Origin of the sequence: Nitrosomonas oligotropha, assembly GCF_009833085.1 — a bacterium.
Taxonomy (GTDB): domain Bacteria; phylum Pseudomonadota; class Gammaproteobacteria; order Burkholderiales; family Nitrosomonadaceae; genus Nitrosomonas; species Nitrosomonas oligotropha.
Window position 1 is genome coordinate 1 of record NZ_QRBZ01000010.1, and the last position, 56461, is coordinate 56461.

64 protein-coding genes (1 of these 64 cut by a window edge) are annotated in these 56461 nt (G+C 50.1%); 52 read left to right on the top strand and 12 right to left on the bottom strand.

All coding sequences use genetic code 11. The annotated features are described in order from the left end of the window. Window positions 1-149: 149 nt before the first annotated feature. Entirely contained in the window at window positions 150-542 is a 393-nt protein-coding gene (locus ABD07_RS03675; protein ID WP_108699242.1) for a hypothetical protein, read from the bottom strand. A gap of 419 nt (window positions 543-961) precedes the next feature. Between ABD07_RS03675 and iscR the strand changes: the two genes are divergently transcribed. From iscR to ABD07_RS03715, 8 genes are all read left to right on the top strand, one after another. After that, window positions 962-1423: a Fe-S cluster assembly transcriptional regulator IscR gene (iscR, locus tag ABD07_RS03680; RefSeq protein ID WP_108699241.1), complete on the top strand. Its 462-nt coding sequence runs from the start codon at window positions 962-964 to the stop codon at window positions 1421-1423. A 184-nt stretch (window positions 1424-1607) separates the two neighbouring features. Next, the gene (locus ABD07_RS03685) at window positions 1608-1949 is read left to right on the top strand and encodes a HesB/IscA family protein (protein ID WP_160817169.1); all 342 of its coding nucleotides are present in this window, start codon (window positions 1608-1610) and stop codon (window positions 1947-1949) included. Between the two features lie 120 nt (window positions 1950-2069). Next, window positions 2070-3506 carry a Fe-S cluster assembly protein SufB gene (gene sufB, locus ABD07_RS03690; RefSeq protein ID WP_160817170.1) on the top strand — a complete coding sequence of 479 codons (1437 nt, stop codon included), beginning with the start codon at window positions 2070-2072 and terminating at the stop codon, window positions 3504-3506. Then, window positions 3503-4297 (top strand): Fe-S cluster assembly ATPase SufC, encoded by a 795-nt coding sequence (gene sufC, locus ABD07_RS03695; protein WP_160817171.1) that lies wholly within the window; start codon window positions 3503-3505, stop codon window positions 4295-4297. The genes sufB and sufC overlap by 4 nt, the downstream gene beginning before the upstream one ends. Then, on the top strand, window positions 4294-5601 hold the full coding sequence (gene sufD, locus ABD07_RS03700; protein WP_160817172.1) for a Fe-S cluster assembly protein SufD: 1308 nt from the start codon (window positions 4294-4296) through the stop codon (window positions 5599-5601). The genes sufC and sufD overlap by 4 nt, the downstream gene beginning before the upstream one ends. Beyond that, entirely contained in the window at window positions 5598-6857 is a 1260-nt protein-coding gene (locus tag ABD07_RS03705; RefSeq protein ID WP_160817173.1) for a cysteine desulfurase, read from the top strand. Before sufD ends, ABD07_RS03705 begins: the two co-directional genes overlap by 4 nt. After that, a complete protein-coding gene (gene sufU / locus ABD07_RS03710) occupies window positions 6857-7336 on the top strand; it encodes a Fe-S cluster assembly sulfur transfer protein SufU (protein WP_160817174.1) in 480 nt (159 codons plus the stop codon). The genes ABD07_RS03705 and sufU overlap by 1 nt, the downstream gene beginning before the upstream one ends. Before the next feature lie 113 nt (window positions 7337-7449). Further along, window positions 7450-8010, top strand: coding sequence for a NifU family protein (locus tag ABD07_RS03715; RefSeq protein WP_108699234.1), 561 nt, complete (start codon window positions 7450-7452; stop codon window positions 8008-8010). Window positions 8011-8070: 60 nt separating this feature from the next. Here the strand turns inward: ABD07_RS03715 and ABD07_RS03720 are convergent, their stop codons facing one another. The 4 genes from ABD07_RS03720 to ABD07_RS03735 all read right to left on the bottom strand — a co-directional run bounded on the left by ABD07_RS03720 (window position 8071) and on the right by ABD07_RS03735 (window position 11203). After that, complete coding sequence (locus ABD07_RS03720) at window positions 8071-8634, bottom strand: elongation factor P (RefSeq protein WP_108699233.1); 564 nt, start codon at window positions 8632-8634, stop codon at window positions 8071-8073. 81 nt (window positions 8635-8715) lie between these two features. Further along, window positions 8716-9852 (bottom strand): elongation factor P maturation arginine rhamnosyltransferase EarP, encoded by a 1137-nt coding sequence (earP, locus tag ABD07_RS03725; protein WP_160817175.1) that lies wholly within the window; start codon window positions 9850-9852, stop codon window positions 8716-8718. An 88-nt stretch (window positions 9853-9940) separates the two neighbouring features. Continuing rightward, the gene (locus ABD07_RS03730) at window positions 9941-10714 is read right to left on the bottom strand and encodes a DUF4126 family protein (protein WP_160817176.1); all 774 of its coding nucleotides are present in this window, start codon (window positions 10712-10714) and stop codon (window positions 9941-9943) included. Between the two features lie 48 nt (window positions 10715-10762). Beyond that, on the bottom strand, window positions 10763-11203 hold the full coding sequence (locus ABD07_RS03735) for a universal stress protein (protein ID WP_160817177.1): 441 nt from the start codon (window positions 11201-11203) through the stop codon (window positions 10763-10765). A 342-nt stretch (window positions 11204-11545) separates the two neighbouring features. On the opposite strand from ABD07_RS03735, the gene ABD07_RS03740 reads away from it, so the two are divergent. Then, window positions 11546-12376, top strand: a complete 831-nt coding sequence (locus ABD07_RS03740) for an SH3 domain-containing protein (RefSeq protein WP_160817178.1) — start codon at window positions 11546-11548, stop codon at window positions 12374-12376. Window positions 12377-12495: 119 nt separating this feature from the next. Here the strand turns inward: ABD07_RS03740 and ABD07_RS03745 are convergent, their stop codons facing one another. Together ABD07_RS03745 and ABD07_RS03750 are read right to left on the bottom strand one after the other, a co-directional pair. Next, window positions 12496-14160 (bottom strand): sensor domain-containing diguanylate cyclase, encoded by a 1665-nt coding sequence (locus tag ABD07_RS03745; protein ID WP_240142400.1) that lies wholly within the window; start codon window positions 14158-14160, stop codon window positions 12496-12498. Between the two features lie 26 nt (window positions 14161-14186). Further along, complete coding sequence (locus ABD07_RS03750) at window positions 14187-14612, bottom strand: group III truncated hemoglobin (protein WP_108699228.1); 426 nt, start codon at window positions 14610-14612, stop codon at window positions 14187-14189. A gap of 219 nt (window positions 14613-14831) precedes the next feature. Here ABD07_RS03750 and ABD07_RS03755 point away from each other — a divergent pair, with 219 nt between their 5' ends. Then, window positions 14832-16442: an NAD-dependent malic enzyme gene (locus tag ABD07_RS03755; protein WP_160817179.1), complete on the top strand. Its 1611-nt coding sequence runs from the start codon at window positions 14832-14834 to the stop codon at window positions 16440-16442. A gap of 31 nt (window positions 16443-16473) precedes the next feature. On the opposite strand, the gene serB is transcribed toward ABD07_RS03755, so the two are convergent. Further along, window positions 16474-17304 (bottom strand): phosphoserine phosphatase SerB, encoded by an 831-nt coding sequence (gene serB / locus ABD07_RS03760; RefSeq protein WP_160817180.1) that lies wholly within the window; start codon window positions 17302-17304, stop codon window positions 16474-16476. A 47-nt stretch (window positions 17305-17351) separates the two neighbouring features. Continuing rightward, on the bottom strand, window positions 17352-18818 hold the full coding sequence (locus ABD07_RS03765; RefSeq protein ID WP_160817181.1) for a diguanylate cyclase: 1467 nt from the start codon (window positions 18816-18818) through the stop codon (window positions 17352-17354). 320 nt (window positions 18819-19138) lie between these two features. Between ABD07_RS03765 and ABD07_RS03770 the strand changes: the two genes are divergently transcribed. From ABD07_RS03770 to ABD07_RS03800, 7 genes are all read left to right on the top strand, one after another. Further along, window positions 19139-20635, top strand: a complete 1497-nt coding sequence (locus ABD07_RS03770) for a leucyl aminopeptidase (protein WP_160817182.1) — start codon at window positions 19139-19141, stop codon at window positions 20633-20635. A 140-nt stretch (window positions 20636-20775) separates the two neighbouring features. Next, window positions 20776-21201: a DNA polymerase III subunit chi gene (locus ABD07_RS03775; RefSeq protein WP_160817183.1), complete on the top strand. Its 426-nt coding sequence runs from the start codon at window positions 20776-20778 to the stop codon at window positions 21199-21201. A 23-nt stretch (window positions 21202-21224) separates the two neighbouring features. Continuing rightward, window positions 21225-21575, top strand: coding sequence for a hypothetical protein (locus ABD07_RS03780; RefSeq protein ID WP_160817184.1), 351 nt, complete (start codon window positions 21225-21227; stop codon window positions 21573-21575). A gap of 139 nt (window positions 21576-21714) precedes the next feature. Continuing rightward, on the top strand, window positions 21715-24477 hold the full coding sequence (locus ABD07_RS03785; RefSeq protein ID WP_160817185.1) for a valine--tRNA ligase: 2763 nt from the start codon (window positions 21715-21717) through the stop codon (window positions 24475-24477). Between the two features lie 223 nt (window positions 24478-24700). Next, the gene (locus ABD07_RS03790; RefSeq protein WP_160817186.1) at window positions 24701-25216 is read left to right on the top strand and encodes a hypothetical protein; all 516 of its coding nucleotides are present in this window, start codon (window positions 24701-24703) and stop codon (window positions 25214-25216) included. Window positions 25217-25400: 184 nt separating this feature from the next. Beyond that, window positions 25401-28484, top strand: a complete 3084-nt coding sequence (locus tag ABD07_RS03795; protein ID WP_160817187.1) for a site-specific DNA-methyltransferase — start codon at window positions 25401-25403, stop codon at window positions 28482-28484. After that, window positions 28484-31336, top strand: coding sequence for a BPTD_3080 family restriction endonuclease (locus ABD07_RS03800; protein WP_160817188.1), 2853 nt, complete (start codon window positions 28484-28486; stop codon window positions 31334-31336). The genes ABD07_RS03795 and ABD07_RS03800 overlap by 1 nt, the downstream gene beginning before the upstream one ends. Before the next feature lie 37 nt (window positions 31337-31373). Here ABD07_RS03800 and ABD07_RS14680 read toward each other — a convergent pair whose 3' ends face one another. Next, entirely contained in the window at window positions 31374-31541 is a 168-nt protein-coding gene (locus ABD07_RS14680) for a hypothetical protein (protein ID WP_164502748.1), read from the bottom strand. A 234-nt stretch (window positions 31542-31775) separates the two neighbouring features. Here ABD07_RS14680 and ABD07_RS03805 point away from each other — a divergent pair, with 234 nt between their 5' ends. Together ABD07_RS03805 and ABD07_RS03810 are read left to right on the top strand one after the other, a co-directional pair. Further along, complete coding sequence (locus tag ABD07_RS03805; RefSeq protein ID WP_160817245.1) at window positions 31776-32429, top strand: Lcl domain-containing protein; 654 nt, start codon at window positions 31776-31778, stop codon at window positions 32427-32429. A 306-nt stretch (window positions 32430-32735) separates the two neighbouring features. Then, complete coding sequence (locus ABD07_RS03810) at window positions 32736-33026, top strand: hypothetical protein (protein WP_160817189.1); 291 nt, start codon at window positions 32736-32738, stop codon at window positions 33024-33026. Between the two features lie 754 nt (window positions 33027-33780). On the opposite strand, the gene ABD07_RS03815 is transcribed toward ABD07_RS03810, so the two are convergent. Continuing rightward, complete coding sequence (locus tag ABD07_RS03815; protein WP_160817190.1) at window positions 33781-34311, bottom strand: hypothetical protein; 531 nt, start codon at window positions 34309-34311, stop codon at window positions 33781-33783. Between the two features lie 185 nt (window positions 34312-34496). Here ABD07_RS03815 and ABD07_RS03820 point away from each other — a divergent pair, with 185 nt between their 5' ends. Then, the gene (locus tag ABD07_RS03820; RefSeq protein ID WP_160817191.1) at window positions 34497-34832 is read left to right on the top strand and encodes a helix-turn-helix domain-containing protein; all 336 of its coding nucleotides are present in this window, start codon (window positions 34497-34499) and stop codon (window positions 34830-34832) included. A gap of 45 nt (window positions 34833-34877) precedes the next feature. On the opposite strand, the gene ABD07_RS03825 is transcribed toward ABD07_RS03820, so the two are convergent. Continuing rightward, complete coding sequence (locus ABD07_RS03825) at window positions 34878-35240, bottom strand: hypothetical protein (protein ID WP_160817192.1); 363 nt, start codon at window positions 35238-35240, stop codon at window positions 34878-34880. A gap of 82 nt (window positions 35241-35322) precedes the next feature. On the opposite strand from ABD07_RS03825, the gene ABD07_RS03830 reads away from it, so the two are divergent. The 32 genes from ABD07_RS03830 to ABD07_RS03985 all read left to right on the top strand — a co-directional run. Beyond that, window positions 35323-35757, top strand: coding sequence for a hypothetical protein (locus tag ABD07_RS03830; protein WP_160817193.1), 435 nt, complete (start codon window positions 35323-35325; stop codon window positions 35755-35757). Beyond that, complete coding sequence (locus tag ABD07_RS03835; RefSeq protein WP_160817194.1) at window positions 35754-38006, top strand: DDE-type integrase/transposase/recombinase; 2253 nt, start codon at window positions 35754-35756, stop codon at window positions 38004-38006. Before ABD07_RS03830 ends, ABD07_RS03835 begins: the two co-directional genes overlap by 4 nt. 37 nt (window positions 38007-38043) lie before the next feature. Next, window positions 38044-38805 (top strand): AAA family ATPase, encoded by a 762-nt coding sequence (locus tag ABD07_RS03840; RefSeq protein ID WP_160817195.1) that lies wholly within the window; start codon window positions 38044-38046, stop codon window positions 38803-38805. Further along, window positions 38805-39416 carry a hypothetical protein gene (locus ABD07_RS03845; RefSeq protein ID WP_160817196.1) on the top strand — a complete coding sequence of 204 codons (612 nt, stop codon included), beginning with the start codon at window positions 38805-38807 and terminating at the stop codon, window positions 39414-39416. The genes ABD07_RS03840 and ABD07_RS03845 overlap by 1 nt, the downstream gene beginning before the upstream one ends. Next, the gene (locus ABD07_RS03850) at window positions 39413-39802 is read left to right on the top strand and encodes a helix-turn-helix domain-containing protein (protein ID WP_160817197.1); all 390 of its coding nucleotides are present in this window, start codon (window positions 39413-39415) and stop codon (window positions 39800-39802) included. Before ABD07_RS03845 ends, ABD07_RS03850 begins: the two co-directional genes overlap by 4 nt. Window positions 39803-39826: 24 nt before the next feature. Beyond that, window positions 39827-40117: a hypothetical protein gene (locus ABD07_RS03855; RefSeq protein ID WP_160817198.1), complete on the top strand. Its 291-nt coding sequence runs from the start codon at window positions 39827-39829 to the stop codon at window positions 40115-40117. Between the two features lie 141 nt (window positions 40118-40258). Next, window positions 40259-40789 (top strand): hypothetical protein, encoded by a 531-nt coding sequence (locus ABD07_RS03860; protein ID WP_160817199.1) that lies wholly within the window; start codon window positions 40259-40261, stop codon window positions 40787-40789. Window position 40790: 1 nt separating this feature from the next. After that, a complete protein-coding gene (locus ABD07_RS03865) occupies window positions 40791-41294 on the top strand; it encodes a hypothetical protein (protein WP_160817200.1) in 504 nt (167 codons plus the stop codon). A gap of 11 nt (window positions 41295-41305) precedes the next feature. Further along, entirely contained in the window at window positions 41306-41539 is a 234-nt protein-coding gene (locus ABD07_RS03870) for a hypothetical protein (protein WP_160817201.1), read from the top strand. A gap of 14 nt (window positions 41540-41553) precedes the next feature. Further along, a complete protein-coding gene (locus ABD07_RS03875) occupies window positions 41554-42198 on the top strand; it encodes a DUF3164 family protein (RefSeq protein ID WP_160817202.1) in 645 nt (214 codons plus the stop codon). 60 nt (window positions 42199-42258) lie between these two features. Beyond that, complete coding sequence (locus ABD07_RS03880) at window positions 42259-42633, top strand: hypothetical protein (RefSeq protein ID WP_160817203.1); 375 nt, start codon at window positions 42259-42261, stop codon at window positions 42631-42633. A gap of 2 nt (window positions 42634-42635) precedes the next feature. After that, the gene (locus tag ABD07_RS03885; protein ID WP_160817204.1) at window positions 42636-43115 is read left to right on the top strand and encodes a gp16 family protein; all 480 of its coding nucleotides are present in this window, start codon (window positions 42636-42638) and stop codon (window positions 43113-43115) included. Window positions 43116-43125: 10 nt separating this feature from the next. Beyond that, window positions 43126-43512 carry a Mor transcription activator family protein gene (locus tag ABD07_RS03890; protein ID WP_160817205.1) on the top strand — a complete coding sequence of 129 codons (387 nt, stop codon included), beginning with the start codon at window positions 43126-43128 and terminating at the stop codon, window positions 43510-43512. Further along, on the top strand, window positions 43512-43928 hold the full coding sequence (locus tag ABD07_RS03895; protein WP_160817206.1) for a hypothetical protein: 417 nt from the start codon (window positions 43512-43514) through the stop codon (window positions 43926-43928). The genes ABD07_RS03890 and ABD07_RS03895 overlap by 1 nt, the downstream gene beginning before the upstream one ends. Window positions 43929-43931: 3 nt before the next feature. Continuing rightward, window positions 43932-44168, top strand: a complete 237-nt coding sequence (locus ABD07_RS03900) for a hypothetical protein (RefSeq protein WP_160817207.1) — start codon at window positions 43932-43934, stop codon at window positions 44166-44168. A 144-nt stretch (window positions 44169-44312) separates the two neighbouring features. Next, complete coding sequence (locus ABD07_RS03905; RefSeq protein ID WP_160817208.1) at window positions 44313-45515, top strand: HAF repeat-containing PEP-CTERM protein; 1203 nt, start codon at window positions 44313-44315, stop codon at window positions 45513-45515. Between the two features lie 181 nt (window positions 45516-45696). After that, entirely contained in the window at window positions 45697-46179 is a 483-nt protein-coding gene (locus ABD07_RS03910; RefSeq protein WP_160817209.1) for an N-acetylmuramoyl-L-alanine amidase, read from the top strand. Then, window positions 46176-46403, top strand: a complete 228-nt coding sequence (locus ABD07_RS03915) for a hypothetical protein (protein ID WP_160817210.1) — start codon at window positions 46176-46178, stop codon at window positions 46401-46403. Before ABD07_RS03910 ends, ABD07_RS03915 begins: the two co-directional genes overlap by 4 nt. Before the next feature lie 4 nt (window positions 46404-46407). Beyond that, window positions 46408-46683, top strand: a complete 276-nt coding sequence (locus ABD07_RS03920; RefSeq protein ID WP_160817211.1) for a hypothetical protein — start codon at window positions 46408-46410, stop codon at window positions 46681-46683. Continuing rightward, window positions 46680-47219: a hypothetical protein gene (locus ABD07_RS03925; RefSeq protein ID WP_160817212.1), complete on the top strand. Its 540-nt coding sequence runs from the start codon at window positions 46680-46682 to the stop codon at window positions 47217-47219. Before ABD07_RS03920 ends, ABD07_RS03925 begins: the two co-directional genes overlap by 4 nt. After that, on the top strand, window positions 47216-47425 hold the full coding sequence (locus ABD07_RS03930) for a TraR/DksA C4-type zinc finger protein (RefSeq protein ID WP_160817213.1): 210 nt from the start codon (window positions 47216-47218) through the stop codon (window positions 47423-47425). The genes ABD07_RS03925 and ABD07_RS03930 overlap by 4 nt, the downstream gene beginning before the upstream one ends. Then, entirely contained in the window at window positions 47422-47640 is a 219-nt protein-coding gene (locus tag ABD07_RS03935; protein ID WP_160817214.1) for a hypothetical protein, read from the top strand. The genes ABD07_RS03930 and ABD07_RS03935 overlap by 4 nt, the downstream gene beginning before the upstream one ends. An 11-nt stretch (window positions 47641-47651) precedes the next feature. After that, window positions 47652-48152: a DUF1804 family protein gene (locus ABD07_RS03940; RefSeq protein WP_160817215.1), complete on the top strand. Its 501-nt coding sequence runs from the start codon at window positions 47652-47654 to the stop codon at window positions 48150-48152. Continuing rightward, entirely contained in the window at window positions 48145-49767 is a 1623-nt protein-coding gene (gene terL / locus ABD07_RS03945) for a phage terminase large subunit (RefSeq protein ID WP_160817216.1), read from the top strand. The genes ABD07_RS03940 and terL overlap by 8 nt, the downstream gene beginning before the upstream one ends. Then, window positions 49761-49985, top strand: a complete 225-nt coding sequence (locus ABD07_RS15325) for a DUF551 domain-containing protein (RefSeq protein WP_160817217.1) — start codon at window positions 49761-49763, stop codon at window positions 49983-49985. Before terL ends, ABD07_RS15325 begins: the two co-directional genes overlap by 7 nt. A gap of 7 nt (window positions 49986-49992) precedes the next feature. Beyond that, entirely contained in the window at window positions 49993-51567 is a 1575-nt protein-coding gene (locus tag ABD07_RS03955; protein ID WP_160817218.1) for a DUF935 domain-containing protein, read from the top strand. Window positions 51568-51571: 4 nt separating this feature from the next. After that, a complete protein-coding gene (locus ABD07_RS03960; RefSeq protein ID WP_160817219.1) occupies window positions 51572-51847 on the top strand; it encodes a hypothetical protein in 276 nt (91 codons plus the stop codon). Window positions 51848-51855: 8 nt separating this feature from the next. Then, entirely contained in the window at window positions 51856-53130 is a 1275-nt protein-coding gene (locus ABD07_RS03965; RefSeq protein WP_160817220.1) for a phage minor head protein, read from the top strand. A 368-nt stretch (window positions 53131-53498) separates the two neighbouring features. After that, window positions 53499-54605, top strand: a complete 1107-nt coding sequence (locus ABD07_RS03970) for a phage protease (protein WP_160817221.1) — start codon at window positions 53499-53501, stop codon at window positions 54603-54605. Between the two features lie 39 nt (window positions 54606-54644). Next, window positions 54645-55310, top strand: coding sequence for a hypothetical protein (locus ABD07_RS14765; protein WP_205010657.1), 666 nt, complete (start codon window positions 54645-54647; stop codon window positions 55308-55310). A gap of 71 nt (window positions 55311-55381) precedes the next feature. After that, window positions 55382-56287, top strand: a complete 906-nt coding sequence (locus ABD07_RS03980) for a Mu-like prophage major head subunit gpT family protein (protein ID WP_160817222.1) — start codon at window positions 55382-55384, stop codon at window positions 56285-56287. Between the two features lie 84 nt (window positions 56288-56371). Then, window positions 56372-56461, top strand: the start of a protein-coding gene (locus ABD07_RS03985) for an HI1506-related protein (RefSeq protein ID WP_160817223.1). It continues 219 nt past the right edge of the window; only the first 90 of its 309 coding nucleotides appear in the window; it begins with the start codon at window positions 56372-56374; its stop codon lies off the right edge, out of view.

A 56461-nucleotide genomic window follows, 5' to 3' on the forward strand; every position in this document is an offset into this window, starting at 1 on the left:
TCGTACTGCGCAAAGATAATGCTTACTAGTGTCAGAAAATTCGATATGACAAAGTCATCGGATGACGAAATACGATAAAGAATCTTTGAAAGACAACATTCAAACTGAAAAGGGCCAGCCGTTTTAGCTGGCCCTCCCCACCACTTATCTTATACAAAAATAGCAGTCAGTTTCGTCAGCAATCCATTGAATATGGGTTGGAATACACCCAAGAAATTATTCAACTGCAGCACCCCGACAATGAGGATCATTAAGCCGCCGGCAACTATGCCATATTTGAGGCCTCGTGCGAAATTGGCCGATGCTGGCGCGCGCGTGTATGTCTGATTGGAAAACGCCAAAAATATTTTTAGTATCCCCAGTAACACACCCGTGGCAATACAGCCTAGAAATAGATGCAGCGCACAGAACACTCGCTTGGTCAGATTCTCGTCAGCGAACTCAAGGCTTGAGAAGCGAAGACAAACAATAATCACAAAGAGCAAAATGAGGGAGTTCCAAAAACCTCCGAATCTCATTCTAAACTCGCTTTCCATACTCATATTCCTCTCCCTCTTAACAAAATAATTTAAAGATTATCCAAACTTATAAAACTATCAAAAACGATCATGAATTCATGTACTCGACGTCAGCAACAATAGCGTATGCATGTACAAATACCGATCACTCTTTTTTATCTTTCAGGTCATATTAGAGCTCGATGATTATAGCTAAATTAATTCTATTTGTTGTCTCACCCAATAACAAATTTATTCAACCACTCATCTCTTATATATCATGCAGTTAGCCATTTATTGAAAACGCATTCCCAAAGAATCCCCGCAAGCTTTGCACAAAAAAGATTTATAGTTGACTAAATCAATCGGGTATTGTATAGTTGACTATATTGATCAAGTATTATTTAACAACTAACAACTGATTTATAACCATCAACCCATCCGATTCTTACAAGGAGTCAATCATGAGATTAACAACGAAAGGAAGATTTGCAGTAACTGCACTATTAGATCTTGCTTTACAACAAAGCAATCACCCCGTAACGCTAGCTGACATCAGTCAGCGGCAAAAAATCTCACTCTCGTATTTGGAACAGCTGTTCGCAAAATTGCGCCAATCTGAGCTTGTGGATAGTGTCCGTGGTCCCGGGGGCGGTTACTGTCTGGCGAAAGATCTGGACAAAGTTTCGGTAGCCGATATCATTCTCGCTGTCGATGAGCCTATTGATGCGACCCAATGTGGCGGTAAAGAAAATTGCCATAACGACGGAAAGTGCATGACACATGATTTATGGGCAAAACTGAACGAACTGATTTTCGAATATCTTGGCGCGGTAACACTTAAAGAACTGGTTGATAATCAAATTAATCAACAAGGTGACACCATTATGCCGCTCCTTGATATGCGTGAATCAACCGCTGCGTAAATTGAAACCAGTTGATCTAAGCACTCAATTTGCCAAGAGATCACAATACTTTACAGAACATTTTAATTGAATCCGTGTCCAATTTTCCGGTAACTTCGCTGATATCTGAAGCCCGTTTAGTAGCGCAGAATTCATAACACAAAAGTATCGTGCCCTGATTCTAAATTGAGAAAATTGAACTGTTATGCCAATCACATTAACTGAAAATGCCGCGAAACATGTGCGGCAACAACTTGCAAAACGGGGTAAAGGTTTTGCTCTGCGCGTCGGAATCAAAAAATCCGGCTGTTCGGGCTTTGCTTATACCTTTGATTATGCCGATGAGATCAATTCGGATGATCAATTATTCGAATCTTATGAAGCTAAGGTGGTTGTAGATACAAACAGTTTGCCTTATCTGGATGGGTCGCACATTGATTTTGCCAAAGAAGGTCTTAATTACTCTTTCAAATTTATCAATCCTAATATTGATAATACCTGCGGCTGCGGCGATAGTTTCAGTGTTAAAGAATCTGCTAAGATTTAAGCAATAACAACTTCAATTACAATGTATTCTCAATTTGCGAATTAACCAAGCCAGCTACCGGCAATTTAAGATTCAAAGCGATCTGTTTCAAACAAAAGATACTAAAAAGGAATAAACCAAATGAGTGCAGTATTGCAAAGTCTGGTTAATCAACCGTATAAACATGGCTTCGTTACCGATATTGAGTCCGATATCGCCCCTAAGGGATTAAATGAAGAAATAATCCGGTTAATATCGACTAAAAAAAATGAACCCGAGTGGCTTTTGTCATTCCGTCTGAAAGCCTATGAAAAATGGCTGACCATGAGCGAACCCGAATGGCAGAATGTGCACTATCCAAAAATCGATTTCCAGGATATCAGCTACTATTCGGCACCGAAGCCGAAGAAAAAACTGGCCAGCATGGACGAAGTCGATCCCGAATTATTACGCACATTTGAAAAACTCGGCGTGCCGATGCACGAACGCGCCGCACTGGCCGGTGTCGCTGTCGATGTGATATTTGATAGTGTTTCTGTGGCCACTACTTACAAGCAGAAACTGGCGGAAGTCGGCATTATTTTCTGTTCCATCTCGGAAGCAGTACATACTCACCCTGAGCTTATTCAGAAATACCTGGGGTCTGTCGTTCCGGTCGGCGACAATTACTTTGCGGCTTTGAATTCCGCGGTATTCACCGATGGTTCTTTCTGCTTCATTCCGAAAGGCGTCAAATGCCCCATGGACTTATCCACCTATTTCCGCACCAATACGGAAGGTTCCGGGCAATTTGAGAGAACGCTGATCATCGCCGAGGAAGGCGCATCCGTTTCCTATTTGGAAGGCTGCACCGCTCCACGCTTCGACACGAATCAACTGCATGCCGCTGTTGTTGAGCTGATCGCATTGGATAATGCGGATATTAAGTATTCAACGGTACAAAATTGGTATGCCGGTGATGAAAACGGTGTCGGCGGCATCTATAACTTTGTCACGAAACGAGGACTGGCCAAAGGCGTCAATTCGCGGATTTCCTGGACTCAAGTGGAAACCGGCTCTGCTATCACATGGAAATATCCCTCCTGCATTTTGCGCGGCGATAACTCCGTCGGCGAGTTTTATTCGGTGGCCGTCACAAACAATTATCAACAGGCCGATACCGGCACCAAAATGATTCATATTGGAAAAAACACCCGTAGCACCATCGTCAGCAAAGGCATCACCGCAGGTCACTCCAATAGCAGCTACCGCGGACTGGTGCGGATCGCACCAACTGCGGAAGGTGCGCGCAACTATTCGCAATGCGACTCCATGCTGATCGGTGATCAATGTGGCGCGCATACGTTTCCGTATATTCAAGTGCACAATAACAGCGCCAAGGTTGAGCATGAAGCTTCCACGTCAAAAATCGGTGAAGATCAGCTCTTTTATTTTTCACAACGCGGCATTGACGCCGAAGAAGCTGTCTCAATGATTATCAATGGTTTCTGCAAAGATGTATTTCAGCAATTACCGATGGAATTCGCGGTTGAAGCCACCAAGCTTCTGAGCTTCAAACTGGAGGGCAGTGTCGGATGATTATTGCAAATAGTCCCACCATCCTTTCGGTGCAAGGCCTGCGCGCCAGCATCAACGGCACTGAAATTCTCAAGGGGATTGATCTCACGGTCAGAAGCGGTGAAATACATGCCATCATGGGCCTGAATGGATCGGGTAAAAGCACTTTTGCCAAAGTGCTGGCTGGTCATTCCGCATATGAAGTCACCGGTGGATCGATTCAATTTGAAGATAAAAACTTATTGGAATTACCACCCGAGGAACGCGCCCGCGCTGGATTATTTCTCGCTTTTCAATATCCCATTGAAATTCCAGGCGTAGCCAATACGCAATTCCTCCGCCTTGCCTACAATACGGTGCAAACGCAACGCGGCAAAGAAGAATTGGATCCGCTCGAATTCGATGATTTTGTGCGCGAGAAAATGAAATTGCTGGAAATGAAGCCTGATTTCCTCGATCGCAGTGTCAATGAAGGCTTTTCCGGCGGCGAAAAGAAACGTAACGAAATCTTGCAGATGGCGTTACTGGAACCCAGATTGAGCATATTGGATGAAACCGATTCGGGTCTCGATATCGATGCGCTCAAAATCGTCGCCAATGGCGTCAACCGGATCACCAACAAAGACAATGCAACGATTCTGGTAACCCATTATCAGCGCTTATTGGATTATATCGTGCCCGATTTTGTGCACGTCATGCAGGCAGGCCGCATTGTCATGACCGGCGGCAAGGAGCTCGCATTGGAATTGGAAACGCGCGGTTATGACTGGATCACTGCAAACAAACAACCGGCTGCCGGAGTTAGCGCATGAGTGAAGCGATCAGTACCAGTTACTTGGAATGCCTGCTGAAGTCCTGGCAGGCGAAACCAGCTGAATCGCGCGCTTGGCTGAATCAATTGCGTGCCCGGGCCATCGATTGCGTCAGTACACAGAAACTGCCGACCAAGCGCGATGAGGAATGGCGCTTCACGGATATTTCGCCGCTCACCGCTCTGCCCTACCGGCCATCTCAGCCAGATTCAACCCTGAAAATAGAAGACGTTCAGCATTTGTTTCTGGACGATGCCAAAAACCGCCTGGTGTTTGTTGACGGCCACTTCTCACAATCATTGTCGGCCATCGCCGAACCCGCGGCACTCATCGCTGGTAATTTACCGGCCTTGTTATCCGCACATGCATCGATCCTGGAATCTCATGTGGGTCACTACGTGCCATTTGATCACAATGTGTTTGCCGCATTGAATACTGCTTTTCTGCAGGATGGCGCTGTCGTCATCGTGCCCAAAAATACTGTCGTTGCCGAACCGGTTCATCTGTTGTTCATTGCAACACAACACGAAGTCACCAGTTACCCGCGTTGCTTGTTAATCGGCGAAGCGGGCAGCCATATTACATTGATTGAGGATTACGTCGCGCTTCAACAAGCGGCTTACATTACCAATTCAGTCACGGAAATCAGTCTGGCCGGTAACGCGCACGCCAAACATATTCGCGTGCAGCGCGAAAGCGCAAAAGCATTTCATTTGGCGAATTGTGCGGTATCGCTCGCCCATGCCAGCAATTATCAGTCGGTCAGCATTACGCTGGGATCGCAGATTTCCCGCTATAACCTGGATGTGCGTTTAACCGATGAAGCGGCTGAATGCACCATAGACGGATTGACTTTGATATCGGATCGCCAGCTGGCCGATACGCATACTTGTATCGATCATGCCAAACCGAATGGCACCAGCCATCAACAGCACAAGTGCATCGCCGATGACGCGGCGCACGCTGTGTTTAATGGAAAAATCATCGTGCGCCCTCAGGCGCAACGCACCAACTCTTCGCAATCCAGCCGTAACTTATTGCTGAGTAAAACAGCACAAGTGGATACCAAGCCGCAGCTGGAGATTTTTGCCGATGATGTGAAATGCTCGCACGGCGCAACAGTCGGGCAACTCGATCAGGAAGAAATTTTTTATTTGCGCAGCCGGGGTTTATCAGAAACGGCCGCACGCAATTTATTAACGTATGCCTTTGGCGCCGAAATTATCAGCCGCATCCCTGTTTCCTCGCTCAGGCAGCAACTCGAGCAAGCGGTACTCGATCAGACACAGAGTAACCCATCATGACGCCAGTGAACGCCTCATTGAAATCTGACGTTTCTTCCAGCCCTGATTGGGAAAAGATCCGTGCCGATTTTCCGATTCTGCAACTCAAGATTGAAGGCAAGCCCTTGGCTTACCTTGACAATGCGGCATCCAGTCAAATGCCGCAACAGGTGATTGATCGTCTGGTGCGCTATCAGACGACGCAACACGCCAACATCAACCGTGCCGTTCATTATTTATCCGAAGTCGCCACGCTGGAGTATCACAACGCGCGTTGCAAGTTGCAGCAATTCATCAACGCACGCGAAGACCGGGAAGTCATTTTCACCAGCGGCACGACGGATTCCATTAACCTGGTGATGCATGGTTACGGCCGGAAATTTATCAAAGCAGGCGATGAAATCATTCTGACCACATTGGAGCATCACTCCAACATCGTGCCGTGGCAAATGCTGGCTAACGAGAAAGGTGCAACAATCCGTGTTGTTCCGATCAATGACAAGGGCGAATTGGACATTGATGAATATGAGAAACTATTTAACGAACGCACCAAGTTTGTCGGCCTGATCCACGTATCAAACGCACTCGGCACGATCAATCCGATCAAAGGAATGATCGACTTCGCGCATCGGCACGGTGTCCCGGTATTGATTGACGGTGCGCAGGCAGCCCCGCATATCACCATCGACGTGCAAGCGCTCGATTGCGATTTTTACACCTTTTCCGCTCATAAACTGTGCGGCCCGACCGGTATCGGTATTCTCTACGGCAAAGCGGCCTTGCTTGAAGCAATGCAACCCTTTAAAGGCGGCGGCGATATGATCACTTCCGTCACATTTGAAAAAACGATCTACAACACCATTCCGCACAAATTCGAGGCTGGCACGCCGCCCATCGCTGCCGCCATCGGTTTCGGCGCAGCCGTTGACTATTTAACGGCGATCGGTATCGAACAAATCGCCGCTTATGAATTAGGACTGCTGGAGTATGCCACGGCGTGCCTCAATGACATTCCCGGGGTCAGGATTATCGGCACCGCCGCGGAGAAAACTGCGGTCATCTCCTTCGCCATCGACGGAATTCATCCGCATGATATCGGCACCATCCTGAATCAGGACGGCGTTGCAGTGCGCACCGGACATCACTGCGCCCAGCCCGTCATGCAACGCTTTAATGTACCGGCCACTTCCCGCGCCTCATTTGCTTTTTATAATAAGAAAACAGAAGTCGATGCTTTGGTGGCGGGCATTAAAACTGTCCAAAAGATTTTTTTATAATGCATACCAATTCACTGTATCAAGAGGTCATCCTTGACCATAACCGGAAACCGCGTAACTACGGCAAGCTGGATCATGCCAGTCATCATGCCACCGGGCATAATCCGCTCTGTGGCGACCGCCTGGATATTACGCTGCAACTGGAAGATGATCAGATCAATAGCATCGCGTTTCAAGGCGAATCCTGCGCCATCTGCAAAGCATCCGCTTCGATGATGACTGCGGCGGTCAAGGGAAAATCGCGCGCGAACGCGGAAACATTGATTCATGAATTCCGTGAACTGGCGACCGGAAAACTGGATACCAATCAACCGCATCATCTGGGCCGGTTGACTGTTTTTTCCGGTATACGGGATCTGCCGACACGGGTCAAATGCGCCATTCTACCGTGGCATACATTACATGCCGCGTTGAATTCGCTCGACAGCGCATCGACTGAAGCGGACGATTCCGCGCCAGCGATGCCGAATCATTCTTAATGTAACAAAACAACGTTCAACACCAGGTTCGTATGCTATGGATTCGATCTCATATTGCGGCCCTGTATAACTTCATCGATTAACCGCTGGATTCAATATTACCACCCATCAAAATGCCAAAAATTGCTGATATTGAAGGTACGCCAAATAAAAACGCCTTGAAGTTTATCCTCAAGGAACCACTGACATGGGGTGTTGCACGCTCGTACGATAACGCCGAAGCGGCCAAGGACGATCCGCTGGCCTCCGCGCTATTCGATATCGATCATGTCACGAATGTTTTTTACATCGATCACTGGATCACCGTCACTCAAGACGGAGATGCCAATTGGCAGGATCTGGCGCGCGAAATCGCCGACCCGATCCGCGCAGCGCCGGCTGCCACGGCGCAATCGGCCGAAACCGTAGCGGCTGCTAGTAATGCACTCGCCGACTTAAGTCCTGAAGATCAATTGCGTTTGGAGAAAATCAATGTCCTGCTGGACGAAGAAGTGCGCCCGTACTTACAGCACGACGGCGGCGATTTGCATATCCTGGCACTGGAAGGCAATATTTTGCGCATTCATTATCAAGGCGCATGCGGCACGTGCCCCAGCTCGATATCCGGCACCCTGAGAGGGATCGAGAATATGCTGAAAACGCTTGAACCGGATATTCAGGTAATCGCCAGTTAGCACCCCAATAAAAAAGGTGACCTCAGTCACCTTTTTTATTGTGTAGATCACAGTGATCGATCAAACACGCTTTCTGAATTCGTTATTGTGTGGATCAATTTCGATCTTGTCGCCAATTTCCACAAAACCGGGAACTTGGATTTCATAACTTGTTCCCAGGAGCCGGGCCGGTTTCATGATTTTTCCGGTGGTATCGCCCCGCACCGCAGGTTCGGTATATTCCACTTCACGCACAATCGTGTTCGGTAATTCAACAGAAATCGCTTTGCCATCGTAGAAAGTGACCTGACAAACATCTTCCATTCCATCGATCAGATAATTCAGGACATCCGGCATATTGTCCGCTTCCACTTCGATCTGATTGTAATCGGCATCCATGAAAACATAGAGTGGATCGGCATAGTAGCTGTAGGTACAGTCTTTTCTATCGAGAACGACCAAATCAAATTTTTCATCCGCTTTGTAAACCGTTTCCGTCGTGGTGCTGGAAAACAAATTTTTCAGCTTCATTTTAACCACAGATGCGTTACGGCCAGATTTCGTAAATTCTGCTCGCTGCACAACCATAGGGTCATTACCAACCATGACGACGTTACCTGAGCGTAATTCCATTGCGGTTTTCATATTTCTGTCAGTTCCAAAATTAAGTTATAAGCAAAGTTGATGTTATGTTGCAGCGCCAACATCGGATTCAAAAACGGCGAATTATAGCTGATTTTCAACAAACTGCACCAGACCGGATACTAAATCATCCTGCTCAAGCAATTGTTTAACCCATTCTTTATTATGCTGCATCAGAGACTCACGCAATGCCAAGAAGTTCACCCATGCGGGAGCATTTAATGCCTTTCCGCCATTCCAGCAGAACCACATTTCCCGCACCGCGGTGGCCATTTCCGGCGGCATGCCTACAGTGTACAGATCAAGAAACGCCTCCAGCTTTTTCCAGTGCGCACCTTCCGCCTGCGGATAAATATTCCAGATAAAAGGGTTGCTTGCCCACTGCGCACGGACAAAAGAATCTTCACCGCGCACAAAATTGATGTCGCAGCTCCACAGCAACCGGTCGTAATCGTTTTGCGCCATGAACGGAATGATCTGCACGGTTAACTGCTGATGTTTGATTAATGATTCATTGGGCGAGGCAACATGACTTAAGATTGCCGCGATGCGATCCGCCACACGCCCCTGCGGCACAATCAGCAAAACCGGGCTTGAAGATTCTGACAAAAGCCCGATCAAGTTCTCAACCGGTGCTGTGTCGTAACAAAACAGCGCAATGCGGATCTCACCGGACCGGCGCTCATACAGGCCTTTTTGATCCAGAAACGCTTGCTCCGCAGCAATATCAAAAACCTCTCTTTGCGCCAATAAATTCTTTTCCCGCAACAATCCGCCTGTACCCGGCACAAATCCAGGGAAAAAGAATGTCTTGGTTAGAGGAAAACGCGGATGCGGTGAAGGCAGACGGTGATATTGCGCAACCCAGGGCTCGGCGCTGAGATAGTCCAGATTGATCCAAACGGGTTGCTTGTTCTTGCGCGCCATCGCGGCGATATAGATATCAGGCAGCTCACAAGCGAATGCTTCAATCACCACATCGGCCGGTTCAACTTCCGGGAATGCCTTCTGCCATTGACAGATTTCAACAGCTTGCACGTTCTGCTGTTGAATTTCCGGATTCACATCCGGTGCAATGCAGGAAAAACACCGTAAATCATCGACCCATAACCGCACCATCTGGTTATGATCCTGGGTGAGCTGCTTTGCCAGACGCCAACACACGCCGATATCGCCAAAGTTATCGACAACCGTGCAAAAAATATCCCAGCGGCGTTGCATAAGACTCCGGGTTATAAAAACACGCTTCCGGCACGCATTGATAAAGGTGTTACGCTATTTTGCACAACACTGCCAAGACAGGATGAGCTCAATGGTTACCTTCGTTCAGAATTTTTTCCTTCTGCTGTTCAAATTCCTGTTCCGTCAGAGCCCCTTGGTCGCGCAGTTGTTGTAACCGTTCCAATGCCGACAAGTGACGATGTCTCTGCACGGGAATGCCGGTGTCTAATTCAGCGGAGGCAACCGGCCCGGCTTTTACCAAGCCAAGAAATTTTCCTATTTTGGCGAGCACCACTTTGATCAAGTACCATAACTTCGGCAGTAACCAAATGGCAATACCGATAAAAATGGCCAGCAGGATGAGAAAGATTTCCGGGTGCCTCACTGCAGTCCACATGCCTGAGAACACCATAAAATCCCCCGTGAGCGAGGCTGACCAGTTGGTAAAAGGTTCGGGCGAGGTATTGATCAACAACCTTGTTCCTGCTTTGGTTGCATGACTTGTAGCAGCCAAGCTGCCTCCCAGAATACCCGCTGCAATCTCAAGCGCCGGTGTCACATCGCCGACCGCGCCAGCCGCCAGCATGGCGCCAGCCGGAATACGCACGAACGTCTGAATGGAATCCCAAGCGGAATCCATTCCGGGTATTTTGTCGATAAAAAATTCAATGAAATACATCACGGCTGCGGCGCCGATCACCAACGGATCTTCCAATACCGTCAGCTCGGCTGGCAAGTCGATATGACCGGTCGAACCGCCCCAGCCCAGCACCAGCAGAACCGCATACAGATTGATGCCGCTCGCCCAGGAAACACCCATCATCAAGGCGATTGTCGTGAGTAATGCTTCGTAATTTTCCATAATCTGATTTTCTTAATGATTACCTAAGCTTATTCTTAATAGTGCAGATCAGCCGCCACGGATCAGAAGGATCGGGATATCCGCCGTGCGCACGACCCCTTCGGCCACACTGCCCAGCAGCATACGGCTAAAACCGGACCGGCCGTGGGTCCCTACAATGATCAGATCCGCTTGCGCATTTTTCGCTTCGGCGGTAATCACATGAGCGACTCGCTCTCCATTGGCTTCGAGTAACTTTGTCTCCACCGGCACCCCGGCTTGCTTCAATTTCATCTGTGCTTCGGCAAGCATTTTCTCGCCGCTGTGTTTCAACGAATCCACCAGTTCGGCATAATTGAGATAATTCTCTTCATCAAAATACCCGATTTCCTCCAGTACATGCACCACTTCCACCCGTGCCTTGTGCTGTTGCGCAAATTTAATCGCCTCGGTCACTGCGCGCCCGGATGTTGCACTGCCGTCAACCGGCACTAAAATTCTCTGATACATAACACCCCCGTAAAAGTAGTAATATATTCAGGAGCTTTAGCAAAATGAAAAAGTTTGCACACAGCCTGGATATGGACAGTATCGCATTGTATTTTGAAACCATAAAAATGCATACAGCGAATTTCTTTCTCCCAGTATGTCGAACACCTGGAAAACCGGCCGATTCTTCAGTACACTTGATTTTGGTAGCTTTTGCGTTCTTTATGAATGCTTGATTTACCGGATTATCAAATAATCAACTGAGAATCTTATTTTTCTCGTATCCACTGAAACCCATCGCATTTTATTATTCGTAGCCAGAACCGGTACGGATACGGCGATAAAATCTACCGGGAAGATAGTATGCTGAATCAGTCAGAATTACAGAACAATAAGACGATAAAGTTTTGGTTTCATGCACCATCGCCGCATCTTTATAGAAAGGCTGATTCATTATCGAATCTACCGATTGTTATCATTATTGCCCTGAATTTTGCCGGATGCGCTTCCCAGGAGCAGCTTCCCGCGCCGGTTATTGAAACAGCGCCCGTCACTTCTTCACAGGAAGAAAATCTGCGCAAGGAAGTTGCCCGCCTGGAAAAATTGCTGGCGGAAAAAGACGAATTAATCAAGAACCAGCAGATACGCCAGCAAAATCAGGCGCAAGTGCTGCGGGAAGTCAACAAGGAAGCAACCCGGGCACAAGTAAAGCTGCACAGACTCGCAACCAAACCCGGCACGGCTTCTGCCATCGCGGAAACCGAGGTGGCGCTGGCCAATCTGAAACAAACGAAAGTTTCTCCAGCGGACCAAGTGCTGCAAATTCAGGCCAAGCATTTGGTCGATACCGCTTCAGTGCTATTTGCCAAGGATCAGTATGCCTCGGCCATGAATTATATTACCCAGGCCAAGCAATTAATCAGTTCGATCACAACCCCAAATCACAAAAAAACAACCGATGAAAATAACTCACTGCTGGAATTTCATACACCGATAAAACTGCACACCAAAGCAAACATCAATTTACGCAAACTGCCAAGCGCAAAGTCGCAATTACTGGCCACATTGAAAAAGAATACCGTGGTTATAGCGAATGCCAGTCAGGGTTCATGGCTACGCGTTAAAGTCGACGAGAAACAAGGCTGGGTTCTCAATACCGGTCTTGAGGCGGGCAAAAACAACCAACCTTATTAGCAGCCCGTTGAGAAACATTCCGAGGGGTAATGCCGGCAAGAAAGCGCAGTTTAGGCGTGATGATGCAGATAAGTTTGCTGCTAACACCGCAGCCGCAACGCAAAACGTTTTTCAGCGCGCTATGTGACCGGATCGGATTTAGGCTGTACGCAATACACTCGGTCGCGCCCCGAGCGCTTGGCTTCATACAACGCACCGTCGACCCTGGATAACAAAATGGTCAGCGATACATCTTCCGGTTCGCTTTGAATGACGCCGATACTGAGCGTTACTTTGAGTGTCTTGTTGATCGTGCCGCAATGCACGTTTGCCGCATGCGCCCGGATGCGCTCCGCTGTCTTCAGCGCCTCACTGATCGCGGTATCCGCCAGAATGATAATGAATTCGTCGCCGCCGAAACGGGCTGCAAAATCGACGTTACGGATCGATTGCGAGATCTTTTTTGCGATCCCTGCAATGATTTCATCGCCGGCGACATGGCCGAGACTATCGTTCAATGTTTTGAAATGATCGACATCGATCATCAGGACCGAAAACGGACGCTTGTTCCGCTCGTACCGCGCCAGCTGGTCATTGATGATGGCATTCAGTTTATTGCGGTTAAACAATCCCGTCAGGCTGTCGGTAACCGACAGCGTTTCCAAGAGCGCATTCTTTTGCTGCATGGCGGCGCTCGCTTCATCGATTTTCGCTTGATCCAGACGCAATTGATTTGTCATCTGATTGAACATCTGCGTCAGCTGCCCGAGCTCATTGCGCTGTGTACTCGTCAGTTCAACGTTAAGATCGCCTTGCACAATTTTCCCGGTGGCGTCGATCAATCTTCGCAATGGAACGACAATCGCATGACTCATTTGGAAAGCGATAGCGGCGACCACCAGGATGATGATACTGATCAGACCAACGAATAAATTGCGCTGCTGTTCCCAAAACGCATAGATCAATTGATGACTTCTGGTTGCAATAATAGTAATCAGCGGTTTTTCCGACACATACGCCAGACCGGCCACTTTTTCCTGCCGTGGCCCCTGGAATATCTCGTATTCTCCCGGATTATTGCGCAACCGCTCTATTACGACGGGATCAAGCGACACCGGGTTTTCCGGATTGACAATTGCGGCATCGCTGGCCAGCATGACGTTGCCATCCTTGTCCAGGAGCAGAACATCGCCAGGCGGCGATTTGATCTTATCCTTTAAATTTGACTGTATATCGCGCAAATCAAACGTCACGATCAGCGCGCCCAAAATAAAATCGTCCACCGACAATATGGGCACCGCGATGCTCAGTACGGCCGTTGCATAATCCGCATTCCACTGCGGTGGCCCGACGACTTCTCCTTGACTCGACGCGTCTTGCGGCCAATTCGGCGAAAGCGTGACCGGGAAAGGCGATTCCACGTTGCTCGCGAGTATTCCCCCTTCCACATCGACCACCGTTAATTCCAGAACGGTTTCCAGCCGCTTATGCACGGATTGCAGGTACAGTTCCAGTCCCTTGCGCTGCACTTTGAGTTTGTTTTTCCGCGCTTTGGCTTGATTGTCTCTCGACAATCCCTCGATCAGAATTTTCGATGTCGCCAGTTCCCGGACCGTAAGAACCTGCTCCTTGATCCACAGCTCCAGTTCCCGGCTGGCATAATTGGCCAAAGCACGCAACTCGCGGGTGACATTCTCGTTGATCATCGTTTCGTTTTGTTGAAACGACAAAATACCCAATCCCAGTGAAGGAATCAGTGTGGCCAGAATGGAAAAAACGATAATCTTGCTTTTGATGCTTCTCAAGATCAATCCCGCAAGGTTATTGAGAACTATGCTGTATGAAGTGCAACCGGCTGTTTATCCGGGTAATTACTCATCTGATAACCCTGCCACAAGCGGCCTGCGATGAACGTCGCAATGGCATTGGCCTGCTGTTGCAGGTTCGGATTGCCCAGTTCCCCGGTTGTCTCTTTGAACAGTTGCAACCAGCGTTCAAACAAAGCCGCATTGAGATCGGGCAAGGCAATATGCTTAGGCATCGGCGCGCCGCGGAACCGGCTGGTGCCGCGCAATTGCGCCGACCAGAAATTGATCATCTGCACAAAATGCGCATCCCAATCGATGACATGCGCCTCGAAAATGGGTCCCAGCCCGGGATCTTTCCGGGCTTTTGCGTAAAATGTATGAACCAGGTTTGCTATTTCTTCTTCAGTATATAAACTAGGATCCGGCATTGGAAATGGCGATTGACTCATAATGTATTGAAATTACCTCAGTGCTGATTAGAAAGAATTAATCCATGGCTGGGATGGATTGTAACTGTGTTCCGCAGATACCATTGTCAAGCGTATCTGATGATGGAAACTAGTTTATCTTCGGTTTTCCGGATTGTCCAACTTTGCAGCAAATTAAGCGGTTTTGTAGCGCACCAGCCATGGCAAACCCCGCCGGCTATTAGGGAGATAGGGATCAAAATGAAAAATTTATACGGCAAAGCGTTGTTGGTCGATCCGGGACTCACAAAATCAACGGCATTTACGCGGGAAGAGCGCGAGCGGTTCGGTTTGCGGGGATTACTGCCCTATGAAGTGGGCAGCATACACAAACAAATCGAACGCGTCTTAGGCAGTATGCGCTGCAAAAGCAGTGACATAGAAAAATATATCTTTCTCAATGCCTTGCTGGAACGCAACCAGCGGCTTTTTTACCGCACCATGATCGACCACATCGAAGAAATCATGCCGTTGGTCTACACCCCCACGGTCGGCGAAGCCTGCAAAGAATTTGCGCACATCTTCAGAAAACCGCAGGGATTCTATATCACTCCTGAGGATCGCGGAGAAATCGCCACGATTCTGAAAAATTGGCCGGAAGAAGATATACGCGTCATTGTCGTGACGGATGGAGAGCGCATCCTCGGTTTGGGCGATTTGGGCGCGAATGGCATGGGCATACCGATCGGCAAGGTTGCTTTGTACGTCGCCTGCGCCGGGATTCATCCGGCGCAATGCATGCCGGTCATGCTCGATGTCGGCACGAATAACGTAGCATTACGCGAAGATCCGCTTTACCTGGGTTATCCCCATCCCCGCATTGACGCTGCAACCTACCGTGCGCTGGTCGACGAATTCGTCCAGGCCGTGCAATTACGTTTCCCCAATGCCGTCATACAATTCGAGGATTTCCTGACACCGCACGCGTTTGAATTTCTGGAACGCTACAGCGGACAAGTGCGCTGCTTCAACGACGATATCCAGGGCACTGCCGCCGTGACGCTGGCAGGCATTTACACCTCATGCCGCATTACCGGAAAGAAATTCGCCGATTTGAACATCATGTTTCTCGGTACCGGATCGGCCGCCAGCGGAACCGCCGAATTGGTTGTGGATGCGTTCGTCAAAGCCGGTCTCAGCGAAGCAGAAGCGCGAAAACGGTTGTGGTTCATCGACCGGAAAGGATTAATAACCACAGCGAACGACAACATCAAGCCGCGCATCAAACCTTTCATTCAAGCACATGCGGCGTGCAGTTTTGCCGATGCCATCGGCGGGATCAAGCCGGATGTGTTAATTGGCGCAACCGGTGTGGCCGGTACGTTCAACGAAACGATTGTCCGCAAGATGGCGGCGGTGAATGAACGCCCGGTGATCATCGCCCTATCGAACCCGACCTCGCATACCGAATGCACCGCGGAACAAGCTTATCAGTGGAGCGACGGGCGAGTCATTTTCGCCAGCGGCAGCCCGTTTGACCCGGTGCGCTATAGAGATACCGTTTTCAAACCGGCGCAGGGAAACAACGCCTATATTTTTCCGGGCATCGGCCTGGGTGTCACCGCCAGCGCTGCGCGGCTGGTGACTCAGAGCATGTTTCTGACCGCCGCCGAGGTGCTGGCAAATACGGTAACTGATTCGGAAATCGGCAATGGCGCAGTGTATCCGGCATTGACCCGGGTACGCGACGTATCGCTCGCAATTGCGGCCGCCGTGTGCCGGGTGGCCATGAATGAAGGATTGGCGGAAGCGGCGTTACCGGAAGATTTGAACGGCTATATCCGGTCGCTGATGTACGAGCCGGATTACTAAAACCGGTGCATTACCGTTGCACCGCTACAGTTCAGGCGAATAAATTGGTGACGCCGTCCAATCCGACATAATCGATCGAATACGTCGCCTGCTGTTTGACAATCGGCTTGGCATGATAAGCGATGCCAACGCCCGCCTCGGCCAGCATCGCCAGATCGTTGGCGCCGTCTCCGATGGCGATGACCTGTTCACGCGGTATTCCCAATTCCGTGCAAACTTGCTTCAGCACTTGCGCTTTGCCTTCTCTGCCGATAATTTCTCCAACCACCTTTCCAGTCAGCCGTTCATTCTCTATTTCCAGCACATTGGCAGCGGCATAATCGAGTTGCAGTTTTGTTTTGATCCGCTCGGTGAAAAATGTAAAACCGCCGGAAATCACCATGGTCTTGATACCGGACTGCTTCGCCAGCTGTAACATTCTTTCCGCGCCCGGGCTGAGCTTCACGCGCTCATCGTAGACTTTCTGCAAGTCACCCTGGTGCACGCCGCGCAATAAAGCCGTACGCCGTGTCAGACTTTCCTCAAAGCTGATCTCGCCGCGCATGGTTTGCACTGTGATAGCGGCCACTTGCGGTTTGATCTGCTGCATGTCGGCAATTTCGTCAATCGACTCAATCGCCAGCAAGGTCGAATCCATATCCATGGCAATCAATTTGAAACCGGAAAGTTTCGTTGCCGCATTTACAAACGCAAAATCCAGCTCGGCTTGCGCGCAATATTCCGGTACCGCGTCGGAATGCGTTGCGTTGGTCAATCGGAAAGCTTGCCCGGTAATCCGTTCGATAGCGTCGGCATGAGCTAACTTCGCCAGCTCGCGCAGATCGCTGTTGTTAACATCCAATCCTTGGATAATCAGATTCATAAGGTCGTAAAGAGTATTAAATGCAGTATTTCAGGTTGGAAAGACTATCAAGCATTACCATCCCATTCCATAATCTGATTCCGGCCCGCGTGCTTGGCGGCATAGAGCGCGGAATCGGCCGCCTTGATCAGGTCGCGCGGATCGCGTAATTGCGCCGCATTTTCCAGATATCCGGCGACACCGATCGATGCGGTGATACGAATGGTACTGCGGCCGTCAAATTTATACGCGATATCCGCGATCGAATCTTTTAGCCGGGCAATGAGATTTCTTGAAGCCGCCACCGCCGTGCCGGGAAGAATCAAGGCAAATTCCTCTCCCCCGTAACGGCTCAGGGTGTCATCCTGACGGATTTGATCGAAAACCGTTTTAACCACCATGGCCAATAATGAATCTCCCGCAACATGACCATAGGTATCGTTAACATTCTTAAAATGATCAAGATCGATGATGGCGATCGTCAGCGGCAGATTGTATTGCACCGCCAGATTGAATTCACGCCGTAACGTTTCGTCAAAATAGGTGCGATTATAAGCGCCGGTTAAGCCATCCCGCTGCGATTTATCTTCCAGATCGCGCATCCGGGATAAATCATGAATCATCAGCAATTCTTTCGCTTCGGCGAGAATTCCACTGACTTCCGCTGGATCGTGAATGTTCATTTCAAATAAATCTTCCACCGCATTCAGCCCGACTTCCATGATTTTAATCACGTCGATGAGAACATTCGCGTCAAATCCGAGCCAGTCTTGCGCCGCTTGGTTTAACGCGGTCATTTTTTCAGCCTCATGCGGATAGAGAAAGTAGTCCGCCAGATAGCGGGAAACCGCCAGACACGATTGCAGTGTCGGCCCCAGACTCTTGGGTTCCGGCTGCGAATGGCTATTGATGCAGGACAACGCAATGTAATCCGGGATATGCCATCTTTTCAGCAGCGCATAACCCAGCTCATCGTGCCCCGCGCCGAATACCTCGCGCTCGCTATTCAGCAATACATCGTGATCCGAAGTCGACGCAAAAACCTTGCCGTATTCTTCCGGCATGATGACCCAGAAAGCCAGAATGCCGATTTCTTGAATTAGCCCGGCCAGAAATAGATCGTCCAGATAATTCAGCTCGAGTTTTTCTCCCAGTGCGCGCGCCGCAAGCGCCGACGCGATGGAGCGGCGCCAAAAAATCGTACTGTCAAAAACCGCGCTCTGATTCGGCGCCGGACTTTTCATCAGTGAATGGGTCAGCGAAAAGGATAAGGCGATCACAAGAACGGTGTGCGTGCCCAGAATACTGACGGCTTGGCGGATATTGGTCGCCACCCGGCGGGATTTGTATAGCGGTGTGTTTGCTGTACGCAACAGTTTTGCCGACAGCACCGGATCCAATGAAATATACTGGCAAACGGTACCGATATCGGCATCGGGATCATTCGCCATTTCAATTATTTTGACGGCCACAGCCGGTAAACTAGGCAACGCTGTGCAATGATTCAAACGTCTTTTCAATGCATCATCAATCACTTATTATCCTTCGTGTTAGATAATAATCATATATTATTGAATAATATGATAATTGCTGATTATTATAAAATAAAGACAGTATATTAACTTATTTTAATTTATGCCATTCGCAATAATTCGCAGGCGTTTCCCGCCTATTTCCTTTACAGCAGCGCAACTATTCAGCTTTTCAATCAAGCTGATGTTATTATGTTATTCGACGTGTGTTGACATTATTTTGCGTATGCGGGCAAAGCGATTACACGATAACCGGTTGTACTCATAGATTAAATTACATAGGCAAATGGCTCGCAAGAGCATTCTGGATGAAGGAGTTTAATGTGGAATTTGGAATAAAAATAGGCACCCCGGAAAAACAACGAGGCGCCTGCGCAGTCATCGGTATTTTTGAATCAAGAAAACTGTCGGATTCAGCAAAAGTTCTGGACAAAATCACCCAGGGGTATATCAAAAATATCCTGGCATCGGGCGACATGGACGGCAAAGCGAATACTTCGCTGTTATTGCATAACGTACCGGACACCTTGTTTAAAAGAGTATTGCTGATCGGTCTGGGCAAGGAACAGGAATTCAAGGAAAAAACATTCTTGTCGGCGCTCGGCACTACTTTGAATGCGCTGCAAAAAACCGCAGTGACCGATGCCACGCTGTTTTTATCCGATTTTCCCGTCAAAGACAAAACCAATGCCTGGAAAGTCAATCAGACCGTCATTGCCGCAACCAGCAACGGCTACCGTTTTGATCAGCTGAAAAGCAAACCGGACAATAACCAAAGCAGCCTGCGCAAACTGATTGTGTACATTGACAACCGCACCGAACTGGCCGCTTGCGAAACCGCCTTGCAACAAAGCATAGCGATAGCACACGGGATGAGTCTGGCCAAGGATCTAGGCAATCTTGCGCCGAATATTTGCACCCCTGCCTATCTCGCCAAACAAGCCAAGGATCTTGCCAAATCGCACAAACTGAAAGCCACCGTGCTGGAAGAAAAAGACATGGAGAAGCTCGGTATGGGTTCTCTTCTGGCAGTGGCGCGCGGCAGTGAGCAACCGGCAAAACTGATCGTGCTGGAATATCACGGCGCGGCCAAAAAAGAAAATCCGGTGGTACTAGTGGGTAAAGGGGTGACCTTCGATACCGGCGGCATCTCGCTCAAACCCGCTGCGGAAATGGATGAAATGAAATTCGACATGAGCGGCGCAGGCAGTGTATTGGGAACCCTGCAAGCGGTGGCGGAAATGAAGCTGCCCATCAACGTGGTGGGAATCATTCCGGCCACCGAAAATATGCCCAGCGGCAAGGCAACCAAGCCGGGCGACGTGGTCACCAGCCTGTCCGGCCAGACCATCGAGATTCTCAATACCGATGCGGAAGGACGGTTGATTCTATGCGATACGCTCACCTACGCGGAGCGCTATAACCCGAAAGTGGTGATCGATATCGCCACCTTGACCGGTGCGTGCGTCATCGCGCTCGGCAATTTCACCACCGGCTTGATGAGCAACGACGACAAACTGGCGCAGGAGTTACTAGCCGCCGGGGAACAAGCCGCCGATCGCGCCTGGCAGTTGCCGTTGTGGGATGAATACCAGGATCTGCTAAAAAGTAATTTTGCCGATATCGCCAATATCGGCGGACGTGCTGCAGGAACGATTACAGCCGCATGCTTTTTGTCGCGCTTTACCAAGAAATACCGTTGGGCGCACCTCGACATCGCAGGCACAGCATGGAAATCCGGCAAAGATAAAGGTTCAACCGGACGTCCGGTGCCGCTGTTGACGCAATTCCTGATTTCGCAAGCGAAGGCAACCAGCTAGCCGTACTTTCACACCGCTGATTAATTTGTGACTCGCACTGAACAAGCTGAACCATCAGCCTAAGCCATGAATTAATCAGCCGTTGTGGGACGTATAAAAAAACAAATTCACGATCGGATGCTCAACCGGACAGTGATTCGATGACACAGATTTATTTTTATTCGGGATCGGGCAATAAGTTACAAACGGCTTGCCGGCTTTGCGCCAAAGCGTTGCAGCAAAATATGAAAATATTGATTTATACGCCCGATGCAACCATGCTTAAACAATTGGACGAACTGCTGTGGACATTCTCGCCCACCAGCTTCATTCCGCATTGCCATATCCGCGAAGACAGCGCGCTGGTCAGCGCCACGCCCGCGATACTGAGTGACCGCATACCAGCGGATATGCAATTCGATGTTCTGCTGAATCTGCACCGCGAACAGCCGCCCACTTTCGATCAATTCAACCGGCTCATCGAAATTGCGGATAACTCGCCGGAAGACAAGCAAGTGGCGCGTGAGCGCTATCGTTTCTATAAAGATGCCGGTTATCCGCTGCAACACTTCCAGCTGGATGATTAAATGAAACCGTTGATTTTCCTATCATGAGTGACGAAAAAACCGCGGCGGATTTCGACGATACCGAGATCATGGTTAAGTTCCGCAGTCTGCTGGGCAAATACCAGAACCAAGGCAAGATCGCGGGTACCGCACCCGCAGGCAAAGCGCCGGAAATCGATAAAACATCCCCTGCGATTGGCGCGGAAGCCATTCCGCTGCTGACCGATGCCGTGTTTCTTCATCCCGCCGTGATACAACCGCAACCGGCGCGCTTAACGCCTATCCGCCAGATTCTCGATGCTGCATTGGAAGATGCGCATATCGACATGGACGTGCAGGACCGGAAAGCACTGGCGCATGCACTGGAAACCCGCTTGTCCAAGAAAATTAAATAGCCGCCGCTCACACCGACCTCTTTTGGGTAGTACCCGCTTATCCGGTTGCTGCACAGCGGTCATCGCTCTTATTGTCCGCAGCAATACCCCATCCGCTATAATGGCGATCTTTTGCGCCATTCAATACAACGAAAAATCCATGGAACTCGAAAAAAGCTTTGACCCGAAACATATTGAAGATCGCTGGTACTCCATCTGGGAATCGGCCGGGTATTTCAAACCGGATGCGGCAACCGGCCAATCCGCTTACTGCATCATGCTGCCGCCGCCCAATGTCACGGGCACATTGCATATGGGGCACGCCTTCCAGCATACGTTGATGGATGCGCTGACGCGCTATCACCGCATGCTGGGCGACAATACCTTGTGGCAACCGGGCACCGATCATGCCGGTATCGCCACGCAGATCGTGGTTGAACGCCAATTGGATCAGCAGAAACTCGATCGCCGCACCATGGGGCGGGAAGCCTTTCTGGAACGGGTCTGGCAATGGAAAGAAGAATCCGGCTCCACCATCACCCGGCAAATGCGTCGTCTGGGCACTTCCTGCGACTGGACACGCGAACGTTTCACCATGGATACCGAATTATCGCGCGCCGTGACGGAAGTATTCGTGCGCCTGTACCGCGAAGGACTGATTTATCGCGGCAAACGGCTGGTGAATTGGGATCCGGTGCTGCAAACCGCGGTGTCCGACCTGGAAGTCGTTTCGACCGAGGAAAACGGCTCGATGTGGCATATCCGCTACCCGCTGGAACAAGCGGACGGCATGCATACCAAAACAGGCGAAGCGTTAATCGTCGCCACCACCCGTCCCGAAACCATGCTGGGTGACGTTGCAGTGGCTGTGCATCCGGACGATCCGCGCTATCAGCATCTGATCGGACGCCATGTGCGCTTGCCGCTGTGCGAACGGACCATTCCAATCATCGCGGATACGTATGTTGACCTGGAATTCGGCACCGGTTGCGTGAAAATCACCCCGGCGCACGATTTTAACGACTATCAAGTCGGTCAGCGGCATCATCTGGCGCCCATCAGCATCTTTACGCTGGATGGAAAAATCAACGATCTGGCGCCGCTCGACTATCAAGGCATGGATCGTTTCGATGCGCGGAAAAAAATCGTGGCCGACCTGGAAGCACAGGGTTTTCTGGCCGAAACCAAGCCGCACAAACTGATGGCGCCACGCGGTGACCGCACCAACACGATCATCGAACCGATGCTGACCGATCAATGGTATGTCGCCATGGAAGGATTGGCCAAGCGCGGCTTGGAAGTTGTCGCGAACGGCGAGGTGAAATTCACGCCGGATAACTGGACACACGTCTACAATCAATGGCTGGAAAACATTCAGGATTGGTGTATTTCGCGCCAATTGTGGTGGGGACACCGCATTCCGGCATGGTACGACGAAGACGGCAACGTCACTGTCGCATACAACTTGGAAGAAGCACAACAGCTTTCCGGCAAGCGCGATCTAAAACAGGACGACGATGTGCTGGATACCTGGTTCTCGTCCGCGCTGTGGCCTTTTTCCACCTTGGGCTGGCCGGATGATACGGCGGAATTGAAAACTTTCCTGCCGACGTCGGTGCTGATCACCGGGTTCGACATCATTTTCTTCTGGGTTGCGCGCATGGTGATGATGTCGCTGCATTTCACCGGCCAGGTACCGTTCAGGGAAGTGTATATCACCGGTCTGATCCGCGATGCCGAAGGCCAGAAAATGAGCAAATCCAAAGGTAATGTGCTCGATCCGCTCGATTTGATCGACGGTATCGCGCTGCCCGATTTGATCGCCAAGCGCACCACCGGATTGATGAACCCGAAACAAGCCGAATCAATCGAGAAAAACACCCGCAAGCATTTCCCCGACGGTATTCCGGCATTCGGCACCGATGCCCTGCGCTTCACGTTCGCCAGCCTGGCGTCGCACGGGCGCGATATCAAGTTCGATATGCAACGCTGCGAAGGCTACCGGAACTTCTGTAACAAGTTATGGAATGCCACACGCTACGTGCTGATGAATTGCGAGGGCAAAGATACCGGATTGGATGAGACACTGCCCCTCGCCTACTCCGCCGCCGATCAATGGATCATCAGCCGCTTGCAGCAAGCGGAACAAGCGGTTGAACAGGCCTTCACCAATTACCGTTTCGACCTGGTCGCGCGGGAAATCTACGAACTGGTGTGGGACGAATATTGCGACTGGTACGTCGAGCTTGCCAAAGTCCAATTAAATTCGGATCAAGACGCAGCGCAGCGAGCCACCCGCCGCACTCTGGTGCGCGTACTGGAAGCCATGCTGCGGCTGGCGCATCCGGTGATTCCGTTCATCACCGAGGAATTGTGGCAAACCGTTGCACCGCTGGCGGGAAAATCCGGCGCCAGTATCATGTGCCAGCCGTACCCGGTTGCGAATGCTTCCGCCATTAACCCGCAGGCCATTGAAACTATCGGTTTGCTGAAAGAAATGATCAACGCCTGCCGCACCTTGCGCGGTGAAATGAATGTATCACCGGCGCTCAAAGTGCCGTTGCTGGCCGCCGGTGATCAGTCCATGCTGTCCGGCTACTCGCCGTATCTGCTGGCTCTGGCGAAATTATCCGGTGTGGAAATCCAACCGGGCGGACTACCCGAAGCGGATGCGCCGGTCGCCATCGTGCGCGATTTCAAATTGATGCTGAAGATTGAAGTCGACGTAGCGGCGGAACGCGAGCGCCTGAGCAAGGAAATTACCCGCATCGAAACGGAAATCGCCAAAGCGCAAGCCAAGTTATCCAACCCGAGCTTTGTCGAGCGCGCGCCAACCAATGTGGTGGAACAGGAAAAAGACCGCCTGAATGCGTTCAGCGCAAAACTGAACAGCTTGAACGAACAACTGCAGAAGCTGAATTAATCTTCCACGCAGCAAGCCAATTCATTCACCGGTCAGAAAACGAACACTGAACATGCAGCGCTTCGTTTTCTGAAGCCCGGCTTGAATGTCGCGGCTGCCTTTGTCACCCGGCACCGGCTTGCGCCGGAAAAATGCTAAACTTTCACCCGCATCGATGAGAACCGGACGGCTCGCCCGGAGCCGCTAAGTCTCATCACTTAATATCTTTACTGAGGAAAATTGTATGAACAAAGCGCTTATGACAACATTATCGGCCGCACTACTATCACTATCCGGCATATCGCTTTCACACGCCGAAAGCGTTGCTGTCGAAGGCGGATCTATTTTTATTGTGGATAACAGTGTGCCAGGCTCGCAAATCCTGGTGAAAAATCTCGCCAATGCCGCTGCGCATTCCTGTCTTGTCAACGCGGGAACCAACCTGCTGGGTTTAGGCACGGACACGACCGCGACCGATATCGTCATCAAAAACGGCACCGCGGTGATCACCACGTATAACGCAACCCTCTCGGCCACCGACATTAAACTGGTCGATGTCGCCAGCTGTCCGATCACCTCCGTCGCCGATCTGAGCGAATGCTACGCGACGGTGAATGATGGCAAGCTGACGATCCCCTGCCTCCAGTATGACGACGACGTTATTTCCGTCGTACTCGGACAACGCGGCAAATCGATGAATTTTGAATTTGAATCGTACAAACCCGGCAAAGGCCACGGCCACGGCCACGGTCACGATTAAATAGCCGCGCAGCATTCAAACCAATTAAAAAGGCTCTGAGTTGGTCAGAGCCTTTTCACAATTCATCGTGTCAGCAGAAGTTTCCGGCAAATGAGAACAATCCAACCCCGCCCATGCTAGCGCTTGCCGCTACGCCAGAATAGAATCGCACAATCAGAAAACTATCTTTCGGAAGTAACTCGATATGGCAGATAACGAATCGGAGCAAAAGCCGCAGCAGGAAGCCCTGCTGGACGATGAATTCTCGCTGCAATCCCGGCAGGCTGCACCGGGCGCGGCAATGACGAGAAAAGAACCGGCCGCCAAGCAGCCATCGGGACAGAGAAAAGACCTAAGCCAGGCAGCCGAAGTGCTCAGTTACCGCCATGACGATAAGCGCACCAACAATCCGTATGTCGGCATGGTCGACACGCATTCGGACGGTGTGGAAGGAAAAACCGCCTGGCAATACGACCCGCATATCGATCCGGCGCTGAATTTTGATAGCAGCCGCTCAACGATTGAAACCTTGATCGATGATGCGCTCGCGTCGGGTGACAAAGAGCAGATGCAAGCGGCGCTGGAACAGCTCAAGCGCATGCAATCGCCGTATTTGAATTGGAGCGGCAAGGCCGAACGCACCAGTTTTTCAGTGGATACCGTATCCCTGCATGTGCACGAACGCATTGATCCGGCGACGATTCTGGCGGCGGTGCAGAAAAAGCTTAAAGACGGCAAAGGAAAACCCAGCGCCTCGATTCAACCGGATTTGTTCCATGCGCCGTTTGAGAACCTTCCGCTGCGCGAAGCCATCGATTTTTACAAACACGACCGCGATTGGGCAAACCGTCTCATCGCGGGGGATTCGCTGCTGGTGATGAATTCCCTATTGCAAAAAGAAGGTATGGCCGGGCAGGTGCAAATGATCTACCTCGATCCGCCTTACGGCATCAAATATGGTTCCAATTTCCAGCCGTTCGTCAACAAACGCGACGTGAAAGACCGCAGCGACGAAGACTTGACGCAGGAACCGGAAATGATCAAAGCGTTCCGTGATACCTGGGAACTGGGCATTCACTCGTATCTGACTTATTTGCGAGACCGGTTACTGCTGGCAAAAGAACTGTTGCATGAATCGGGCAGCGTGTTTGTGCAGATTTCGGATGAGAATGTGCACCTCATGCGGAATCTACTTGATGAAATTTTCGATGTTAAGAATTTTTGTTCAGAGATAGTTTTTAGAAAAAAAACGATGCCAATGGGCTCAGATTATTTTGAGTCCGTATGTGACTACATTCTTTGGTATGCAAAAGATAAATCAAAGGTAAAAACAAAAAATCTTAGGAAAAATATGGATGTACAGGGAGATTCGATATGGTCATGGATCGAATTACCAGATTACTCAAGACAACGAATGACACGAGGAGAGATAGACAATCACAGACTCCTGCCAACAGGGAGCAAAGTATATCGTTTAGTTTCTTTACTTCCTGCTCAATACAGACCTAATCAAGATTTCGTATTTGAATATAACGGTCTTAGTTACAATCCACCTAGTAATTCTTGCTGGAAAACTAATAGGGAAGGGATGCAGTTGCTTGCAAAAGCAAATCGGCTTCAGTCGCAAGGTAAAGGGTTACAGCAAATTATGTTTGCAGATGACTATCCCGTTTCGAGCCTTACTGCTTTGTGGAGTGATACTGGCGGTGCATCAGACAAAACTTATGTTGTACAGACAAGTATAACTCCCTTGGAACGATGCCTTCTTGCATCCACTGATCCTGGCGATTTGGTACTTGATCCAACCTGCGGTTCCGGCACCACTGCTTTTGTCGCCGAGAAATGGGGTCGCCGCTGGATTACAGCCGACACGTCACGCGTGGCCGTGACGCTGGCGAAGCAACGGCTGATGACCGCAAGCTACGATTATTATGCGCTCAAGTATCCGCACGAAGGATTGAGGAGCGGCTTCATCTACAAAACCGTGCCGCATGTGACGCTCAAGTCCATCGCCAACAATCCGGAGATCGACGAGATTTATGCACGGATGCATCCGGGTATTGAAAACGCATTGGCGGCGTTGAATAGGAGCCTTTCGGATTCAGCGTCATTCCCGCGCAGGCGGGAATCCAGTGATGCAACAAAAACCTTGGATTCCCGCCTGCGCGGGAATGACGATTCAGCAGGTCAAAGCAGGAATGATGATGGCTTGAAAGAATGGGAAGTGCCATTCGATTTTCCCGTCGATTGGCCAGAAGCCGCAAAAAAACCATTCGACGCCTTCCATGCCGCGCGTCAGGCGATGCAGAAGCAAATGGATGCATCGATCGCCGCGCATGCGGGGCAGGAAATTCTGTATGACCAGCCGACGGTATCCAAAAGCAAATTGCGCATTACCGGCCCGTTTACCGTGGAAGCGGTGCCGTTTGCCACAGTGCTGGGGCTGGATGAAGCCGAGCAACCCAAGGAAGCGGATATCGCCGTGGCGCGCTCGGGCGCGACCTGGCGGCAAAGCCAATGGCGTGACGAATTGCTGAAAGCGGGCATCCGCGGCAAAGGCGGACAGAAAATCCAGTTGCTGGATCTGGTGCCACTGCCCGGTGCGAAATATATACACGCCATCGGCACGGTGGCCGACACCGGCGACAAGGTGGCGGTGAGTTTCGGGCCGGAGCATGCAGCTCTGGAACAGCGGCAGGTGGAGATCGCCATGCGCGAGGCGGGCGAGCTGTTCCCGTTACCGAAGATGCTGGTGTTTTGTGCATTTACTTTCGATCCGGAAGCCGCGAAGGATATCGATACGATCAAAGGCATTACCGCGCTGAGAGTGCAGATGAATACCGATTTGCTGACGGAAGACCTGAAAAAAGGGCGCGCCAGCAACGAATCGTTCTGGCTGATGGGGCAGCCGGATGTGGTCGTCAAACAGATCAAAGCCGGGTGCTATCAGGTGGAAGTGCGCGGTTTTGATTATTTTGATACCAAAACCGGCGAACTGAAATCCGGCGGCAAAAAGAATATCGCGATGTGGGCGCTGGATACCGATTACGACAACCGCTCGTTGTTTCCGCGCCAGGTGTTTTTCCCGATGGCCGGAAGTGGCGATGGCTGGAACAAGCTGCGCAAGGATATTCGCGCCGAGCTCAACGAGGAGTTGCTGGAACAATTTCACGGCACGGTGTCGTTGCCGTTTGAGGCCGGGGAGAACGAATGCATTGCGGTGAAAATCGTAGATGACCGCGGCATTGAATCGCTCAAAGTGATTAATCTGGATCGGATAGCCGTTTGATGCCTGATAAAACCCCATCTTCGCTGATTATCAATTCGCCGTATGAGAAACCTGCCCGATATTGGGATCAGGACGAGAACGGCAAGTTATTAACGGTCACGCAAGGCCGGCGGCCCGCGGCGTATGAGTTGTATGACACACGTACCAATACGCGGCGTGTCGAAAAACTGGAGCTGGTCAATGCCATTCGCGAACGCGTGGATGCATGGCGTGATGCCGGTTGGCCCGGCGTGACCAGTGTTACCCGGCAATTATTGGAACATTGGTTTGATCGCGGTGAATGGGACAGTGAGGGAAAATGCTGGGTTGGCGGGCCACGACAATATCCTTTTTACTTTTGTCAGTTGGAAGCGATCGAATCGCTGATTTGGTGGCTGGAAGCGCCGCAAGATCATAAACAAGGCATTTTCTTGCAGGGAGACGGCGGGCCGTGGGAACGCATTTGTAACAAAATGGCCACGGGGTCGGGCAAGACGCCGCTGATGGCGTTAATCATTACCTGGCAAACTTTGAATGCGCTGCATTACCCCAAAGATACGCGTTTTTCCAGGGCGGTGTTCATCGTGGCGCCGGGGCTGACGGTAAAAAGCCGCTTGCAGGTGTTGTACCCCGGTGATGAAAAGAATGTCTATGATGAGTTCCGCCTGTGTCCGAACGAGGCGATGCGGCAAAAGCTCAATCAAGTCGAATTATTGATTGAGAACTGGCATACCTTGATGCCGCTGAAAGAGCAGGATCGATCCGTGGTTAAAAAGGGCAAGGAAAGCGATGAAGCTTTTGCCCGCCGTGTATTGGGCAAGCTGGCGGCGTGCAAGGATCTGGTGGTGATCAATGATGAAGCGCATCATGCCTACCGCCAGCGCGCGGAAATGAAAGTCAGCAAGAAAGAAGCGGAAGAATTGGGTATCGATCTGGATGAGGCGACGCGTTGGATTGAGGGATTGGATCGCATCCATAAAACCCGACGCATCCGCCGCTGTTTTGATTTGTCGGCGACGCCATTTGCGCCGACGGGCAAGACGAATACCGAGGCGGGATTGTTTGCATGGGTGATTTCCGACTTTGGCTTGAATGATGCGATTGAAGCGGGTTTGGTCAAAACGCCGCGCATTGTCGTGCGTGATGACGCGATGCCGAATGCGAAAAGTTATCGCAGCAAGCTTTATCATTTGTACCGCGAAGAAGAAGTCAGAGAGGATTTAAACCGTAAAGCGAATGTCGCCGACCCGTTGCCGGATTTGGTGCAAAAAGCCTATGCCATCCTGGCTTATGATTGGCAACTGACGGCGCAGGAATGGAGCAAGAGCGGGCACGAAATTCCGCCGGTTTTATTAACGGTCTGCAACCGGACTGAGACGGCAGCGCGTATTGAAAAATTTTTCAACAGCGGCGATTGCCTGATTAAGGGTACTCAGGTTCCAGATAGAACTTTACGGGTGGATTCCAGGGTGCTGGAAAAAGCGGAGCGCGGGGAGTCTGTCACGAAAGACAAAGATTATGATCAGCGCTTGACGGAGATTATCGAAGCAGCCGGTTTGCCCTCGGATAAAACGGAAGATTTGCTGGCACTGAAGCAGCAGGAACAACTGCGCGCTTTGGTGGACACGGTCGGCAAGCGCGGTCAGCCTGGCCAGAAACTGCACAATGTGATTTCGGTTGCTATGCTGTCCGAGGGGTGGGATGCTGCGAATGTGACGCATATTATGGGACTGCGTGCATTCACCAGTCAGTTGCTGTGTGAACAGGTGATCGGGCGGGGTTTGCGGCGTGTGGCGCATGATATGGATGAGCAGGGCTTGTTTTTGCCGGAATATGTCAATATTTTTGGTGTGCCGCTGTCGATCTTTCAGGATGTGGGGGAAGAAGGAGAAGCACCGCCACCGCCTAAACCGAGTGTGCGCATACAAGTCGAACCAGGCCGTAATCACCTTGAGATTCGATGGCCCAATATTCAACGCATTGATGCCGTGCTGAAGCAGGAATTGGTTATGGATTGGGAGAATGTTCAGCCATTGACGCTCGATCCGATGAATACGCCGCTCAATGCGGAAGTGGCGCCATCGCTCACCGGGTTTGCGAATCTATCGATGGCATCAGAAATTGATCTGGAAAAAGCCGTGGAGGACTTCAGGCTGCAAAACCTTATTTTCCGTGCTGCCAGAAAGCTGTATTTACAAAGTGCGGATAGCTTCGGCGGCGATAAGCAATTTCTCGCGGTGCAACTGATTCGTATCGTCGAAGCATTTCTCGACAGTGACAAACTGGATATTCCCAGCCTTTGGCATCAAGACCCCATACGCAAGCAGATATTGTTTGCGCTGAATATGGATACGGTCGTTGGGCATGTGAGCCGGTTTGTCAGCGCGCAAAATACCGAGAAGCTTGAGGCCATTTTTGATGAATTGAATCCTATCAGCTCTACAGCGCGGATGCGCTCCTGGTTGACCACGCGGCCTTGTCTCGCTACTGAAAAATCGCAGATTAGCCATGTGGTTTACGACAGTGCATGGGAAAAAGCCGTGGCGGATCTTTGTGAAAAAGTACCTCATGTGGTTGCATGGGCTAAGAATGATCACCTGGATTGCATAGTGCGCTATCTGTGGCGCGGTTCTTCGCGTAATTTTGTGCCGGATTATTTAATTCGCCTGAATAACGGTAAAACGCTGGTTCTTGAAGTGAAAGGTGTCGACGACGAACGCAACCGGATCAAACGCGCGGCGATGGCGATTTGGATCAAGACGGTCAACGAACAAGGGGGTTTCGGGAAGTGGTGCTTCGATGTGGTGTTTGAGCCGGCGAGAACGAGAGATGTCTTGCTAAAACATGCCAGCGAATGCAAGAGCGGGGAATGAGCGCTATTCGATCAAATAATATCGATGCAAATCTTGATTAATCAAGCGCTCCAATTTGATTGGCAATACTGTCTTTATGCAGGGAACACCACTCGTGCCAAACTTTTCTGGCTTCTTCGATATTACTGAAAGTCCACAGCACGACACCATCTTCGGTCATCAAGGTTGCCATTTTGTTTGGCCATTCTTTAATTAAGCAGTACATTATTTTTCCTTTGTAGTTAGAACTGCGGCAAAGTTTAATCAAATAATGTGAAACTTATATGAATGAATTGTGAAGATTTTATGACACTATTTCGATTCGAGAAATGAAATGCATGAATTCACAACCAGCCCTACCGCAAAATTACGCCTATTCCTTATAGCAATTTATTGTGAGTAGCCTATGATGATGAACTGTATACAAAAACCTTAATCATCAAAAAAGGAGGCAAAGTGTATGATTAAATTATTAAGAATCCTGTTATGCAGCAGTGTTTTCTCAGTTGGATTGTTAGCGAATGCAAATGCGACATTAGTGGCACGTCCGGACGGAATGGTATACGACACGGATCTGAACATCACTTGGCTATCGGATGCTAATTACGCTAAAACATCCGGATCTGCGTATGGGTACGGTCGGGATCACAGGATGGATTGGAATGAAGCTATGGCGTGGGCAGCAAGCCTTAATGTAGGTGGGGTCAGTGACTGGCGTTTACCAACAACAGATGCATTTTGTGTGAATTATAATTGCACAACCAGCGAATTGGGGCACCTGTTTTATAAAGAATTGGGTGGTAAAGCAGGACATTTTATCTTCGATAGTTCTGATCCAGATCTTGCTTTATTCAAAAATATTGAGCCCGTTCCTTACTGGTCCAGTACGGAGTTTGCATCTGATCCGAGCAGAGCATGGATTTTCGCATTCAGTGATGGCAGTCAAGGGGGACTCATCAAGAACACCCCAGGGCGGTGTTGCGATCTTTCCGCATGGGCTGTTCACGACGGCGATGTCGGTGCTGGACTTGTACCGGAACCAGAAATGTATGCAATGATGTCTATCGGACTATTGGCGCTGTTTGGTTTTAGAAGATTAAGACAACAGAGCTAACTACAGAATAATTCTTACGGGTTAAAGACCGATCCGGAAGCACGTTACGTGCACCTGAATTTAGCACGCAACACAGACCGTACATATACCGCTTCATAGCCGGTCCTCTAAGTAGTAAAAATCTAAGCTTATTTTCCGATGCTCCATAACTTGTTAGGGGGGCACTAGTTTTTTAGTGCCTGCAGCTTCTTGCAATGCGATATTTTTCAATATCAGAGAAAAGTTATGTAGGCTACCGAACAGACAGCCATGAGGATAACGATCAGTATTATCGATTGTATTAAATTACTTAAAAGGCGAAAAATCATGATGCAAGGAAGAACTTTAACGGTAGTGATTATTTTTTGTGCAGTTTTTTTCGCAAGCAATGTATTTGCTTTCGATAAAGCTTTTCACCCGAACCATCAATTTATTGAAAGAGAGAGTATTGGTCCAAATTTTAAAACCGGTTTTGTTATCGATAAAGAGAAAGCAGCAAAAGTAAAAACTTCAGAAGAAGAGATGCAGCTTCCTTCAGGAATAGTTCCCAGTGATCCTTCACCAAAGAATTCTAATATCCCTACTGGATCAGCTCGTCGGTTGACTCCGCCCTTTTAATGGATTTTTATTACTTGTTGTGTCGCAGAATTGCCCGAGGAATTAATATATTAATCAACCTATAAACAATAATAAATCGACCCTCCTTTCTTAAGTCTGATTTAACCGCATCAACCAGTGCATCAATGCATAGCCGGATGGTTGATCCTTATTCGTTTTTAAACAGCTACACTTGAATCATTACTAGCCCGCTCATGCAGCGGATTTGTGTTGTTCAAATATATCAATTCAATGTGCGAAAACTCGCAAACGGCAATCTAAATTTTGCTTATCCCAAAGATTCCCGGTAGTAAGAAGCGGAGGTAATTTTATGTTTATACGATATCTAATTACAGGAATTCTTATTTTAGAAATTATTCTAATCATAGAAGCACGCAACTTGTACTATAAAATTCGTATGGCCGATCCAACTTACTCCCTAGAAACCGGCCCTTTAGGAACGGCAATAGAGAAAGCTGGCAATCTGCACGAAGATTAGAAAATAATGCTTTGAATTACACAAACCCGCTTAGGCTGGTTTTGTTGTGAGGGGGCATCCTATTTGGCACTAGTTAAAAGAGAGAAAAAAGAAGGCCGAAAAGCGCATGAATTAATGATTTGAACCATATTCAACACCCAAAAACAAAATGGCACAAAATATCAAAAAATAGGTCGGAAATAGGATTATTTTGCGCTTTATTTGGCACAGAATAGGACGAAAGTATCAAATTTTGCGTCTTTTTTGGTACTTGAATAAGTTGTTTCTGGGATAAATTCAACCTGTCACGCTGACAAACCTTTCCACAATTGCATCATCCATTCCTCCAGCCGCTTTGCAGCAATCATGAATTAGAAAAACAAGGTCAGCTTTTTTCTTTGAATCAATTGCTTTTCCGTGTTTTTTTAGCATTTCATCAACCGCAATCATTACATGATGCATTAATAGTGGATCAATCGCATCGGCATATGGCGGGAGCCCTGAGCTTTTGAGCGTCAATGTTGTTGCTTTGCTGACCGGGTAAGGTTTTGAGTGCGGCTTATCCTTAGCTTCTCCCTTGGCCTTAGTAAAGAAATCAGGGTTTTCCTTTAGAAAGGATTGAATGACTTCAAGCACATCACCGGGTGGTTGGAATTGTGACATGTAGCCTTTCCTTCCGCCCCTGCATTCAACTTCTCTTGATTTCCATGTCAAAGCTCTAGCTTTCTCACGCGCATTCTTATCGCTCCTGGGAAAATCAATAACCCCCACCCTACCTAATAGCGCCAATTGCACAGAAGAAAACCAAATGTTATCACCCGACTTCATGATGCCTAACTCGGGTATTTATCTCGGGTAATTCTGATTGCGCCCGACTAAGATATTTATCATTAATAATCATATTAGTATTTATATTTCAAAAGAAATAAACAAAAAAATCAAGTAGGGTTCTTGACTTCTCGGTTACTCGGTTTTATAGTGGCGTCATGTCAATTTTCACGAAAACGTTAAACATGCCAAAAAAACAGCCTTCCAAAAAAGACTGGCACAAAGCGGACATCATCGCTGCAGTGCGTAAAACGGGAACATCATTGCGACGCATGTCACGCAAACTTGGGCTTGCCCATACCGCAATCGGCAATGCGCTCCATCAACCGTACCCGAGGTACGAACGCATTATCGCGCAGCAATTAAACGTAACACCGCAGGCTATATGGCCAAGTCGCTACCACGAAGACGGCACTCCAAAATCAGGGCGCGGCGAACGTGGCATCGGTCGACACATCAAGTTTAACGCGTCTGCTGAAAATAACAATGTCAATCGTGATGACATACGGGAGGTCGCATGAACACAGAGTTTTGCATTGAGTGCATCAATCTGATGCGCGAATTGGTTAATGAGGCTGTCCTGAATGGCGATAACTTTCAACGGTTTCAACAAAAATTATCGTCAACGCCTGTTCGTGCGAAGGCTTTGAATCATCAACATCCCACCTGTTTTCCCTTAAGGAGGACTCAGGATGCATAAGGGAAGCCAGCAACTCCGTCAGCAATCCAGTAACTATTCTACGTGCTGGTATGCTGGTGTTGCCAAAGCTATCCGCACCGAAAAAAATCATCTTGTGCAGAAAATCAACTGCTTCTTCCTCGAAATTAAAATCGCTTTCGATCAATTCGCCTGTTCGAACAAGCCAAGGATTTTTCTTGAGAAGTTCAAAAATCAACTCGGCGGCGCGGTCTGCATCAATTGTTTCCATATGAGAGGTCTCCTGTTAAGGCTGTGGTGTGGGAGCTCAAGTTTAACGCAGGCAGTACCTCTCGCCAATTTGTGAGTGCGTCATGAAAAAGCAAAAGCGCGATATCGACACAATCGACATGTTCGACGAACTACCACCACCGCCGGTAACGACACCGGGTGGATTGTCATGTCGGGCAGAAATCGCGCATGTCATGTCGAATGCGCTCAAAGAGCATGATCGCTACGAAGTTGTAGCAAAAATGAGTCGACTACTTGGAGCTGATGTAAGGATCAGCTACTTCAACAATTACACAGCCGAATCAAGAGAAGATGCAATCCCATCATTGGATGTGGCAATTGCTTTCGATTTGGCCACCGGCGGCAGTGCATTGGCCGAATTTTTCGCTAGGAAAATTGGAGCAAAGCTGGTCTTCGGTAAAGAAGCGCTGGACGCAAAACTAGGTCGATTGGAGCGCATGAGAGACGAAGCGGCCAAGGAAATCAAAAGAATCAAAAAGGCAATGGGGGAAGCATGACCGACCTCAAAACACACTATTCATGCGCTGAGCTGGCGGCTATGCAATTACCAGGATTGCCGACTGATCCCAAAAACGTGCGCGATAAAGCCAATCGTGAAGGCTGGCTTGGAAGAAAACGCGAAGGTCGTGGCGGTGGCCACGAATACCAACCACCCGCTAAGATCGGGAAGCTAATAGCATCCCGCACAAAAATCCAGTCTCAAGGTACGGAAGCCAAGGCCCTGCTTGGAATTAGAAGCCAATTGCGAATTGAAGCCGAACAATCCCGCGCCGCCAAGACGCAAGTCGCGGTGAGCGACATCATGGCCAGCGTAACAACTAACGGCCAGAAAAAATTCGACGCACGCTTTGACATCATCCTGGCATGGCGAAATTATTTTCAAGAGAAGAAGTATGCCGGAAGTATCGGTCGCAACGAGTCATTCAAGCGCTTCGAGCAAGATTACAACAGTGAGCGGGTGCAGGTCGAAGCACAGGTGCGCACGCAATACCCGCTTGTTTCGTGGCGATCCGTGCAGCGCTGGGTGCTGGATAGCGAAAAAGAAGGTGTTTTAACGATCTGCGACCGCAGGCACGTTAAAGGTGCCAAGGTAAAAAGTCAGATCGAAGCCCATCCGGAACTGGAAAAAGCCGTCATCGCTATCCTGACCGAAAAGAACCATATCCAATCTTCGCACCTGGTCGACATTCTAAATCACGCCAGGATTGATAGAGAAAACGGCGAAATATTGTGGCCGCAAATCAGCTATAGCGCCGTTTGCCGCTATCGCCGCAAGTTTGAAGAAAACAACGCGCAAGCGCTACTGGCAGAAACCAATCCAGATGCCTGGAAAAACAAATACCTGTCCAGCCTTGGCAAGTTGGATGGCGATGTTGTCCGCCTGAATCAACGCTGGGAAATGGACGGCACCCCGGCAGACTGGGAATTCATCGACGGCCGCTATACCGCCAGTGTAGTGCTTGACATATTCGGCCGCCGCCCGATGATTCGTTTCAGTAAAACCCCACGCACCGAAACCAACAAACAATTAACGCGCGCCGCCATTATGAAATGGGGCGTGCCGGAACAAATCAAGACAGACAACGGTACCGACTACGTCTCGCGCGAAATGCGCCTGTGTTTTGAAATGCTGAACATCGAACACCTGCTATCAGCGCCATTCTCTCCCTGGGAAAAAGGCCACGTGGAGCGGTTCATCAAAACCTATCTGCATTCAGTGCTGGAAATGCTCGACAACTTCATCGGGCACAACGTAGCGGAACGCAAGCAAATTGAAGCCAAGCGCACGTTTGCTGAGAATTTGTTTAAAAAGAATGCCGTGGTCAAGGTCGACATGACGGCTGAGGAAATGCAGCGATTAACGGATGCCTGGATAGATGGCGTCTATATGGTCAAGCAGCACTCATCCCTGGGTATGCCGCCGCTGGAAAAGGTCGCGTCCTGGGCTGGCGCAATACGCCAGATTAACAGCGAGCGCGCACTCGATATCCTGCTTGCCAAGCCAGCCAAAACAATGCCGGTCATCACCAAGAAAGGCATTCGCTACGATAAAGCCGATTTTATTCACCCGATGCTACCTCTGCCGGAATACTGCGGCAAACAAGCGGAAATCAGCCTAGATCCGAACGACCTAGGCCGCATCATTGTATACGTCGGCGGCAAATTCGTTTGCATCGCCGAATGCGCTGAGCGTACCGGTATCGACCGGCAGGAAATCGCCGCTCACGGCCGTGCCCTGCAGAAAGAAGCTGTCGCGCAGAAACGCAAGGAATTCAGGGCTGCGAAGAAAGCATTGCCAATGAGCACGGCCAATCTAGTCAAGGACATGCTGATCAAGCGTGCGGCCAAAGCAGGCAAAGTGGAAATCCTGCAGTCGCGTGTTGAAAAGCACGAAACCGAACGATTGAGAGAGGCTGAACGCGCAGCAAAGTCGATGGAAATACCGGAACGCTCTCCGGAAGTCGACCAGATGATCGCCGGGTTGCGTCAGCAGCGGATTGAAATGAATCCCAAAGCGCCGGTCATTCAGATTCCAATTGATGCTACGCCAGCATCCCCACTAGATTCCAGCAGCATAGAGCAGAAATACGATTTGTGGCACGAGTGCGATGCCATTGTTAAAACAGGCGGGGAATTACAAGACGACAGGATGAAGCGTTTTTATGAGCGATTCCCGAAATCAACAGGATTCAAGGCGCTGCACAAGCTGCGTCATGAAGAAAGCCTATCAGCGCAGCAACGCTGACAGGCCATTTACAACGACGTACTAAGGAGTAATAAGTATGCAGCAAAATAACTCAAAAGTCACCCCCGCAGGAATTGCGCCGCTGGCGAATATCGCCATCGCGGAACGCGCAATATCCCGAGCGCTCGGGCGCGGCTTGCATCAACCCGGTTTGGTCGTCATGCACGGCCCGTCCGGTTACGGCAAAAGCATGGCGGCTGCCTGGGTAACAGCCAGAAACCGCGCGTATTACGTCCAGGCGGATGATTACTGGACAAAGAAAACCATGCTGCTCGACATGTGCAAAGCGCTTGGAATAAGCCTGGTCGGTGGCGACAAGAAAAAAGCACTCACCACCGTCTACGACATGGCGTTAGCCGTCAAGGCTCAACTTGAGCAATCAGGCCGTCCGCTCATCATTGATGAATTCGACTATGTAGTAGACAAAAACCTGGTTGAAGCCATTCGTAGCCTCTATGAAGGCAGCAAGGCGGCCATTCTCATCATCGGCGAAGAAAATCTACCGCTGAAACTGGAAGCCTGGGAGCGTTTTCATGGGCGAATCTTAGATTGGTTTCGGGCGGTAGCTGCAGATCTGGCTGATGCTCAGGAGCTTGCGCGCATGTATTGCCCGCAAGTATCCGTCGCAGACGACCTGCTGGAGAGATTAATCGACAAGACAAAAGGCAGTGTGCGCAGAATCTGCACCAACCTGGAGACGATCCAGGAAGAATCATTCGGTATGGGATGGGAAAGCGTTGACCTTGCGACTTGGGGAAACCGCCCGATCAGCTCAGGCAAGGCGCCAGGGAGGGGATGATGTCGCGTAAGACAATCACTCAAGAACTTACAGGCGGCAAAACCAAACGCCAGCGTATTTGGGATCTCATCCGGGCAACCGGTGGATCGACCTTCGAAGCGTCAGAAGTAACACCTGGTGACATCCATAGAGAAACATCCAAATGTTATTTGGAATCATTGGTACGGGGCGAATATCTTGGCTGCAATCTCATAGGTAATTCAAAGCAGTATTTCCTGATCAATGATGCTGGGATTGAAGCTCCGCGCGTAACCAAGCAAGGCGATAAGGTTACACAAGGCCAAGGCAACGAAGCTTTGTGGGGAGCCATGCAAGCGCTCGGAAGCTTTAATACCAGGGTGCTAGCAGAAATGGCCGGAGTGATGGAAACCACCGTTAAAAGCTACTGCAAAATGCTGTCTTGCGCCGGATATTTAACGGTGGACAAAAAAGGCAAAGGCATGGGCTCTGGCGGCATCGGCACGCAATACCGCCTGCTCACATCCAAGGTCAACGGCCCGCGCCCGCCCATGATTACGCGGCTCAAAGCGGTCTACGATCCGAACATCCACGAAATCGTCTGGCAACAAAACGCGGATCACGCCATTGAGGCGCTGGAGGATACGCTATGAGTTATCAGAACGAGCACTGGTTCAAGGTGTTGCTGAATGCTGTGGATACCTTCAACAGCCAATCCTGGAACGGCAAAGGCGGTAAAAAGAAAGTGGCGGACATGCTGGGTTTATCACGCCCAACTATCAGTCAGATCATGAACGGAAAATACCTCGCAAGCCCTGGGCGTGTCGCCAAAAAAGTACTGGATGTGCTAACGCGCGTGCATTGCCCTTACCTCAATGCAGAAATCACGGCGCAGGAATGCTTGGATATCCGCTCAGGTGAAACACCCAGCCACGACCCTATGCGCCTGGCACACCGCCGCATGTGCAGAACTTGCAGCCACAACACCCAAAACACCCAAAACGAAAATAATTCAATCCAAAATCCGGTTAACGGTTAATCGGTACTTTTGAGGACTAATGCCATGACAACAACTAACAATGTAATCCAATTCGGAAAAGACAACCAACCCATCATCGACGCGCTGAAAAAGGTCGAGGAAGTCGCCCTTAAGCTTTGCAATCAAGGCTTCCGGATTATTGATGTCTACGTCAAGAACCGCAATCCCCGCATCATCATTAACCCGGCCAAGCGCTGCGCAAAGCTGGGCGGCACGATGATAAAACGCACCCGCCTGCAAAACTGCCTAGTGTTTACTTTTGTGGCCAATATCGACGGCGTGCAAGTCGAATGGATGGTGCCCGATCATGGATAACGACCGGCCAGGCTGGAAATTATTCCTGATAGTGGTTCTATTGATATTAGCCGCATGGTTAAACGATCCATGCCGCGATAGCAAACAAACGCAATCAGCTACTGAGGTGGAATTATGCAAATAACGGATGAGGAGAATGAAGTGAAACTAAGAGAATTGATCAAAGAGATATACAAATTCGCAAAGCGGCATAACGAGCCGTTCACAACTGCCGAGGCATTCGAACAGGTCAAAGATGCCGACGACAACACAGCCGTTTCAAACGCGACCAGGACGCTTTACATCGAAGGAAAGCTGGCGCGTAAGAAGATCGATGGTGTGCGGTATTCCTACGTATTAATCGAAAATGCCACCGAAGATTATGAAACCGTGAATGGAATAAAACCGGTCGCCGCAGGAACGGAACCCGATGGCGCTGAAACAAAACCAGAGTCGCATGAATTGAAGCCGTCTGTCAGTGAAACGAAAACACCGGTTCTTGAAACGAAACAACCGCCCAAAGTAATCAAGCAACCAGCTCTCAAGCCAGCGGAGCTCGAAAAAGGAAATCTGGAAACCGACGCAAATCCACTGGAATTCAAAGTGAGTGAAGCGCTAAAACTTCCCGAGCATTTCAGCTTACGCCTGGAAACACCGGGCGGTATCACTATCACGATCAGCGCTGGAGCCTAGCGTGCGTATTGTTTGCCCGTGCTGCCAGACCGATTTTCCGATTGAAGCGGGAATCAATGACGTGGATGCGCGCGCAGCTGTGCAACGCGCATTCTCGCTCACCCCAATCGGCAAGCTGTTGCTGGCTTATGTGCAACTGTTTAAGCCCGAGAAGCGCAATCTGTCATGGGGCAAGGCCGTAAAAATTCTCGATCAGCTCATCCCTATGATTGTGGAAGCTAAGATCGAATTTAAGGGCCGCATATGGCCAGCACCCCAAGCGTATTGGGAGCAAGCCATAGAGCAAATGATCGACGGCCGGGAAAAATTAACCCTGCCGCTTTCCAGTCACGGCTATCTATTCAAGATCATCAGCGGCTATGCAGACAAAACCGAAGGCAAGCAGGAGTCGCAGGCGGAAGCGCGCAAACAAGGAGGTATTAGCCAACGGCACCGGGAGCAACCAAAAAACGTAAAAATGCCCGAATCCATTAAGCGGGAACTGAATAAATTTCTCAATAAATAATGAGGTTATAAATGGACAAGATGAAAATATACACGGATCAAATTTCACCGCTGCTACACCAGATCGTTGAAATATGTGAAAAAAACAAAATTGCGATGCTGGCTAATTTTTGTCTCCCATCCGAGAGTTCGCCCGCCCTAGCGGCTCTAACCAGTCTTCCCGATGAAACCGGAAAAATACCGAATCCTCATCGAAGGGCATTTGATGCTCTGGGCTTTGAACTATCAAAAAAAACGATTAACTGAAAAAAGGAGCGATCATGGAAACAGCAGCAGATACCAGTAACAAGAATCAAATCGCCATACCGGAAGGCTATCTACGAAATGGCCTTGGCCACCTGGTACCGAAGGAATTAATCAAGGAAATCGACATCACGCGCGATGAATTGGTACGCGAAATCATAGCGCGGGCAGAAAAAACTAAACAAGACATGGAATCCTTCAAGAAGTCAGCGCTAGCGGATTTAACCGCATTCGTTGAGCTGTCGTCTGAAAAATATGGCGTAAAAATAGGCGGAACCAAAGGAAACATCACATTCACGACATTTGACGGTGACTTGAAAATACAAATCTCAGTTTCTTCGCACCTGGTATTTGATGAACGGCTGCAAGTAGCCAAGGAACTGATTGATAAATGCATCCATCGCTGGACTGAGAAAACTGGCGCGGAGATCCGGGCACTTGTCGAGCATGCGTTCCAAACGGACAAAGAAGGCGAAATCTCAGTCGGGCGCGTACTCGGCCTGACAAAACTAAATATCGACGATCCGGACTGGCAGCAAGCCATGAAAGCACTGAACGACTCAATGCAGGTCGCCGGGACGAATACCTATATGCGCATGTACAAAAGAAACGGCAGAGAAGGCAAACACGAACCGATCACGATGGACATGGCAGCGATTTAAAACCTTCACCAGATAGCGTTAAAACTAGCGCTATCGAGTGAGGATTTTAACGGAGGGAAAATGGACACAAAAGAAAAAATCATTCATTGGCTGCTTGCAGATGATACCGGCGTTTCATCGATAGCTATCGCATCGAAAATGACCGGCCGTGAGCCGCTGTATGGGTATGGCGTGCCGCACGACCAAGATGATTTCGGCCGCTGTCACCGCCTGCTCGAAGCCATTCCAGAGTTCATGGTGCGCATCGAGGAGATGGCGGAGTGCTCGCCGCAATGGGCTGTGCTTGTTAAGCACTGGCACGAATTGACACAGCTTTATTTGAGCAATCCGGAAGAAATGCACGACAGGCTGTACCAGCTAATTACAGCAGCTCCGGATGAAAATCGCGTCGAGCTTGGTAATGGCTTGGCTGTTGAGTTAATGGGTAAGGATTAACCATGATTTCCCAAGACACCTTACGCAAAAGCCAATTGGCTAAAATCCACATGGCCAAGGCCCAACTGGGATTAGACGATGACACCTATCGCGCCCTGCTGATGGATGTAACTGGAAAGGACAGCTCTGCCAAACTAACCGCAAAACAGCGCGCGGCCGTGCTGGAGCGGTTTGAATCCAAAGGCTGGAAACGGAAGAGCAAAAAGCACCGTGGTGAGCCTGCCAATGTTGCCCTGGAGAAAGCACCGCTGATGAACAAGATCCGTGCGCTATTGACAGACATGAAGCTGCCGTGGGCCTATGCGACTGGAATCATGAAACAGCAAGGAATTAAAGCACAGCGCATTGAATGGTGCACCAATAAAGAATTGCACAGCATCGTTGTATCGCTGGTTAATCGTCAAAAGAAATTGCAGGACGAAGCTAAAAATTTGCCGAACCAGGCAACTTGCGCAGAATCGCAAACTGACACGAATGCTTGAGCGATAGACCATGAATCAAGACATCGACCAAAGCTTGCTGCCTATCGTCCTGCAGGAAATCTGCGGGCTAATCGGCATCCAGGCAACGATGGCGATTGTCCAGGAATACGGCGGCTTGAGACTCTATGTTCCGCAGGAAATCTCGCAAGACCATCCGCTCATGAGACTGGTCGGAGTTTGTAACGCCATCGCCCTGGCTGATGAATTCGGAGGTCTTACGCTTGAGATACCGCGTGCCGAAGCCGCAATTCGGCGGGTCAGAGATACCGAAATACGCACCATGTCAGCTGCACTTAGCCACCGGGAGCTGGCGATCAGATACAAAACCACGGAGCGCCATATCCGGCGCATTCTGGCGGGTTATATACACAATAACAATCAATTGGAATTGTTTTGATGATTACAAAAGAGCAATGGCAAAAAATAGAGAAATCGCTCTCTTATCCATACGGGAGCGTAAAACTGCGGTGTGATGGGTATGACGTATCGGCTTTTGTTATGACCGATAAGATGAAACTCGTTATTGAGGTTTTCGTGGACGGATTTATAAAGGGCGAATGGCTGCTTAATGAGCACGAAATCGGCATCAAATTTTATGAGAAGAAAACAAAATACACGCTCAACAAAAAGGAAAGAGAAGAAGCTCGTAAAAACATGAATAACAAGCGGCTGGGTATAGATTTGCGGGAAATGTTTAAAAGGCACTATGAAAACAAATATTCTTACATTAACCCTTGTTGGACAAGCGCAAAATCATTCTTAAGGCACATACGCAAAACATGCAACACCATTGAGTTAATAGAGGAAAAATAACAAGTGCTAACCACCAGACAAATCACGGAAATCATGGGCTGTTGCGTGCAAACGGCTAAACGCAAGATGGAAGAAGCAGGCATCAAAGTACAAATGCAATCATTCGCGCACGGCAGAAAAGCTTACTGGAATGTAACAGAAGAGCGAGTACGCGAAATCGCGGCCGAAGAACAAAAAAGACTCGGAACAAATAGCCGCGCACCAAGGCGCGGCGCTCAATGCGTTGGAATCGTTGTTTAACCGGCAGCGGATGTAAAGACGCCCGGTGAGGGACTTTAAACCTCAGCCGGGCGTGGATATCCCTGTTGACGAAAGCAGTTTCAAGGGCATATCGCGTTGCTTTATCATATCAGTCCAAAATGTTTTTAATAAAAAGAGGAAAAAATGAAAAACAACAAAAAATACGTCGCGGTGGTTGCCGCTGGGATATTGTCAGCATCAATTTCGATGCCGATCAATGCCGAATGGTCGATCTACGGATTGGGCACGCTTGGCGGTGTTTATAGCGAAGCGGCACGAATAAATGATTCGGGCCAAGTGGTTGGTCTGTATTATACAGATGACGGCAAATTTCACGCCTTCAGCACTAAAGCCAATGGTTTGGATATCTTCGATTTGGGCACGCTAGGAGGGACTATAAGTGTTGCAAATGGCATTAATAATCTCGGGCAGGTTGCCGGGGCTTCTTATATTGCCGGGGATGAAATCTTTATGGAGGGTGTCCCGACATATCATGCATTTTTAACGGGAAACAATGGTGTTGGAATGACTGATCTTGGTGGTCTACTCAGCTATGCAATGAATGTAAACAATAATGGTAATGTCGTTGGTCAAGCCATCTTCGGTTCTGGTGGTTATACGCATAGCTTTATTACCGGTACAAATGGATTAGGCATGATTGACATGGGAACATTAGGCGGAAATAGCAGTAGTGGCATTAGCGTTAATGATTTGGGGCAGGTAGTGGGATGGTCAAATACAAACATCAATAACGGTAGGTTATATCACGCTTTCGTCACAGATGCCGACGGCAAAAATATGACTGACCTTGGCACCCTGGGCGGGCTAACAAGTTTTGCGGCCGATATAAACAATTCCGGGCAAGTAGTCGGTATATCTCAGAATGATAATGACAGAGACCGCGCATTTATGACCGCAGCTAATAGCACAAGCATGATCGATCTTGGGACATTCGGCGGGAGCTCTAGCCGGGCATTAGGTATCAATGATGCCGGTCAGGTGGTTGGAAATGCATATATTCCGGGGGATACCTCAGAACATGCTTTTGTCTATAGTGATGGCGTTATGGTTGATCTCTCCCTTTTGGATGCGGTTGTCGCTGCAGGATGGACTTCGCTTCAAGCGCTGGATATTAATAACAACGGACAAATTGTTGGGATTGGAATGTTGGGTGGTATCAGACAAGCATTCTTACTTTCCGGGGCAGACCAAGAAGATTTTTTTAGAACATATGTACCTCCAACTTATCCTCCGTCAATTCCAGTCCCGGAAGTTCCGGAACCCCATACTTACGCGATGCTGCTGGCCGGGCTGGGGTTGGTGGGGTTTAGAAAGAAAATATTTTAATTGTCTTTGATTGAGTATTGCATCAATCATTATCAACCCGGCGAGCTGAAAGTTCGCCGTGCAATTTTTTCAAATTTGACACAATCCTAGAACCAATCTAACCTATTTTCACCCGCCCGCGTCCTTCACGAGGACGCGCGTCCTCGTTAACCTCCAAGCCCGCCGCTGCCATCATGGCGGCATGATTACTCGACAAATCACCGGTATCGTTATCCATTGCTCAGGCACGCCCAATGGCCAATGGCATAACGTGCAGGAAATCGATCAATGGCACCAAGCACAGGGGTTTGAACGCGCGGAAGAATTCCGTCAGCGCTTTAACTCAACGCTGCACGCCATCGGCTATCACTTCGTTATTTATCCAAACGGCGCAATCGCCACTGGCCGCCACCTGGATGAGCCGGGGCAGCACACCAAAGCGCGCAACCTTAAAACTATCGGTATCTGCCTGATCGGCACCAATAAATTCACGGCCGCGCAATGGGGCGCTCTGCGCGATAACGTGCGATTGCTGCGAGAACAGCGATATTACCCAACATCCTGTGTAGCTGGTTGCGCGGAGCTGGATGGTGAGAATCCAAGATCACCTGGCTTTAGCGTCGCCGATTGGTTGGCCTTCGACATGCGTCCGCTTTTAGACCATATCCTGGAGCCGGAGTCATGAGCCGCTGCATTGAACTCATTACAGACGCAGGCACCGGCCTGCTTTCGCACACCAAGCTCTGGACAAATATAGCCTACCTGGCGGCAACCCTCGCATTCCTGCATGCCACGCTATTTGCCGCCACCCCGCCAGAATCTGAAATCTGGCTGATTTATTTGGGGGTGGTCGGCGCACACAACGTTTCCAGCAAGATACTTTCGATGAAATACGGAAAAGGTAATTAAAGCTATGTTTGCAAAACTATTCGAGACCGGCGTGGGGCAGATTCTGGTGAAAAAAGATTCCGGAAAGGAAGGTCCGGAAGTGCGCTTTTATTTTCAACCGGAAGGGTTGGGTGTGTGCTCTGTTGCATTGGATGGATTCGGCGATGACGAAAACGGGTGGGATGCGGTAGACAAGGCATTTGAGCAAATTGACGCAGAGACTGCTGTAAATGTTGTTCGTCCGGCAATTAATCAATTCTGTGGAATTTTTACTAACGCTCTCAGCGAGGCCCCCAAATGATCGCATCCCCTTACTTTTGGCTCGGGCTATTAATCGCGTTGCTGGTTATTTTTGGCACCGGCTACCACAACGGCTACAAGCACGCCAACGATCACGCCGACGCATTAAAACTGCAAGCGGTCGAAAAAGCGAAGAAGAAAGCCATCGAGCAAGCGCGTGCCGACTTTGAAACCGCCCAGCGCTACGAAACAGCGCGCGAAACCGTGCGCACCGTCTACGTGAAAATCAAGGAGAAAGCCCGTGAAAACATTGAAAAACACCCTGAGTATGCTGATTGCGGTCTTGATGCTGACGGGCTGCGCCTCTACAACGAACGCCCCGGAAGAACCGAGAATCCCCCAGGCGTCCTTGATAGCCGAGTGTCCGGATTTGCCGGAAGCCTCGGATGGCAAGTTATCGACGATCTTAACCGTCAGCCTGGAGCGCTCGCAACTTTATTACGACTGCCAAGCGCGCCACAAGGCGCTGTCGGAGTGGGCGGTGTCGCCGGTGAAGGAAAAGGCCAAGAAATAGCACAGGCGGCCGATGCGCCATGAGGCCGGAAGATTTTGCGCAAAAAATAGAACTGGCTGAATACGAAGAAACACAACGCCGCGCAATCCAGACCAAGCGGCCGTCATTGTCGCACTGCCAGGATTGCGGCGAAGAAATCCCGCCCGAGCGGCAAAAGGCCACGGCAGTGACCAGGTGCATCGGCTGTCAGGAAGAATTTGAAAGTTTGAATAAAAGGGGAATGTCATGAGCGAAGAAGTAGCGCGGCTGCTAGGAAAAATAGAAGGCAAGCTGGATATGGTAATTGCCAATCAGGAAGCGCAAGGCACAAAAATTGACGGTCTGGATGCGCGTCTGCGCAAAGTCGAAACGAAATCGACGTTGCTCGGTGCCGGGGCCGGTGCGCTGGTATCTGTCGGCGTGGCGCTGATGATTGAAAAGGGTAAACGCACTATCGGTTTATAAGAAACATAAGCATGGCCCATACCCGTGAAACTATATCCGCTGTCCGCGCCGCTTACGTTTATGAAGCGTTAAACCGGGAGCAATTATCCGAGCGTTTTAACGTGCCGGTGAGCACTGTCACACGCTGGAAAAAAGCGGCGCAGCAAAAAGGAGACGATTGGGATCAAGCGCGTGCGGCGGTAAGGTTATCTACCGATGGCGTGGAAGCTGTCACTGCGGCCGTACTCGAAGATTTCGTATTGTCGTTCCAGACGATCATGAAAGAAATCAAAGAAGATAAAAACCTTAAAGCCAGGGAGCGCGTTGAAATGTTGAGCAGCCTGGCGGATAGTTATTCGAAAACGATCAATTCCATCGCAAAGGGTAGCCCTAAGCTCGATAAGCTGAGTTTTGCTTCTACGCTGTTGCGTGACCTGGTGCAATACATTCAGGAAAACTTTCCACAGCACGCGGTGGCTATGGAACATGTTTTGATGCCGTTCTCCGAGGAAATAGGCAAGCGTTATGGCTAAAACCTCGCGCAAACAATTCCTGCAGGAAATTGCCCAACTAGCCAGCCAGTTCCGCATTCAGATCGAAGCGGAAGTGGATGGCTTCGCACCCGATCCGGCGGCAAGATTAAAACGCCGGGAACGCGCCATCAAAGACTATGAATATTTTGCGCGCACCTATTTCCCGCATTACGTTAAACATGACAACGCCGCACTGCACGATTATCTGTACAAACGCTTCCCGGAAATTGTCGATAACGTCATAGGTGATCACGAAGCCATCGCCGCGCCACGCGGCAATGCCAAATCGACCATCGTCACGCAAATCGGCGTGATCTGGTGCCTGGTCACCGGCCGCAAGAAATATCCGGTCATCGTCATGGATGCGCTCGACCAGGCGCTACCGATGCTGGAAGCTATCAAAGCCGAGCTGGAATTCAATCCCCGCCTGATGATGGATTTCCCAGAAGCGACCGGTCAAGGGCGCGTGTGGCAAGTCGGTACCATCGTAACCAGTAATGACGCCAAGGTGCAAGTGTTCGGCTCCGGCAAAAGGATGCGCGGTCTTAGGCACGGCCCGCACCGCCCCGATTTGGTGATCGGCGATGATCTGGAAAATGATGAGAATGTGCGAAGCCCTGAACAGCGCGACAAGCTGGAAGCATGGTTGAAGAAAACAGTGCTGTCGCTCGGCGCGGCCGACGACAGTATGGACGTGGTCATCATCGGCACCATCCTGCATTACGACTCGGTTTTAAACCGGCTGATCAATAACCCGCTGTGGAAATCCCGCAAGTTCCGCGCCATCATCGAATGGCCGCACAACATGAGTTTGTGGGATAAGTGGGAAGAGATTCTGTTAAACGACGGCGAAGAAGCTGCGCAAGCTTTTTATGATGAACGCAAAGCGGCAATGGATGATGGTGCTATCGTCAGTTGGCCGTCCGCCCAGCCGCTTTACAAACTCATGTTTAAGCGCGCCCGCGACGGTCGCACCGCGTTTGATTCAGAGCAACAGAACGATCCAGTGTCCGGAGACGATGCGCCGTTTGCCAACTCCATCCAATTTTGGGTTAACCGGCTGCTGGAATGGCGCTTCTTTGGCGCTTGTGATCCGAGCCTGGGAAAAAAAGGTGCCAGCCGTGATCCGTCTGCTTTGCTGGTCGGCGGCTTTAATCGCCACACCGGCATTCTGGATGTGGTCGAGGCGCTGATCAAGAAGCGCGTGCCGGACAAAATCATCGAGGACATCATCGAACTGCAGCGGCAGTACAAGTGCGTGCTGTGGGGTGTTGAGACCGTGCAATTTCAGGAATTTCTTAAAACTGAGCTAGTGAAGCGCTCAGCACAGCGCGGCATCCCTGTTCCAGCCACCGGCATCAAACCGATAGACGACAAGATTCTGCGCATCGAATCCGTGCAACCGCACATGGCCAATGGCCTGATCCGGCTGCACCCTTCGCAAAACACGCTGATCGATCAACTGCGGCATTTCCCCAAAGCAGACCACGATGACGGGCCGGACGCTTTGCAAATGCTGTGGATGCTTGCTACCACCAGATCAGGCAGCATCGAGTACACCGGCGCGAAAAGATCAAGTGATGACGGCGCCCGATTTGGGGGTGGTGCATGGTAGCGGATGATTGGATACCGGTTACAGAACGCACCCCAATCAAAGGCGAGTCCGTAATTGTGGCTAACAGATACTGGGTTGATTACGGCGAGGGTATGCCCGGAAGATGGGATCAGCATGTCTACATAGCTTTGTGGAGTGGAGAATGTGCTGATTCCAACATCACGCATTGGATGCCAAAACCGCCACTGCCTCGAATTGATGCTACCCAAACTAAGTGAGCAAACTATGGCAAGAATAATCGACGTAAACGGCAACCCCATCGATAGCGGCAAGATGCGCGAACAGCAAACCGCAAGCCTTGGGTTGATGCGGCAAACCTTTGCTGGGCACCCGAGCCGGGGTTTAACGCCCGCAAAATTGGCTCGCATCCTGGAATCGGCCGAACATGGCGATATCCAGTCGCAGCATGATTTGTTTGTCGACATGGAAGAAAAGGACGGCCACATTTTCGCCGAAATGAGCAAGCGCCGCCGTGCGCTTTTGACGGTGGATTGGGATATCAAACCACCGCGCAACCCGTCCGCCAAAGAAAAGAAATCGGCCGCGTACATCAAAGAACTTCTCTCGGACGTGCAGAATTTCGAGGACGTGATCCAGGATTCGCTGGACGCCATTGGCCACGGCTTTGCCTGCCTGGAAATGGAATGGCAAATGTTGGGTACGGAATGGTTGCCGAAGACAATCGAGCACCGGCCGCAAAGCTGGTTCCAGACTGACCGCGACACGCGTACGCAAATCCGGTTGCGCGATAACACGATGGACGGCGCAGCATTGCAGCCATTCGGCTGGATTACCCACGTGCATAAAGCCAAGTCGGGATATTTGTCCCGCTCTGGACTGCACCGAGTACTGGCTTGGCCATTCCTGTTTAAAAATTTCTCGGTGCGTGATCTTGCGGAATTTCTAGAAATCTATGGCATACCTATACGTCTGGGTAAGTACTTCAATGGTGCCAGTGAAGACGAAAAAGCCACATTGCTGCGAGCTGTAATGGACATTGGCCATAATGCCGCAGGAATCATTCCGGAGGGAATGGCAGTCGAATTTGTTCAGGTTGCCGGTAATGGTTCGTCAACGCCGTTTGAATACATGGTCGAATGGTGCGAGCGCACGCAAAGCAAAGTGATACTCGGCGGTACGCTCACCAGCCAGGCCGACGGCAAAACCAGCACGAATGCGCTAGGCAACGTGCACAACGAAGTGCGTCACGACCTGATGATATCGGATGCCCGGCAACTGGCGGGAACATTAACGCGTGATCTGGTGTATCCGCTCTACGCGCTCAATGTCGGCGGTATCGAAGACATGCGCCGCTGCCCGCGCCTGGTATTTGATTTCGGCGAATCGGAAGACCTGAAACTCTATTCTGAAGCACTGCCAAGCCTGGTCAATGCGGGCGTGAAGATCCCTGTTTCGTGGGTGCGCGATAAATTGCGTATTCCTGAACCGGAAGGCGACGAGCCGGTATTGCAACAACAAACCGCAGCTCAGCCAGACAATCAACCACCAGCGACCGCCACCAATACCGGCATCGCCGCGCTAACCGCAACTCAGGATCGGGATGAGTTTGATATTTTCGCCGATGAACTATCGGGCGACTGGGAACGGCTCACCGATCCAATGATAGCGCCCATCTTGGAACTTGCTGCAAATTCCACAAGCTTTGAAGAATTTCAGGCGGGCCTTCCAGGGTTGATCCAGAAAATGGATACAAGCCTACTTGCTGAAGCGCTGGCGCAAGCGCAGTTTGCCACGAATATTTATGGGCGCGTTAAAGATCAATTAAACGAGGAGGAATAAAGCGATGGCCTATTATCTTAAGAACCGCAGGCGTGAGCCTGATTTGTCGATAAATGCAACAACCGTATCCGCTACCGCTCAATTAAAAGCCGGGGAATATACCGTGTATTGTAAAGACGTTGTCGATTGTTTTATTTGTACCGGTGCTGCCTGGGAGTCGGGAAATAGCTTGAGATTGCTTGCAGGAAACATGATTGAAGTTACGGTCGAGGAAAACGATAAAATCCTTGCAAAGTCCGAAACCGTTACTGCCACGCTGGAAATCTGCAAAGTCTTATAAGTCACGCCGTGTTCCAGTTCAAAGCCCTACCGCCCAAGCAAGCCATTGAGTTCTTTCGTCAGAAAGGTGCGAAGCTCAGCTTCAGTTGGGAGGATGTCGAAGCGCAAGAACACCAGGCAGGACACACGGTGGCAAAGGTAATGCAGCTCGATATTTTGCGCGATATTATTGGCGGCACTGATTCTGCAATGGCGAACGGCACCACTTTCGAGACCTTTCAGAAGAACCTCAAACCGCTCTTGGTTGAAAAAGGCTGGTGGGGCAAGGCGGAAATGACCGATCCGCTGACCAATGAAAAAAAGCTTGTGCAGCTCGGCAACCCACGGCGGATGCGCACAATCTTCGACACCAACCTACGCACCGCGTATTCGGAAGGCAAATGGGCGCGTATCCAGGAAACCAAGAAGGCTTTCCCGATCCTGATTTATCACGGTAACAACTCCGAACACCCACGCATGCAGCATTCCGGTTGGGACAACCTGGCGCTGCCAGCGGATGATCCATTTTGGAAAGCGCACTTCCCGGTGAAAGCCTGGGGGTGCAAATGCTTTGTCACCAGTGCTAATCAGAAGATACTCGACCAGCGGGGACTTAAGATTAGCGAATCGCCCAAGGTTCCGGAATACACGTACACCAACAAGCGCACCGGCGAGATCCGGAAGATACCACTCGGCGTTGATCCGGGTTTTAATTATCCGCCTGGCGGCCGCCTGAATAATTTGCCCAAATTCATAACGGATAAAATCATCCAGGCACCGGCCGACGTCGGCGCTACCTGGTGGCAGACTATGCGGCCGCTACAGGCACCGGGTATCACACGGACGTTTCAGGACTTTGTCGGCCAAACATTTACCGATGGCACGGGGCGCGGAAAGTTTGCGGTGGCAGGTTTTGCGCACCCGGATGATGTTGAGTTTTTGCGATCCATCGATAAAACGCCGGTGTCTGCCGAAATCGCCGTACAAGACCGCTTGATGGTCGGTACGAAAGCGGATCGGCACGAATCAACAGGCGATGCACTGACGCAAGCGGAATGGGCAGGCCTGCCGGAAGCGCTAGCCGATCCAAAGGCTGTGCTGTACGACAATGAAACCGGCAATCTGCTGTACGTGATGGACGCAAAGAATGATTCGCGCGTGCAAAAGATAGTGGTACAGATGGACTTTGTGCCGAAGAAACCAAAGCGCAAAATCAACATGGCCAGAACGGCATTTAAAATAGAGGGCAATGCCCTCGGAGATAAAACACGGTACAGATTAGTTCGCGGCAGCTTGAGAGATTGAAGCTGCGAGTGGGAGGCCGGACGTCCCTCCATCCATGACGCTTGCGCGGACACGAGCGTAGACTCCGAAATTTCTACGCCTCACTCGCTGAAATAAAATTGTATGCCCAATCTTCCAAAAATGCAAAACGCCACAAATGGGGGTTGAATCGATTTGTGATGCCGTATTGCTACCGTGATAAGCATCGAATCAAAACACCCGCGTTAAACTAGCGTTAAATTCAGCCTAAACCACATTTGCGTATTGCGTTCGATCTGCTTGTTTGACCTTCCGGCAATAAAAGTGCTACGCTGATCTGCTCTATCAAATGGTTATGCAGGACGCGCGTCCTCGTTAACTCAAAGATTCCCCGCTGAAATAATGGCGGCATGAATCGCAAAACTCCACATAAAAATATTGGCATTGCCGCTTGCGCTATTTCGGTCACCCCGACCGGAGAGGTGCAATTGTTTCCCGCCGGACAGTTCCGGGCGCGTGTGACTGATGGCAGGCCCAAGGATGCGCCAGGCTGGCTCATGAATAAAGAGCTGGCCACCGCCATCATCGCGGAATTCGATAGCCGCAAAATCAAAACCGTAATCGATTTTGAGCACCAAACCATGCTTGCGTCGCAAAACGGCCAGCCTGCGCCTGCGGCCGGATGGTTCTCAAAATTGGAGTGGCGCGATAACGGCTTATACGCAATCGATGTGGAATGGACTGAACGTGCCACCTCCATGATCGAGAGTGGCGAATACAAATACATTTCTCCGGTTTTTACCTACGACAAAAAATCAGGCGCGATCAAAAGCCTGTTCAATGCAGCGCTGACAAATAACCACGCATTAGACGGCATGGACGCGGTCGCCGCCAGCCAGTTACTTATTACCCAACAAACCAACCTGGAGGCATTAAAAATGGAAGGACTCATGGAGCAATTACGCTGGTTGTTGAATCTGCCGGTGACCGCAACCGCCGACGAAATTACCGCTGAACTGCAAAAAGCCATCGATCAAATCAAATCGTCCTCAGCCAATGCGGCCGCTACGGCAGGTTTTAGCATTGTTAGCCTGATCGAATCGCAAGCCAATCAAATCGTCGCATTAACCGCTGCGGCCGCCAATCCGGATCCGGCCAAATTTGTTGCAGTCGGCACCATGAAAGAACTGCAAACGGAAGTGGCGGCACTGCGCGCTCAGATCAATGGCAGCGAAGTCGATCAGATTGTTACCGCTGCTTTGAGTGCCGGAAAAATTTTACCAGCCCAAGAAGCCTGGGCGCGCAATCTCGGCAAGCAAAGCATTGCGTCCCTTAAAGAATACCTCGAAACCGCCCAGCCTATCGCCGCGCTGGCCGGTACGCAAACCGACGGCAAGCCGCCGAAAGGTTTAAGTGATGGCGTGCAGCTCGACGACAACCAACTTGCCGTGTGCAAAGCGATGGGAACCGATCCGGCCGATTTCGCCAAAACGCTGCAATCGATGCAACAAGCCTAAACCGGCGGGCAAATATTTGAAACTCAATAGGAGAACAGCATGGCTCTAGCAGCAGATCGCAATACGCAGATGAAAGACGGCGAGCTTCTGAGCGTGCCGCTTGCGGCGGTGAAAGTTTTTGCCGGTGCAATTGTGGCGGCAAACAGTTCCGGCTACGCAACCAAGGGCCAAGCCGCCGTCGGCATGACCTACTTAGGCCGCGCCGAAGAGCAAGTCGATAACTCGGGCGGTTCCGCCGGTGATAAAAAAATCCTGGTGCGCCGCGGTAAGGATTTTAAGTGGAAAAACAGCGCAACCAGCGCGATCACTCAGGCCGATTTCGGCAAGATTTGCTACATCGAGGATGACGAAACGGTATCGAAAACCGACCAGGCTGGCACGTTGTCAGCCGCCGGAACGATTGTCGGTGTGGAATCGGATGGCGTTTGGGTGGCGGAAGTCGGCAAAGCGCGCCTCACGGCTACTGCGACGCTCGATTTTGGATCGATCAATGCAGCGGCCAGTGCGGACTTGACCATCACGGTTGCGGGCGCAGCGGTCAATGATTCGGTATCACTCGGACTGCCAGCGGCACCGACAGCCGGAATCATGTTCCGTGGCTTCGTCTCAGCGGCTAACACGGTGACGGTTCGTGCGACCAATATCACCGGCAGCCCGGTCGATCCGGCCTCGGCAACGTACCGCGCAACGGTTATTAAAACCTAACGTGCTGTAAGGGCAAATAATCATTTGCCCCAACGTAATCGCATTCGAACAATCAAGAAAGGAGCAATTGCATGCTAGTCAATAAAGATACGATCTCGGCTGTTTTCATCAGCCTAAAAACGGAATTCAGCAATGCATTTTCTGCGGCGAATTCAAACTGGCAGAAAATCGCGATGAAAGTGCCATCGACAACAGGCCAAAACGATTACACCTGGCTGTCCAAGTTTCCGAAAATGCGCGAGTGGCTGGGCGATAAGGTAATTAAGGCGCTGCAGGCGTACAAATACACAATCCAGAACAAGGATTGGGAGGCGACTGTCGAGGTTGATAGAAACGACATGGAAGATGACAGTCTTGGTATGTACGGGCCGCAAGCGCGGATGGCTGGAGAGTCCGCTGCGCAGTTGCCGGATGAAATTGTCATGAGTCTGGTAACAAATGGCTTTGGCAATCTCTGCTACGACGGTCAATATTTCTACGATACCGATCACCCGGTAGCCGGTGCCAGCGTATCCAATAAATTAACCGTTGTGCTGAGCAGCTCAACCCTGGCGGCTGCGATTGCCAGTTACGGCGCGGCACGCACGGCGATGATGAAATTCAAGGACGACGAAGGCCGCCCGCTCAATCTTAATCCTAATGTGTTGCTGGTGCCGCCTGCGCTGGAAGCTGTTGCACTGGTGCTGGTAAATAACGAGCGGCTGGAAGATGGCAAACAAAACCCTTATCGCGGCACTGCAACAGTGGTTGTCGATGCCCGTCTTGCAACCGATACCGAATGGCACCTGCTGGATACCACCAAGCCTATCAAGCCATTCATTTACCAAGAGCGGAAAGCGCCTGTTTTTGTCGAGCAAACCGACATGAGTAGCGATGATGTATTCACACGCAAAAAACTCAAGTTCGGAGCTGAGGCGCGCGCCAACGGCGGATATGGATTCTGGCAAATGGCTGTCGGCTCCACCGGCGCGGGTTAATCCGAATCGATCTGATGTAGGGGCGCATTGCATGCGCCCCTGATCCGGAACAAAAAACACCAGGCTTAATACACGGAGATAAAAATGGCGAAAGAAACCAAAGACACCAAAGAAATCAAAGCGCCGGATGCGCCGGGAACCGATAACCCTGCCGCAGCAGGCGCGGTAGAAATA

What these genes read in the sequence shown, in the direction of transcription:
- ABD07_RS03825 (WP_160817192.1), bottom strand. Translation starts at nt 35,240, where the DNA reads ATGGAAACAATTGATGCAGACCGCGCCGCCGAGTTGATTTTTGAACTT.
- ABD07_RS03810 (WP_160817189.1), top strand. Translation starts at nt 32,736, where the DNA reads ATGATGCAAGGAAGAACTTTAACGGTAGTGATTATTTTTTGTGCAGTT.
- ABD07_RS03855 (WP_160817198.1), top strand. Translation starts at nt 39,827, where the DNA reads ATGACAACAACTAACAATGTAATCCAATTCGGAAAAGACAACCAACCC.
- ABD07_RS03935 (WP_160817214.1), top strand. Translation starts at nt 47,422, where the DNA reads ATGAGCGAAGAAGTAGCGCGGCTGCTAGGAAAAATAGAAGGCAAGCTG.
- ABD07_RS03930 (WP_160817213.1), top strand. Translation starts at nt 47,216, where the DNA reads ATGAGGCCGGAAGATTTTGCGCAAAAAATAGAACTGGCTGAATACGAA.
- ABD07_RS03805 (WP_160817245.1), top strand. Translation starts at nt 31,776, where the DNA reads ATGATTAAATTATTAAGAATCCTGTTATGCAGCAGTGTTTTCTCAGTT.
- ABD07_RS03840 (WP_160817195.1), top strand. Translation starts at nt 38,044, where the DNA reads ATGCAGCAAAATAACTCAAAAGTCACCCCCGCAGGAATTGCGCCGCTG.
- ABD07_RS03815 (WP_160817190.1), bottom strand. Translation starts at nt 34,311, where the DNA reads ATGAAGTCGGGTGATAACATTTGGTTTTCTTCTGTGCAATTGGCGCTA.
- ABD07_RS03925 (WP_160817212.1), top strand. Translation starts at nt 46,680, where the DNA reads ATGATCGCATCCCCTTACTTTTGGCTCGGGCTATTAATCGCGTTGCTG.
- ABD07_RS03970 (WP_160817221.1), top strand. Translation starts at nt 53,499, where the DNA reads ATGAATCGCAAAACTCCACATAAAAATATTGGCATTGCCGCTTGCGCT.
- ABD07_RS03880 (WP_160817203.1), top strand. Translation starts at nt 42,259, where the DNA reads ATGGACACAAAAGAAAAAATCATTCATTGGCTGCTTGCAGATGATACC.
- ABD07_RS03910 (WP_160817209.1), top strand. Translation starts at nt 45,697, where the DNA reads ATGATTACTCGACAAATCACCGGTATCGTTATCCATTGCTCAGGCACG.
- sufB (WP_160817170.1), top strand. Translation starts at nt 2,070, where the DNA reads ATGAGTGCAGTATTGCAAAGTCTGGTTAATCAACCGTATAAACATGGC.
- ABD07_RS03830 (WP_160817193.1), top strand. Translation starts at nt 35,323, where the DNA reads ATGAAAAAGCAAAAGCGCGATATCGACACAATCGACATGTTCGACGAA.
- ABD07_RS03920 (WP_160817211.1), top strand. Translation starts at nt 46,408, where the DNA reads ATGTTTGCAAAACTATTCGAGACCGGCGTGGGGCAGATTCTGGTGAAA.
- terL (WP_160817216.1), top strand. Translation starts at nt 48,145, where the DNA reads ATGGCTAAAACCTCGCGCAAACAATTCCTGCAGGAAATTGCCCAACTA.
- ABD07_RS03835 (WP_160817194.1), top strand. Translation starts at nt 35,754, where the DNA reads ATGACCGACCTCAAAACACACTATTCATGCGCTGAGCTGGCGGCTATG.
- ABD07_RS03685 (WP_160817169.1), top strand. Translation starts at nt 1,608, where the DNA reads ATGCCAATCACATTAACTGAAAATGCCGCGAAACATGTGCGGCAACAA.
- ABD07_RS03885 (WP_160817204.1), top strand. Translation starts at nt 42,636, where the DNA reads ATGATTTCCCAAGACACCTTACGCAAAAGCCAATTGGCTAAAATCCAC.
- serB (WP_160817180.1), bottom strand. Translation starts at nt 17,304, where the DNA reads ATGAATCTGATTATCCAAGGATTGGATGTTAACAACAGCGATCTGCGC.
- ABD07_RS14765 (WP_205010657.1), top strand. Translation starts at nt 54,645, where the DNA reads ATGGCTCTAGCAGCAGATCGCAATACGCAGATGAAAGACGGCGAGCTT.
- ABD07_RS03730 (WP_160817176.1), bottom strand. Translation starts at nt 10,714, where the DNA reads ATGGAAAATTACGAAGCATTACTCACGACAATCGCCTTGATGATGGGT.
- ABD07_RS03755 (WP_160817179.1), top strand. Translation starts at nt 14,832, where the DNA reads ATGAAAAATTTATACGGCAAAGCGTTGTTGGTCGATCCGGGACTCACA.
- ABD07_RS03720 (WP_108699233.1), bottom strand. Translation starts at nt 8,634, where the DNA reads ATGAAAACCGCAATGGAATTACGCTCAGGTAACGTCGTCATGGTTGGT.
- ABD07_RS03915 (WP_160817210.1), top strand. Translation starts at nt 46,176, where the DNA reads ATGAGCCGCTGCATTGAACTCATTACAGACGCAGGCACCGGCCTGCTT.
- ABD07_RS03870 (WP_160817201.1), top strand. Translation starts at nt 41,306, where the DNA reads ATGGACAAGATGAAAATATACACGGATCAAATTTCACCGCTGCTACAC.
- sufC (WP_160817171.1), top strand. Translation starts at nt 3,503, where the DNA reads ATGATTATTGCAAATAGTCCCACCATCCTTTCGGTGCAAGGCCTGCGC.
- ABD07_RS03675 (WP_108699242.1), bottom strand. Translation starts at nt 542, where the DNA reads ATGAGTATGGAAAGCGAGTTTAGAATGAGATTCGGAGGTTTTTGGAAC.
- ABD07_RS03735 (WP_160817177.1), bottom strand. Translation starts at nt 11,203, where the DNA reads ATGTATCAGAGAATTTTAGTGCCGGTTGACGGCAGTGCAACATCCGGG.
- ABD07_RS03960 (WP_160817219.1), top strand. Translation starts at nt 51,572, where the DNA reads ATGGCCTATTATCTTAAGAACCGCAGGCGTGAGCCTGATTTGTCGATA.
- ABD07_RS03845 (WP_160817196.1), top strand. Translation starts at nt 38,805, where the DNA reads ATGTCGCGTAAGACAATCACTCAAGAACTTACAGGCGGCAAAACCAAA.
- ABD07_RS03705 (WP_160817173.1), top strand. Translation starts at nt 5,598, where the DNA reads ATGACGCCAGTGAACGCCTCATTGAAATCTGACGTTTCTTCCAGCCCT.
- ABD07_RS14680 (WP_164502748.1), bottom strand. Translation starts at nt 31,541, where the DNA reads ATGTACTGCTTAATTAAAGAATGGCCAAACAAAATGGCAACCTTGATG.
- ABD07_RS03800 (WP_160817188.1), top strand. Translation starts at nt 28,484, where the DNA reads ATGCCTGATAAAACCCCATCTTCGCTGATTATCAATTCGCCGTATGAG.
- ABD07_RS03890 (WP_160817205.1), top strand. Translation starts at nt 43,126, where the DNA reads ATGAATCAAGACATCGACCAAAGCTTGCTGCCTATCGTCCTGCAGGAA.
- ABD07_RS03850 (WP_160817197.1), top strand. Translation starts at nt 39,413, where the DNA reads ATGAGTTATCAGAACGAGCACTGGTTCAAGGTGTTGCTGAATGCTGTG.
- ABD07_RS03940 (WP_160817215.1), top strand. Translation starts at nt 47,652, where the DNA reads ATGGCCCATACCCGTGAAACTATATCCGCTGTCCGCGCCGCTTACGTT.
- ABD07_RS03905 (WP_160817208.1), top strand. Translation starts at nt 44,313, where the DNA reads ATGAAAAACAACAAAAAATACGTCGCGGTGGTTGCCGCTGGGATATTG.
- ABD07_RS03780 (WP_160817184.1), top strand. Translation starts at nt 21,225, where the DNA reads ATGAGTGACGAAAAAACCGCGGCGGATTTCGACGATACCGAGATCATG.
- ABD07_RS03955 (WP_160817218.1), top strand. Translation starts at nt 49,993, where the DNA reads ATGGCAAGAATAATCGACGTAAACGGCAACCCCATCGATAGCGGCAAG.
- earP (WP_160817175.1), bottom strand. Translation starts at nt 9,852, where the DNA reads ATGCAACGCCGCTGGGATATTTTTTGCACGGTTGTCGATAACTTTGGC.
- iscR (WP_108699241.1), top strand. Translation starts at nt 962, where the DNA reads ATGAGATTAACAACGAAAGGAAGATTTGCAGTAACTGCACTATTAGAT.
- sufU (WP_160817174.1), top strand. Translation starts at nt 6,857, where the DNA reads ATGCATACCAATTCACTGTATCAAGAGGTCATCCTTGACCATAACCGG.
- ABD07_RS03820 (WP_160817191.1), top strand. Translation starts at nt 34,497, where the DNA reads ATGCCAAAAAAACAGCCTTCCAAAAAAGACTGGCACAAAGCGGACATC.
- sufD (WP_160817172.1), top strand. Translation starts at nt 4,294, where the DNA reads ATGAGTGAAGCGATCAGTACCAGTTACTTGGAATGCCTGCTGAAGTCC.
- ABD07_RS03775 (WP_160817183.1), top strand. Translation starts at nt 20,776, where the DNA reads ATGACACAGATTTATTTTTATTCGGGATCGGGCAATAAGTTACAAACG.
- ABD07_RS03715 (WP_108699234.1), top strand. Translation starts at nt 7,450, where the DNA reads ATGCCAAAAATTGCTGATATTGAAGGTACGCCAAATAAAAACGCCTTG.
- ABD07_RS03785 (WP_160817185.1), top strand. Translation starts at nt 21,715, where the DNA reads ATGGAACTCGAAAAAAGCTTTGACCCGAAACATATTGAAGATCGCTGG.
- ABD07_RS03750 (WP_108699228.1), bottom strand. Translation starts at nt 14,612, where the DNA reads ATGAGTCAATCGCCATTTCCAATGCCGGATCCTAGTTTATATACTGAA.
- ABD07_RS15325 (WP_160817217.1), top strand. Translation starts at nt 49,761, where the DNA reads ATGGTAGCGGATGATTGGATACCGGTTACAGAACGCACCCCAATCAAA.
- ABD07_RS03895 (WP_160817206.1), top strand. Translation starts at nt 43,512, where the DNA reads ATGATTACAAAAGAGCAATGGCAAAAAATAGAGAAATCGCTCTCTTAT.
- ABD07_RS03980 (WP_160817222.1), top strand. Translation starts at nt 55,382, where the DNA reads ATGCTAGTCAATAAAGATACGATCTCGGCTGTTTTCATCAGCCTAAAA.
- ABD07_RS03795 (WP_160817187.1), top strand. Translation starts at nt 25,401, where the DNA reads ATGGCAGATAACGAATCGGAGCAAAAGCCGCAGCAGGAAGCCCTGCTG.
- ABD07_RS03875 (WP_160817202.1), top strand. Translation starts at nt 41,554, where the DNA reads ATGGAAACAGCAGCAGATACCAGTAACAAGAATCAAATCGCCATACCG.
- ABD07_RS03790 (WP_160817186.1), top strand. Translation starts at nt 24,701, where the DNA reads ATGAACAAAGCGCTTATGACAACATTATCGGCCGCACTACTATCACTA.
- ABD07_RS03740 (WP_160817178.1), top strand. Translation starts at nt 11,546, where the DNA reads ATGCTGAATCAGTCAGAATTACAGAACAATAAGACGATAAAGTTTTGG.